The sequence below is a fragment of the Streptomyces sp. L-9-10 genome, from assembly GCF_004151105.1.
GTDB lineage: Bacteria > Actinomycetota > Actinomycetes > Streptomycetales > Streptomycetaceae > Streptomyces.
This window is the reverse complement of record NZ_PHRF01000061.1, coordinates 1-48,879: the sequence shown is the minus strand read 5'-3', so window position 1 is coordinate 48,879 and position 48,879 is coordinate 1. Positions and strand designations below refer to the sequence as shown.

General features: G+C 70.1%; 40 protein-coding genes, 3 pseudogenes and 1 riboswitch. Of the genes and pseudogenes, 29 read left to right on the top strand and 14 right to left on the bottom strand.

Going from position 1 to position 48,879, the window contains the following annotated elements; genetic code table 11:
- Positions 1 to 333: 333 nt before the first annotated feature.
- Positions 334 to 1,224, top strand: coding sequence for a cellulose-binding protein (locus CU044_RS16610; RefSeq protein ID WP_129769370.1), 891 nt, complete (start codon positions 334 to 336; stop codon positions 1,222 to 1,224).
- Positions 1,225 to 1,248: 24 nt separating this feature from the next.
- Here CU044_RS16610 and CU044_RS16605 read toward each other — a convergent pair whose 3' ends face one another.
- The gene (locus CU044_RS16605; protein WP_240045647.1) at positions 1,249 to 2,964 is read right to left on the bottom strand and encodes an MFS transporter; all 1,716 of its coding nucleotides are present in this window, start codon (positions 2,962 to 2,964) and stop codon (positions 1,249 to 1,251) included.
- A gap of 426 nt (positions 2,965 to 3,390) precedes the next feature.
- On the opposite strand from CU044_RS16605, the gene CU044_RS16600 reads away from it, so the two are divergent.
- The 3 genes from CU044_RS16600 (at position 3,391) to CU044_RS16590 (ending at position 7,332) form a co-directional block, all read left to right on the top strand.
- Positions 3,391 to 4,179, top strand: a complete 789-nt coding sequence (locus CU044_RS16600; protein ID WP_129769369.1) for an ABC transporter ATP-binding protein — start codon at positions 3,391 to 3,393, stop codon at positions 4,177 to 4,179.
- A complete protein-coding gene (locus tag CU044_RS16595) occupies positions 4,176 to 6,752 on the top strand; it encodes an ABC transporter permease (RefSeq protein ID WP_129769368.1) in 2,577 nt (858 codons plus the stop codon). The genes CU044_RS16600 and CU044_RS16595 overlap by 4 nt, the downstream gene beginning before the upstream one ends.
- Positions 6,753 to 6,990: 238 nt before the next feature.
- Positions 6,991 to 7,332 carry a hypothetical protein gene (locus CU044_RS16590; RefSeq protein ID WP_129769367.1) on the top strand — a complete coding sequence of 114 codons (342 nt, stop codon included), beginning with the start codon at positions 6,991 to 6,993 and terminating at the stop codon, positions 7,330 to 7,332.
- Positions 7,333 to 7,459: 127 nt separating this feature from the next.
- Here the strand turns inward: CU044_RS16590 and CU044_RS16585 are convergent, their stop codons facing one another.
- The 3 genes from CU044_RS16585 to CU044_RS16575 all read right to left on the bottom strand — a co-directional run bounded on the left by CU044_RS16585 (position 7,460) and on the right by CU044_RS16575 (position 8,997).
- Entirely contained in the window at positions 7,460 to 8,137 is a 678-nt protein-coding gene (locus CU044_RS16585; RefSeq protein WP_129769366.1) for a class I SAM-dependent methyltransferase, read from the bottom strand.
- Between the two features lie 69 nt (positions 8,138 to 8,206).
- Positions 8,207 to 8,428 (bottom strand): DUF397 domain-containing protein, encoded by a 222-nt coding sequence (locus CU044_RS16580; RefSeq protein WP_129769365.1) that lies wholly within the window; start codon positions 8,426 to 8,428, stop codon positions 8,207 to 8,209.
- A 14-nt stretch (positions 8,429 to 8,442) separates the two neighbouring features.
- The gene (locus tag CU044_RS16575; RefSeq protein WP_129769364.1) at positions 8,443 to 8,997 is read right to left on the bottom strand and encodes a helix-turn-helix transcriptional regulator; all 555 of its coding nucleotides are present in this window, start codon (positions 8,995 to 8,997) and stop codon (positions 8,443 to 8,445) included.
- Positions 8,998 to 9,141: 144 nt separating this feature from the next.
- Between CU044_RS16575 and CU044_RS16570 the strand changes: the two genes are divergently transcribed.
- A complete protein-coding gene (locus tag CU044_RS16570; RefSeq protein WP_129769363.1) occupies positions 9,142 to 9,477 on the top strand; it encodes a hypothetical protein in 336 nt (111 codons plus the stop codon).
- Positions 9,478 to 9,486: 9 nt separating this feature from the next.
- On the opposite strand, the gene CU044_RS16565 is transcribed toward CU044_RS16570, so the two are convergent.
- From CU044_RS16565 to CU044_RS16555, 3 genes are all read right to left on the bottom strand, one after another.
- Positions 9,487 to 9,903 carry a PIN domain nuclease gene (locus CU044_RS16565; protein WP_129769362.1) on the bottom strand — a complete coding sequence of 139 codons (417 nt, stop codon included), beginning with the start codon at positions 9,901 to 9,903 and terminating at the stop codon, positions 9,487 to 9,489.
- Complete coding sequence (locus CU044_RS16560; protein WP_129769361.1) at positions 9,900 to 10,133, bottom strand: type II toxin-antitoxin system VapB family antitoxin; 234 nt, start codon at positions 10,131 to 10,133, stop codon at positions 9,900 to 9,902. Before CU044_RS16560 ends, CU044_RS16565 begins: the two co-directional genes overlap by 4 nt.
- Positions 10,134 to 10,288: 155 nt before the next feature.
- Entirely contained in the window at positions 10,289 to 10,735 is a 447-nt protein-coding gene (locus tag CU044_RS16555) for a nitroreductase family deazaflavin-dependent oxidoreductase (protein ID WP_129769374.1), read from the bottom strand.
- Between the two features lie 313 nt (positions 10,736 to 11,048).
- Here CU044_RS16555 and mfd point away from each other — a divergent pair, with 313 nt between their 5' ends.
- Positions 11,049 to 14,609, top strand: coding sequence for a transcription-repair coupling factor (mfd, locus tag CU044_RS16550; protein WP_129769360.1), 3,561 nt, complete (start codon positions 11,049 to 11,051; stop codon positions 14,607 to 14,609).
- Positions 14,610 to 14,661: 52 nt separating this feature from the next.
- Here mfd and CU044_RS16545 read toward each other — a convergent pair whose 3' ends face one another.
- Positions 14,662 to 15,399 (bottom strand): type II CAAX endopeptidase family protein, encoded by a 738-nt coding sequence (locus tag CU044_RS16545; RefSeq protein WP_205124080.1) that lies wholly within the window; start codon positions 15,397 to 15,399, stop codon positions 14,662 to 14,664.
- A gap of 82 nt (positions 15,400 to 15,481) precedes the next feature.
- Between CU044_RS16545 and CU044_RS16540 the strand changes: the two genes are divergently transcribed.
- The 3 genes from CU044_RS16540 to CU044_RS16530 all read left to right on the top strand — a co-directional run bounded on the left by CU044_RS16540 (position 15,482) and on the right by CU044_RS16530 (position 18,085).
- The gene (locus tag CU044_RS16540; protein WP_165371915.1) at positions 15,482 to 16,057 is read left to right on the top strand and encodes a TetR/AcrR family transcriptional regulator; all 576 of its coding nucleotides are present in this window, start codon (positions 15,482 to 15,484) and stop codon (positions 16,055 to 16,057) included.
- Between the two features lie 95 nt (positions 16,058 to 16,152).
- Positions 16,153 to 16,893, top strand: a complete 741-nt coding sequence (locus CU044_RS16535; RefSeq protein WP_129769357.1) for an HNH endonuclease family protein — start codon at positions 16,153 to 16,155, stop codon at positions 16,891 to 16,893.
- A 301-nt stretch (positions 16,894 to 17,194) separates the two neighbouring features.
- On the top strand, positions 17,195 to 18,085 hold the full coding sequence (locus tag CU044_RS16530) for a serine hydrolase (RefSeq protein ID WP_129769373.1): 891 nt from the start codon (positions 17,195 to 17,197) through the stop codon (positions 18,083 to 18,085).
- Between the two features lie 65 nt (positions 18,086 to 18,150).
- On the opposite strand, the gene CU044_RS16525 is transcribed toward CU044_RS16530, so the two are convergent.
- Positions 18,151 to 19,065 carry a class I SAM-dependent methyltransferase gene (locus tag CU044_RS16525; protein ID WP_129769356.1) on the bottom strand — a complete coding sequence of 305 codons (915 nt, stop codon included), beginning with the start codon at positions 19,063 to 19,065 and terminating at the stop codon, positions 18,151 to 18,153.
- A gap of 373 nt (positions 19,066 to 19,438) precedes the next feature.
- Here CU044_RS16525 and CU044_RS16520 point away from each other — a divergent pair.
- Positions 19,439 to 19,810 (top strand): annotated as a pseudogene (locus CU044_RS16520) (GtrA family protein); the annotation flags it as partial.
- Between the two features lie 151 nt (positions 19,811 to 19,961).
- On the opposite strand, the gene CU044_RS16515 reads toward CU044_RS16520, so the two are convergent.
- Complete coding sequence (locus CU044_RS16515) at positions 19,962 to 21,956, bottom strand: tachylectin-related carbohydrate-binding protein (RefSeq protein WP_129769354.1); 1,995 nt, start codon at positions 21,954 to 21,956, stop codon at positions 19,962 to 19,964.
- Between the two features lie 202 nt (positions 21,957 to 22,158).
- On the opposite strand from CU044_RS16515, the gene CU044_RS16510 reads away from it, so the two are divergent.
- From CU044_RS16510 to CU044_RS16440, 16 genes and pseudogenes are all read left to right on the top strand, one after another.
- Positions 22,159 to 31,935: a LamG-like jellyroll fold domain-containing protein gene (locus CU044_RS16510; RefSeq protein WP_129769353.1), complete on the top strand. Its 9,777-nt coding sequence runs from the start codon at positions 22,159 to 22,161 to the stop codon at positions 31,933 to 31,935.
- Positions 31,932 to 32,438 carry a hypothetical protein gene (locus tag CU044_RS16505; RefSeq protein WP_129769352.1) on the top strand — a complete coding sequence of 169 codons (507 nt, stop codon included), beginning with the start codon at positions 31,932 to 31,934 and terminating at the stop codon, positions 32,436 to 32,438. The genes CU044_RS16510 and CU044_RS16505 overlap by 4 nt, the downstream gene beginning before the upstream one ends.
- 160 nt (positions 32,439 to 32,598) lie before the next feature.
- Complete coding sequence (locus CU044_RS16500; RefSeq protein ID WP_129769351.1) at positions 32,599 to 33,258, top strand: SurA N-terminal domain-containing protein; 660 nt, start codon at positions 32,599 to 32,601, stop codon at positions 33,256 to 33,258.
- Positions 33,259 to 33,306: 48 nt separating this feature from the next.
- The gene (locus CU044_RS16495; RefSeq protein ID WP_129769350.1) at positions 33,307 to 34,329 is read left to right on the top strand and encodes a nucleoside triphosphate pyrophosphohydrolase; all 1,023 of its coding nucleotides are present in this window, start codon (positions 33,307 to 33,309) and stop codon (positions 34,327 to 34,329) included.
- Positions 34,330 to 34,444: 115 nt separating this feature from the next.
- Positions 34,445 to 35,197: a DUF6879 family protein gene (locus CU044_RS16490; RefSeq protein ID WP_129769349.1), complete on the top strand. Its 753-nt coding sequence runs from the start codon at positions 34,445 to 34,447 to the stop codon at positions 35,195 to 35,197.
- Positions 35,198 to 35,218: 21 nt separating this feature from the next.
- Positions 35,219 to 35,584: pseudogene (locus CU044_RS16485) on the top strand (Scr1 family TA system antitoxin-like transcriptional regulator); the annotation flags it as partial.
- Positions 35,585 to 35,703: 119 nt separating this feature from the next.
- Positions 35,704 to 35,850, top strand: a complete 147-nt coding sequence (locus CU044_RS38605) for a hypothetical protein (RefSeq protein ID WP_165371914.1) — start codon at positions 35,704 to 35,706, stop codon at positions 35,848 to 35,850.
- Positions 35,847 to 37,022 carry a protein-L-isoaspartate(D-aspartate) O-methyltransferase gene (locus CU044_RS16480; RefSeq protein ID WP_240045646.1) on the top strand — a complete coding sequence of 392 codons (1,176 nt, stop codon included), beginning with the start codon at positions 35,847 to 35,849 and terminating at the stop codon, positions 37,020 to 37,022. The genes CU044_RS38605 and CU044_RS16480 overlap by 4 nt, the downstream gene beginning before the upstream one ends.
- Before the next feature lie 126 nt (positions 37,023 to 37,148).
- The gene (locus CU044_RS16475) at positions 37,149 to 38,414 is read left to right on the top strand and encodes a cytochrome P450 (protein ID WP_129769348.1); all 1,266 of its coding nucleotides are present in this window, start codon (positions 37,149 to 37,151) and stop codon (positions 38,412 to 38,414) included.
- 147 nt (positions 38,415 to 38,561) lie between these two features.
- A complete protein-coding gene (locus CU044_RS16470) occupies positions 38,562 to 39,566 on the top strand; it encodes a transglycosylase family protein (protein ID WP_129769347.1) in 1,005 nt (334 codons plus the stop codon).
- A 264-nt stretch (positions 39,567 to 39,830) separates the two neighbouring features.
- Positions 39,831 to 40,007, top strand: a riboswitch (cyclic di-AMP (ydaO/yuaA leader).
- Positions 40,008 to 40,010: 3 nt separating this feature from the next.
- Positions 40,011 to 40,724, top strand: coding sequence for a transglycosylase family protein (locus CU044_RS16465; protein ID WP_165371913.1), 714 nt, complete (start codon positions 40,011 to 40,013; stop codon positions 40,722 to 40,724).
- A 426-nt stretch (positions 40,725 to 41,150) separates the two neighbouring features.
- Entirely contained in the window at positions 41,151 to 42,440 is a 1,290-nt protein-coding gene (gene eno / locus CU044_RS16460) for a phosphopyruvate hydratase (protein ID WP_193563988.1), read from the top strand.
- Between the two features lie 124 nt (positions 42,441 to 42,564).
- Positions 42,565 to 43,038, top strand: coding sequence for a septum formation initiator family protein (locus CU044_RS16455; protein ID WP_129769345.1), 474 nt, complete (start codon positions 42,565 to 42,567; stop codon positions 43,036 to 43,038).
- 100 nt (positions 43,039 to 43,138) lie between these two features.
- Entirely contained in the window at positions 43,139 to 43,714 is a 576-nt protein-coding gene (locus tag CU044_RS16450) for a DUF501 domain-containing protein (RefSeq protein ID WP_129769344.1), read from the top strand.
- A complete protein-coding gene (locus CU044_RS16445) occupies positions 43,711 to 44,655 on the top strand; it encodes a Ppx/GppA phosphatase family protein (RefSeq protein ID WP_129769343.1) in 945 nt (314 codons plus the stop codon). Before CU044_RS16450 ends, CU044_RS16445 begins: the two co-directional genes overlap by 4 nt.
- Positions 44,652 to 45,002 carry a cupin domain-containing protein gene (locus CU044_RS16440; RefSeq protein ID WP_129769342.1) on the top strand — a complete coding sequence of 117 codons (351 nt, stop codon included), beginning with the start codon at positions 44,652 to 44,654 and terminating at the stop codon, positions 45,000 to 45,002. Before CU044_RS16445 ends, CU044_RS16440 begins: the two co-directional genes overlap by 4 nt.
- A 36-nt stretch (positions 45,003 to 45,038) precedes the next feature.
- On the opposite strand, the pseudogene CU044_RS39550 reads toward CU044_RS16440, so the two are convergent.
- The 4 genes and pseudogenes from CU044_RS39550 to CU044_RS16420 form a co-directional block, all read right to left on the bottom strand.
- Positions 45,039 to 45,200 (bottom strand): annotated as a pseudogene (locus tag CU044_RS39550) (prevent-host-death protein); the annotation flags it as partial.
- A 4-nt stretch (positions 45,201 to 45,204) separates the two neighbouring features.
- Positions 45,205 to 45,390 (bottom strand): DUF397 domain-containing protein, encoded by a 186-nt coding sequence (locus CU044_RS16430; RefSeq protein WP_240045644.1) that lies wholly within the window; start codon positions 45,388 to 45,390, stop codon positions 45,205 to 45,207.
- 152 nt (positions 45,391 to 45,542) lie between these two features.
- Positions 45,543 to 45,761, bottom strand: coding sequence for a DUF397 domain-containing protein (locus CU044_RS16425; RefSeq protein WP_129769340.1), 219 nt, complete (start codon positions 45,759 to 45,761; stop codon positions 45,543 to 45,545).
- Positions 45,758 to 46,591 carry a helix-turn-helix transcriptional regulator gene (locus CU044_RS16420; RefSeq protein ID WP_129769339.1) on the bottom strand — a complete coding sequence of 278 codons (834 nt, stop codon included), beginning with the start codon at positions 46,589 to 46,591 and terminating at the stop codon, positions 45,758 to 45,760. Before CU044_RS16420 ends, CU044_RS16425 begins: the two co-directional genes overlap by 4 nt.
- A gap of 184 nt (positions 46,592 to 46,775) precedes the next feature.
- Here CU044_RS16420 and CU044_RS38600 point away from each other — a divergent pair, with 184 nt between their 5' ends.
- From CU044_RS38600 to CU044_RS16410, 3 genes are read left to right on the top strand one after another with little or no spacing between them, the layout of a single operon-like run.
- A complete protein-coding gene (locus tag CU044_RS38600; RefSeq protein WP_165371912.1) occupies positions 46,776 to 46,919 on the top strand; it encodes a hypothetical protein in 144 nt (47 codons plus the stop codon).
- Positions 46,909 to 47,115: a hypothetical protein gene (locus CU044_RS16415; protein ID WP_129769338.1), complete on the top strand. Its 207-nt coding sequence runs from the start codon at positions 46,909 to 46,911 to the stop codon at positions 47,113 to 47,115. Before CU044_RS38600 ends, CU044_RS16415 begins: the two co-directional genes overlap by 11 nt.
- On the top strand, positions 47,112 to 47,303 hold the full coding sequence (locus CU044_RS16410) for a hypothetical protein (protein ID WP_129769337.1): 192 nt from the start codon (positions 47,112 to 47,114) through the stop codon (positions 47,301 to 47,303). Before CU044_RS16415 ends, CU044_RS16410 begins: the two co-directional genes overlap by 4 nt.
- The last annotated feature ends 1,576 nt before the right edge of the window (positions 47,304 to 48,879 follow it).

Sequence of the window (48,879 nt, the reverse complement as noted above, 5' to 3'; positions counted from 1 at the left end):
CGAGCAGACGTCCTCTTCGCCATGCTCCGAGACGGCACCTTCTACGAACCCCAACCCGCCCCCACGGGTTGACGAAACCCATAGGGGCACCCCCCCGCGACACGCGGGGGGCGCCCCGGCCGTTCCGCGTCTCCGCCTCTCCCGCCCGTCCGGGTCTACACGCCTCGACGTCCGTACGTTTCCGGTTTTCCGCCTTTCCACCTTTTCGGGGTCGATGCCGCATCCTTGACCGGGGTGGTTGGGCGGAGTGTCGTGGTATGGGCACTTCGGCTCGCTCCAGCAGGATTGTGCCGGATGGCGTTCTGTGTCGTGTGTCGGAGAGGGGCTTCAAGGATGGTTGCCGCACCGTTGTCGGCTCATGGCTTCGTGCCCGTACGTGGCCGTGGCTACCGCCCCGAGCAGGTCGAGCGGGAGGTCACGGCGCTGTTCCGGGACCGTGACGACGCCTGGGAACGCGTGGCGCGGCTCACCGTCCTCGCCAAGGAGATGGAGGCCGAGGCGGAGCTGCTCCGCGAGCAGGTGGCGGCGCTGCCGCCGCAGACGTACGAGAAGCTCGGCCGGCGCGCCCAGCAGATCCTGGCCCTGGCGCGGCAGGAGGACGAGACGGTACGGACCGAGGTGCGCGAGGAGTCCCAGGCGGTCCTCGACTCGGCGCGTGCGGAGGCCGAGCGGGTGCGCGAGGCGGCGCGTCAACGGGCCGACGCCGTGCGGGCGGAGGCGGACGCGTACGCCGAACAGGTCCTGCGCGCCGCCACGGGCGCGGCCGAGGCGGCGCGGGCCGAGGCGCGGCGCGAGGTCACGGCGCAGCGTGCGGAATCGCTCGCCGCCCTCAAGGAGGTGCGCCGGCGCACTCAGCGGGTGATCGATGAGCAGGAGCAGAAGCAGGGCGAAGAACTGGCGGCGACGGAACGGGAGTTCGCCGACCGCGACGCCGCGTCGCGGGTCGAGCACGACGAACTCGCCGCGTACGCCCAGCTCCAGCTGGTGGCGGCGCAGCGGGCCTTCTCCGAGGCGGGCGAACAGGCCCGGCACGGCCAGGAGGACGCGGCGGCGCGCGCCGGGGAACTGCTCGCGCGGGCGCACGCGGACGCGGACGGCGTGGGGCGCGAGACCGAGCGGCTGCTGCGGGAACACGAGGAGACGCGCGAGGAGATGCAGGCGCACATGGCGCACGTACGGAACACGCTGGCGGCGCTCACGGGGCGCGCACCTGCGGAGGGGTGACGGGGGTGGCCCCGGAATCCGGGGCTATTCCGGATCCTTGAGTACGGGGAACCGCCGGGGGGCCACGAAGATGAGCACCAGCAGGGAGATGGCGGCGGCGCCCGCCGCGCCCAGGTAGACGTAGTCCACGGCGGAGTCCATCGCCCGGCGCAGATAGTCCGCCGCCTCGGCGGTGAGTGTGGCCGGGTTCTCCAGGGCCTTGGAGACGGAGTCGAGGTCCCCGGGGAGTCCGGGCATGGGGGCGTCGGCGAGGCGGGCGGCCATGACGCCGTTGGCCACCGCCCCGAACAGGGCGGCGCCCACGCTCTGGCCGACCTGGCGGTAGAACAGTATGGACGCGGTGGCCGTACCGCGTTCCGACCAGCCCACGGTCGACTGGACCCCGATGATCAGGGGCAGTTGGAACATCCCGAGCGCGGCGCCGAGCAGCAGCATGATCAGTGCAGGCTGCCAGGGCCGGCCGGGATAGGGGAGGAGCGGGAAGGCGAGCAGGACCAGCAGGGCGAGGGAGATCCCGGTGATGGCGGTGAGCCGGAAGCCGATGCGGTTGTAGAGGCGGCTGGAGAACGCCGCGCTGATGGGCCAGCTCAGCGTCATGGCGGAGAGGACGAAGCCGGCGGCTATCGGGCCGAGTCCGAGTACGGACTGCGCGTACGTGGGGAGGAAGACCGTCGGCGCGACCATCAGCAGGCCGAGGGCGCCGAGGGCGAGGTTGACGGCCGCGATGGTACGGCGGCGCCAGACCCAGCCCGGGATGATCGGGTCCGAGGCGCGGCGTTCGATGACGACGGTGACGGCGGCGAGGACCGCGCTGCCGCCGAGGAAGGCGAACGACGGCGCGGAGACCCAGGGCCAGGCGACGCCGCCCTGGACGAGGGCGGTGAGCAGCAGGGCTCCGGTGGCGAAGACGGCGAGCGCGCCCGCCCAGTCGACGCGGCGGCGCGGTGCCCGGTCGACGTGGCGGCGCGGTGCCCGGTCCGGGACCGCCGCCCGGGTGGAGGCGGCGCGGTCCGGTTCCCGCAGGTAGGTGATGACGAGCCAGAGCGCGACCGCGCCCACCGGCAGATTGATCAGGAAGATCCAGCGCCAGTCCGCGTATCCGGCGAGCAGCCCGCCGAGGGCGGGACCGGCGATGGACGAGGTGGCCCAGACCGTGGACAGTCTGGCCTGGATCTTGGGGCGTTCCTTGAGGGGGTAGAGGTCGGCGGCGATGACCTGGACCGTGCCCTGGAGCGCGCCGCCGCCGAGCCCCTGGACGACGCGGAAGGCGATCAGGGAGGCCATGTTCCAGGCGGTGGCGCAGAGCAGTGAGCCGATGAGGAAGAGGATGATGCCCGCGATCAGGACGGGCTTGCGGCCGAAAGTGTCGGAGAGCTTCCCGTACACGGGCAGGGTGACCGTCACGGCGAGCAGATAGCCGGAGAACAGCCAGGAGAAGACGGCGAATCCGCCGAGGTCGCCGACGATCTGCGGGACGGCCGTGGAGACGATGGTGCCGTCGAGCGCGGCGAGCGCCATGCCGAGCATCAGGGCGGCGACGACGGGGCCGCGACCGCGCGCCCGGCCGTCCTTGCCGGGCGGTGCGGCTGTGGGCGCGGCGGCTGCGGGCGGTGCGGGCGTCTGCGGTGGGGCGGTCGGGGGTGACGGCGTGGGTGCGGCCGGCGGTGCGGCCGACGAGGCCGCCTCGGGTATCGCTTCGGTACGTCCGGAGTCCTCGGTACTTCCGCCGGCGCCGCTCACGGGATCCCTTCCCTATGCCTTCCCTATGCATGTATCTCCAGGGGAACAGCCTCTCACCCGGGCCTCTCCCGGGGGAGGCCCGGGGCGGGCCCGGGTGAGGACCCGCACTCCACCCACCCACCCACCCATCCACCCATCCATCCCTCCACCCTCCGTTCAACCTGGAGGAGGAGTCCCCTAGGGGCTCCTCCCTACTTCCGCCCAGGGGCCGTTCGTCCCGCCGGACGACGAGGAAACGGTGGCTGGTTCTTTACGTTGGTCCTACCGCCGCGAGGGCCCGTGAAGGGGGCCGGCCGCAGCAGGAGGGTGGGGAAAACCCCAGGTGAAGACTGCGCTGTACCCCAGCGCGCCGGGGCCCCGCAGGCAAGCAGACTCGGACCGCACCCGACGAACACTCGGCGCATTCACCGATATAGGAGACGTACCGTGACAACGGCTGTGACCATTCCCAGGCACGGGGGTACTGGAGGGCGTACGGCCGTCGCGGCGCGAGCGCGGCAGGTCGTCAAGGCGTACGGCGCGGGGGAGACCCGGGTCGTGGCGCTCGATCATGTCGATGTGGACATCGACCGGGGGCAGTTCACCGCGATCATGGGCCCGTCCGGCTCCGGCAAGTCGACACTGATGCACTGCCTCGCGGGGCTGGACACGGTGACCTCGGGTGAGATCCATCTGGACGAGACCGAGATCACGAAGCTGAAGGACAAGCGGCTCACCCAGCTGCGCCGGGACCGGATCGGCTTCATCTTCCAGGCGTTCAACCTGCTGCCGACGCTCGACGCGCTGGAGAACATCACGCTGCCCATGGACATCGCCGGCCGTAAGCCGGACGGCCCGTGGCTCCGCCGGGTCGTGGAGACGGTGGGTCTCGCCGACAGGCTCTCGCACCGGCCGACCCAGCTGTCGGGCGGTCAGCAGCAGCGGGTCGCGGTGGCCAGGGCGCTCGCCGCCCGGCCCGAGATCATCTTCGGCGACGAGCCGACCGGGAACCTGGACTCGCGCGCGGGCGCCGAGGTGCTGGGCTTCCTGCGCCGGTCGGTCGACGAACTGGGCCAGACGATCGTGATGGTGACGCACGACCCGGTCGCCGCCTCGTACGCGGACCGGGTGCTGTATCTCGCGGACGGCCGGATCGTGGACGAGATGTTCCGTCCGACGGCCGACGCCGTGCTCGACCGCATGAAGGACTTCGACGCCCGGGGACGTACGTCATGACCGTCCTCAGAACCTCCCTGCGCAACTTCTTCGCGCACAAGGGGCGGATGGCGCTCTCCGCCGTCGCCGTCCTGCTGTCGGTGGCGTTCGTCAGCGGCACCCTGGTGTTCACGGACACGATGAACACGACGTTCGACAAGCTCTTCGCCGCGACGTCCGCGGATGTCACGGTCAGCCCCAAGGCCGCCAAGGGCGTGGACGAGACGTCCCAGACCGGCAAGCCCGAATCGCTGCCCGCCTCGGTCATCGAGACGGTGAGGGCGGCGGACGGGGTGAAGTCCGCCGAGGGCGCGGTCAGCAGCACGAGCGTGACCGTCGTGGACGCGGGCGACAAGAACGTGGGCGCGAGCAGCGGCGCGCCGACGATCGCAGGCAACTGGACGCGCAATGACCTCCGTTCGATGGAGATCACCTCGGGCCACGCGCCGCGCGGGCCCACCGAAGTGATGGTCGACGCCGACACCGCCGAGAAGCACCATCTCGCGCTGGGCGACGAACTGCGCACCATCGCGGTCACGGGTGACTTCCGCGCGAAGATCTCCGGTATCGCCGCCTTCACCGTCACCAACCCCGGTGCGGCGGTCATCTTCTTCGACACGGCGACCTCCCAGCGTCAACTGCTCGGGGACACCGGCCGGTTCACCCATGTCAATGTCACCGCGGCCGAGGGTGTCGGGGACAGCCGGCTGAAGCGGGACGTGGCGGGCGCCCTCGGCGGCGGCGCGTACAAGCTGCAGACGCAGAAGGAGGCCGCGGACGCGAACCGCGCGGATGTCGGCTCCTTCCTCGATGTGCTGAAGTACGCGATGCTCGGCTTCGCCGGGATCGCCTTCCTCGTCGGCGTCTTCCTGATCGTCAACACGTTCTCGATGCTGGTCGCGCAGCGGACCCGTGAGATCGGTCTGATGCGGGCCCTCGGCTCCAGCCGTCGGCAGGTCAACCGCTCGGTGCTGCTGGAGGCCGTGCTGCTCGGGGTCTTCGGCTCGGTCGCCGGGGTCGGTGCCGGGGTGGGGCTCGCCGTCGGACTGATGAAGCTCATGTCGTCCATGGGCATGGATCTGTCCACCGGGGATCTGACGGTGAAGTGGACGACGCCGGCGATCGGGCTGGTGCTCGGTGTCGTCGTCACCGTCGTCTCGGCGTACGTTCCGGCCCGTCGGGCCGGGAAGATCTCCCCGATGGCGGCCCTGCGCGACGCGGGCACACCCGCCGACGGCCGGGCCGGATGGATCAGGGCGGCGATCGGTCTGGTGCTCACCGGGGCCGGCGGCGCCGCGCTCCTCATCTCGGCGCGGGCCGACGAGGCCGCTGAGGGGTCGGTCTTCCTCGGGGCGGGCGTGGTCTGCACGCTGATCGGCTTCGTCGTGATCGGTCCGCTGCTCGCGGGCGGTCTGGTCCGGGCGCTCAGCGCGGTGGTGCTGCGGATGTTCGGACCGGTCGGCCGGATGGCCGAGCGCAACGCGCTGCGCAACCCGCGGCGTACGGGAGCGACGGGCGCCGCGCTGATGATCGGGCTCGCGCTGGTGGCCTGTCTGTCGGTGGTCGGGTCCTCGATGGTCGCCTCCGCGACCGACGAGCTGGACAAGTCGGTCGGCGCGGACTTCATCGTCCAGTCCGACAACGGCCAGCCGATCATGCCGCAGGCCCAGGCGGCGCTGGAGAAGGCGCCGGACATCGCGCATGTCACCGAGTACAAGTGGGTCGACGTCAAGGTGACGGCCCCGGACGGGACGACGGAGTCCGACGGCATCGTCGCCGCCGACCCGACCTACGCCGAGGACCTGCGCCGCGAGACCGTCGCGGGTGAGCTGTCCGCCGCGTACGGCGAGGACGCGATGTCGGTGGGGGACGCCTACGCCACGAAGCACGGCATCGGACTCGGTGACCGGATGTCGGTCGTCTTCCCGGGCGGGAAGAGCGCCGAGCTGACGGTCGCGGCGATCACCTCGGACGACACGAATGTCGACAAGGGCGCGATGTACACCAACATCACCACCGCCCAGCGGTATGTGCCGGCCGACAAGATGCCCAAGAACCTGATCATGTTCGCGGCGGCCGAGGAGGGCAAGGAGAAGGAGGCGTACTCCGCCCTCAAGGACTCGCTCGCGGCCTACCCGCAGTACACGGTGCAGAACCAGACCGACTTCAAGCAGGACTTGAAGGACCAGATAGGCCAACTGCTCAATATCGTCTACGGTCTGCTGGCGCTCGCGATCATCGTCGCGGTGCTGGGGGTGGTGAACACCCTGGCGCTGTCGGTGGTGGAGCGGACCCGTGAGATCGGTCTGCTGCGGGCGATCGGGCTCTCCCGTCGCCAACTGCGCCGCATGATCCGGCTGGAGTCGGTGGTCATCGCCCTCTTCGGCGCCCTGCTCGGACTCGGGCTCGGCATGGGCTGGGGCACGTCGGCCCAGAAGCTGCTGGCCCTGGAGGGGCTCGGCGTCCTGGAGATACCGTGGCCGACGATCCTGACGGTCTTCGTGGCCTCGGCCTTCGTCGGACTCTTCGCCGCGCTGGTCCCGGCCTTCCGGGCCGGTCGGATGAACGTACTGAACGCGATCGCCACCGAGTAGAACGGTACGGTGGAGGCTCCGGCCTCGGTGGGCGTTCCTCCAACGTCCACCGGGGCCGGAGGGCATTATCACCGCGTCACGGTGTTGTCCGTCAGAACGTGCGCGGGCGGGGCGAGTTCACCCTTACGAGGGGTTGTAGCGTCATGTAACCGACCGGACACTGAGAGCGACGGACTCTCTCGGTCGGACGGATCCGACCGACATCCCGGGCCCGCTCAGAATGAGAGAGGGGACCGCTGTGTCCACAACCAACGCACCGGAAACCAACGCAGAGGTGGCGGCCAGGACGGACGGGCTCGCGGTGGCCGGCGGCAATGTCGCCGACCTGTGGCGAGGCTGGGTCGTCTGGGGCGCGTACAGGGGCTGGGTCAACTTCCCCGTCACCTGGAACGTCATCAACCCGAACTCGACGGTCATCGTCACCGCCTCCGAGGTCGACGCCAACGGCGTCCGCTTCATCGGAGCCGCCCCCATCACGGTGACGGGGATCGCCCCCGGCTCCGGAATCGTGACGGCCAAGATCAACATCGCCTGGGACACCCCGCTCCGTATCCGCACGGACGTGACCGTCCTCAACTGAACCGGCCCCTGAGGCGGAGGGTTTGACGCCGTCCGGTATCTCTCCGCAAGCGGCCCCGCACCGGCCGGAGCGCCCAGCTCCGGCCGGTTTGCGCGTTCCCCGCGAGTTCTGGACGTTTGCTCTCCGCTTACGGGAGCCGAGCGACGGCGGCACGGACGATCAGGGTCCCGATGTGGCCGGGAGCCGGCGCGTCGAGTACCTGTGCGTCCACTTCGGCGAACCCGGCAGTGAGCAAGAGCGCTTTCCACGCGGCGGGCGTGTAGCTGTAGCGGTAGGTGTACATCGCCTTGCCCGCGAAGCCCCCCTTGTACATGCCCTGCGCGCCGGACGTGCCGGGGATGGCCGGAGGGTGGGAGAAGACCAGGACCCCACCGGGGTTGAGCCGACGGGCGATCAGCGGAAGCAATTCCTCCGGGTCCGTGAACCAGGCGGCGCCGAAGATGGAATAGACGGCGTCGTACGTCTCCGTATCGTTTCGCAGGTGTTCCGTCACCTCAGCACAGACGAACCGGGAACCTCCCGGACCCCAGCGCTCGGTGATCCGCTCGACCATGACCGGGGAGAGGTCGACGCCAGTCGTCTTGACGCCTCGCTGAGCGAGATGGGCCAGGGCCCTCCCCGCCCCGCACCCGATCTCCAGAGCTGTCCCGGGGGAGCCCAGCAGTTCGGGCCCCGGCCCGTGACCGGCGTACTGTGTCCAGCCGAAGACGGGCTCGGAGTCGAGTACTTTCTCCGTGACGCTCCGGGACTGGGCGTACGTGTCCCAGAGTTCACGTTCGTGGTCGATGTTGTGGTGTGCGGGCAACGCGCTTCCTTTGTTCCTCGTCGACCTCGAACCCGCCCTTGCGTAACTCTTCGGCGGTCCGCATCACGTTCAGGCGTCGATGCCGGGGCCGGGGTCGGCGGCGAAGTGGTCGAACTCGCCTGCTTTGACGCCGAGTATGAAGGCGCGGAGCTTTTCGGGGGTGGTGGTGACGATGACGTCGGGCTCGTCGCTCTCCTGGATCTTGATGGAGCCGTCGTCGGCTGCGGCGAGGTAGACACACCCGTTCGCCTCGCCGCTGAACGTTGACTTCTGCCAGTGGAGGGCAGACATGCGCGTTCCTCTTCTCACAACTCTGCCGCGACCCGGTGAATCAGATCTCGGGACTTCGATGGTTCGAGGCTACAACTCTCCATACGGTCCAGAACCGTCCGGTACTTCGCCAGATGCGGTTGGGTATCGAGGAACGCGGCCCCATGATCGGTGTCGAGTTGGACCGTGTCCAAGGAGGGCACCACGTCGCGAATGACCGCGTGGGCATGTGCTCTGGTCTGGAGCAGCCCCGGCAGATGGACCACCGACGAGGCGTACATCGACGTCGCGTGGTGCTCCAGCTCCGCTAGGTCGATTGTGTCCGGCGGCAGCATGTCGCGGTACTCGTCCCACCAGCCGCGCGTCCGTCCCCCGGTCATCTCCGTCAGCGCGTTGATGTACGCCTCATCCGTACAGCTGTAGCCCCGCGCCAGGGCCCGGACTCGGTCCGCGCCCACTGCGTAGCGTCCCGACTCGATGCTGCTGATGCGTGGTTGGGAGGAGCCGTCGAGAACACCTGCCTGCGCCGTGCTCAGGTCCGCCTGCTGGCGGAGCCTGCGCAGCTCGGCGCCGAGGCGCCGCTGCCGCACCGTGGCCGGAGGATTGAATCATAGCGTCGTGGTTGGGGTGTGAAGCACGCCACTTCAACTGGCCGCGCCTCACGGCGCCTTACTCGCCATGCCCAACGGCATCAGCCGGGCTGGCGTCACCCCCCCTACAGACAGGGGAAAACCATGATGCCCGTATCGCCGCAGAGCCCTGCCCCGGAGCCGCTCGACTTCGCCCGGGAGGTCTACGAACTCGTACGTGACACGGCGCCACGCCTCTTCGCGGTCGTGGTGGAGTTCCGTCCAGGCGCGGAGGAAGCCGATGCCTTCGTCGTCGCCTGGGGCCTCGCGTACGCGGACGGCGCCGCCGAAGCCGTCGCGGTGGAGGGGCGCCGGCGGTGGAGCCTCGCCGCCGCCGAAAACGTCTTGCGGTACTTCGGCCGGGCGAAGGACTGTTCGCCTCGCCTGGTGTGGCTCACGCCGTCGGGCGTTGACGGGGACGTCCGTGACCGGGCCGCTTGACAGGGGCGCCTACCGGTCCGCCGTCCCGGGATCCACCACCCAGCGCATGGTCTGCCCGGTGATCTCACGGATCATGTCGAAGTCGCCGTCATAGTGCAGCACTGTCAGGCCGCGCCGTTCCGCCACAGCGGCGATCAGCACGTCGGAGAGCGAGAGCGCCCGATGGAAGCCCCGGCGCAGGGCCTCGCGCTGGAGCCACAGGGCACGCTCGTGCTCCTCGTCGTTGCAGGGCGAGTAGTCGAATCCGCGGAGGCTGAGGCGGATGCGGGACGCGTCCTGTTTGGTGCGCGCGCTGTAGACCATCTCGTACTCGACGACCGCGCAGGTCGTCAGGAGGCCGCGGTCGTTCAGGTCGTCCAGCACCTCACTCACCGCGGGCTGTCCCCATCGGGCCAGGGCCGACTTGTCCGCGAGGAAGACGCTCACGCAGCGGTCTTCCGGTCCCGGGGGCGAGAGCCGGCCGGGCCGGTGTTCTCGATGATCTCGCTGAAGTCGAGTTCCCCGGACTTCACGGCATCGGCGAACTCCTGACGCAGACGCCGTTTCACGGCATCCTCCATGGCGGCGCGTACGGCTGCCGCTTTGGTCTTGGTGTCGTACAGCCGCATGGCTTCCTCGACGATCTCGTCGTCGAGATCGATAACGGTGCGAGACATGGCCTCTCCTTCTTCCCTCCACGCATGAGACTGAAATGATATCGCCGACGCGCGTGCGACAGTATCGTTTCCTCTCGGATCGCTCATTCGTGGGGGCCGGGACACCCCGGTGCCCCGGGGCGGTAGGCGTCCCGGGGCACAGGCGGGGCAGCTCGTCAGTGGGGGGTCGGGGAGGGCTCCAGGATGAAGACGGGGATCTCGCGGTCCGTCTTCGTCTGGTACTCGGCGTACGGCGGGAACGCCTCGACCGCGCGGTTCCACCACGCGGTCTTCTCCTCGCCGGTGACCTCGCGGGCGATCATGTCCTGACGCTCGGGGCCGTCCTGGAGCTCCACCCGGGGGTCGGCCGTGATGTTGTGGTACCAGACCGGGTGCTTGGGGGCGCCGCCCATGGAGGCGACCGCCGAGTAGACGCCCTCGTGCTCCACCCGCATCAGCGGGCTCTTGCGGATCTTGCCGCTCTTCGAGCCCCGGGTGGTGAGGACGATGACGGGCAGGCCGTTCAGCGTCGTCCCCTCCGTACCGCCCGAGCTCTCGTACACCTCGACCTGCTCGCGTGCCATCTGCATCGAGCTGGGCTCGTACTCACCCTCAAGAGGCATGCTCATCCATCCCATCATCGGAATCCGGCATCGGACGTCGCGCCGGTCGCGGCCCGCGTCCCGTGCTTCCTTCAATGACCGATCGGGTTGGATCATTCCGGGTTGCCATCACTTCCTGTCACTTCCCGTCACCGGCCCCCGCTCCGGTCGGCTTCCGGTCCCGGGTGTCACACCGGCGTCGTACGCTGGAGAACCCCCGGCCCGTGAGACGTGTCGGGTCACTTGCGTTGCCCGCACTGTCAGCCCCGCTCGATCAGCCCCACTCGATCTGTCAGCCCCCGCTCGATCTCGGACCTGGATGGAACCCCCCTTCATGAGCCTGCACGGTCTGCTGGACGCCGTCGTACGTGACCCGGCGCTCGCCGAAGCGGTGAAGGCCGCCACCGATGGTCACCGCCCGTACCTCGACCTCGTCGGACCGGCCGCGGCGCGGCCCTTCGCGGTGGCCGCGCTGGCGCGTGAGGCCGGGCGGCCGGTGCTGGCCGTGACCGCGACGGGGCGGGAGGCCGAGGATCTGGCGGCGGCCCTGCGCTCGCTGCTGGACCCGGACACCGTCGTCGAGTACCCGTCGTGGGAGACCCTGCCGCACGAGCGGCTCTCGCCGCGTTCCGACACCGTGGGCCGCAGGCTCGCCGTACTGCGCCGGCTCGCGCACCCGGCGAAGGACGACCCCACGGCCGGCCCGGTCAGTGTGGTGGTCTCGCCCGTACGCTCCGTGCTCCAGCCGCAGGTCAAGGGGCTCGGCGAGCTGGAGCCGGTGGCGCTGCGCAGCGGCCAGAGCGCCGATCTGAACGCGATCACGGAGGCGCTGGCCGCCGCCGCGTACGCGCGGGTCGAGCTGGTCGAGAAGCGCGGCGAGTTCGCCGTGCGCGGCGGCATCCTGGACGTCTTCCCGCCCACCGAGGAGCACCCCCTGCGGGTGGAGTTCTGGGGGGACGACGTCGAGGAGATCCGTTACTTCAAGGTGGCCGACCAGCGCTCCCTGGAGGTGGCCGAACACGGACTGTGGGCGCCGCCCTGCCGGGAGCTGCTGCTCACCCCGCAGGTGCGGGAGCGGGCCGCCGCGCTCGCCGAGCTCCACCCGGAGCTGGGCGAGCTGCTCGGCAAGATCGCGGAGGGGATCGCGGTCGAGGGCATGGAGTCCCTGGCCCCGGTCCTCGTCGATGACATGGAACTGCTGCTGGACGTCCTGCCGGCCGGTTCGATGGCGCTGGTCTGCGACCCGGAGCGGGTACGGACCCGGGCCGCGGACCTGGTGGCGACGAGCCAGGAGTTCCTCCAGGCCTCGTGGGCGGCGAGCGCCGACGGCGGCGAGGCCCCGATCGATGTCGGCGCGGCCTCGCTGTGGGGCATCGCGGACATCCGGGAGCACGCCCGTGAGCTGGGCATGATGTGGTGGTCGGTCTCCCCGTTCGCCGTGGACGAGGAGCTGGAGGACGCGTCGGGCGAGGCCATCACGCTGGGGATGCGCGCCCCGGAGACGTACCGCGGCGACACCGCACGCGCGCTCGCCGACACCAAGGGCTGGCTGGCGGACGGCTGGCGCACGGTCTTCGTCACGGAGGGGCACGGCACGGCGGCCCGTACGGTCGAGGTCCTCGGCGGCGAGGGCATCCCGGCCCGGCTCGACACCCCCGGCGCCCGCACCGCCCGCGGTCTTGAGGAGATCACCCCGTCCGTCGTCCATGTCGCCTGCGGCTCGATCGACTACGGCTTCATCGACCCGGACCTCAAGCTCGCCGTGCTCACCGAGACCGACCTCTCCGGCCAGAAGGCGGCGGGCAAGGACGGCGCGCGGATGCCGGCCAAGCGCCGCAAGACCATCGATCCGCTCACGCTGGAGACGGGCGACTACATCGTCCACGAACAGCACGGCGTCGGCCGGTACGTCGAGATGGTGCAGCGCACGGTGCAGGGCGCGACCCGGGAGTATCTGCTCGTCGAGTACGCCCCGGCCAAGCGCGGCCAGCCCGGCGACCGCCTCTACATCCCCACCGACCAGCTGGAGCAGGTCACCAAATACGTCGGCGGCGAGGCCCCGACGCTGCACCGCCTCGGCGGCGCGGACTGGACGAAGACCAAGGCGCGCGCCAAGAAGGCGGTCAAGGAGATCGCCGCCGACCTGATCAAGCTCTACTCGGCGCGGATGGCGGCCCCCGGCCATGCCTTCGGACCCGACACCCCCTGGCAGCGGGAGCTTGAGGACGCCTTCCCGTACGTGGAGACGCCCGACCAGCTCTCCACCATCGCCGAGGTCAAGGAGGACATGGAGAAGACGGTCCCGATGGACCGGCTGATCTGCGGCGACGTCGGCTACGGCAAGACGGAGATCGCCGTACGGGCGGCCTTCAAGGCGGTCCAGGACGGCAAGCAGGTCGCGGTCCTCGTCCCGACGACGCTGCTGGTGCAGCAGCACTTCGGCACGTTCTCGGAGCGGTACGCGCAGTTCCCGGTCGCCGTGAAGGCCCTCTCCCGCTTCCAGTCGGACGCGGAGGCGAAGGCGACGCTCCAGGGCCTCAAGGAGGGCGCGGTCGACATCGTCATCGGCACGCACCGGCTCTTCTCGTCCGAGACCAGGTTCAAGGACCTGGGGCTGGTCATCGTGGACGAGGAGCAGCGGTTCGGTGTGGAGCACAAGGAGCAGCTGAAGAAGCTGCGCGCCAACGTCGACGTCCTCACCATGTCCGCGACGCCCATCCCCCGTACGCTCGAAATGGCCGTCACCGGCATCCGCGAGATGTCGACGATCACCACACCGCCGGAGGAGCGCCATCCGGTGCTGACCTTCGTCGGCCCGTACGAGCAGAAGCAGATCGGCGCGGCCGTCCGGCGTGAACTGCTGCGCGAGGGCCAGGTCTTCTACATCCACAACCGCGTGGAGTCGATCGACCGGGCGGCGGCGCGGCTGCGCGAGATCGTCCCCGAGGCGCGGATTGCGACGGCGCACGGCCAGATGGGCGAGAGCGCGCTGGAGCAGGTCGTGGTCGACTTCTGGGAGAAGCGATTCGATGTGCTGGTCTCCACGACGATCGTCGAGTCCGGGATCGACATCTCCAACGCCAACACCCTGATCGTGGAGCGCGGCGACAACTTCGGCCTCTCGCAGCTGCACCAGCTGCGGGGCCGGGTGGGGCGCGGCCGGGACCGCGGCTACGCGTACTTCCTGTACCCGCCGGAGAAGCCGCTGACCGAGACCGCCCACGAGCGCCTCGCGACGATCGCCCAGCACACGGAGATGGGCGCGGGCATGTATGTGGCGATGAAGGACCTGGAGATCCGCGGCGCGGGCAATCTGCTCGGCGGCGAGCAGTCCGGGCATATCGCGGGCGTCGGCTTCGATCTGTACGTACGGATGGTGGGCGAGGCGGTCGCCGACTACCGCGCGTCCATCGAGGGCGGGGTGGAGGAGGCGCCGCCGCTGGAGGTCAAGATCGAGCTGCCGGTCGACGCGCATGTCCCGCACGAGTACGCGCCGGGAGAGCGGCTGCGGCTGCAGGCGTACCGGTCGATCGCCTCCGCCAATACGGAGGAGGACATCGCGGCGGTCCGCGAGGAGCTCACCGACCGCTACGGCAAGCTCCCCGAGCCGGTGGAGAACCTGCTGCTGGTGGCGGGGCTGCGGATGCTGGCGCGGGCGTGCGGGGTCGGCGAGATCGTGCTCCAGGGCGCGAACATCCGCTTCGCGCCAGTGGAGTTGCGGGAGTCGCAGGAGCTGCGCCTGAAGCGGCTCTATCCCCGTACGGTCATCAAGGCGCCGGCGCACCAGATCCTGGTACCGCGCCCGACGAGCGGGAAGATCGGCGGCAAGCCGGTCGTGGGCCGCGAACTGCTGGCGTGGACAGGCGAGTTCCTGACGACGATCCTGGGCTCTTAGGCCTGCCGGGGCGGCGGGGCCGGGACACCCCAAGGCCACCGACTGAGCGGCTTCAGGTGACGGAGAGTGCCAGGAGCGCGGGCGCGAGCACGCTCATTCCGTTGTTGACGGCGTGGACGCAGACGCCCGGCCATACCGATCCGGTCCTGCGGAGCAGGAGCGCGGAGGTGGCACCGACCACGAAGGCGATGGGCAGGATGATGTTCACGCCGTGCGCGAGGGCGAAGATCGCGGAGCTGCCGATGACGCCGGCCCAGGGGCCGTAGCGCCCGAGAGCGTTGGCCAGTACTCCGCGGAAGGCGAGCTCTTCCCCGATCGGGGTGGCGATCGCGCCGAAGAGGATCGTGAGGACGAACGAGAGCGCTCCTCCGCTCGCGGCGGCACGGTAATCACCCTGCGGGTTGCTGGTGTCGCCGGAGATCTGGACGTAGGCGATCGCCACCACGAGGTTCAGAAGGAATGCGCCGGCCCCGAGTCCGGCGCCGAGCAGGAGCCACTTCCCGGCCACTCGTCGCAGTCCGAACGCCGCCAGGTCCCGGACGCGGAGGAGGAAGGCGATCCCGAACGCGCCGAGGCCGGCCAGCGCGGACACCGCGTAGCTCACGATCCCGCGCGCGACGGCGTGCTCGTCGGATATGGAGACGATCACGGCGATACCCGCGGCGACGAGCGCGGCGTACGTCACCGCCGCGACGGCGATCTCGGGCCATCCGGGCCGCTTCTCGGCGTGCGCCGGTGGTGCGTCGGGGAGTGCGGCTGCGGGGGCGGTGCTCAGGCGATTCTCGGGCACGATGTCTCTCCACTCGTTAGTACGCTGTACCAGCATACTGTACCGGTACAGCGTACCTGGTACGGTGTACTACCATGCGCGTATGTCCAGACGGGAAGAGATCATCGAAGCGGCCGTGCACCTGGCGAGGGCCGAGGGCATCGGCGCCCTGAGCGTGCGGGCCGTCGCGAACGCGGCGGGCATCGGGCCGACGACGTTGCGCCACTACTTCCCGACCCAGGCCGAGCTGCACCAGGCCGTCGCGGGCGCGGTCGTCGGCGGGTCTCTCGACGACCTGGCCATCGCGGACGACACGCGCGAGCCGGTCCAGCGGCTGTACGAATGCCTCCTGCAGTTCCTTCCTCCGCCGGAGCATCGGGAGGCTGTACTGGGCGGCTGGTTCGAGCTGTACCGGCTCGCCCTGGGCCCGGAGCCCCTCCCAGCGGTACGCGACCTGCTGGAGAGCGGGCACCACTCGTCCGCGCAGGTGCTCCAGCGGTGGCTCGGAACGCTCGCCGGCCAGGGACACGTGGTGCCCGACGAGGTCGGCACGCACGCCGCCCGCGCTCTCGCGCTGATCGACGGGCTCCATCTGAACCTCCTGCTCGGCACCGAGCGCCTCGACATCGAGGCGGCGAGGGACACCCTGCGGTGGTTCGCCGAACGTGTGATCGCCTAGCTCCAGGGGCCGAGTACTAGAGTTCGGCGGTGAGCAGTCTTGGGGAACACATAGCGCGAACGTGTCGTAGGGGAAGGGCTCTTGTCCTCCCCGTCGTGTCCGTGGTGGTACTGACGGGGTGTTCGGGGGAGCTGGGCGCGGATCCCGACGCGTCGGCATCGGCATCGGCGTCGAGCGGGGGCGGCGGCAGCGGTGGTGGCGGATACGGCGCCGGGCCGCTCGGGAATCCCGACGGGACGAAGCCGGGGCTCGCGGCGATCGGTTCCGAGGCCGACCGGAAGACCGCGCGCCGGCTGATCGAGCAGGTGCGCACCGCCGGGCGGGGGCCCAGGACCGGTTATGACCGGGACGAGTTCGGCTACGCCTGGATGGACACGGCGGACGGGGTGCCGCTGGCGCGCAACGGCTGCGACACCCGGAACGACCTCCTCCAGCGCGACGGCCGGGAGCTGCGCTTCCGTGCGGGTTCCGACTGCGTGGTCGCGTCCATGACGCTGCACGACCCCTACACCGGCAAGACCGTCGAGTGGCGCAAGGAGCGGGCGAGCGAGGTGCAGATAGACCATGTGGTCCCGCTGTCCTACAGCTGGCAGCTCGGTGCCTCCCGCTGGTCCGAGAAGAAGCGCAGGCAGCTGGCGAACGACGTGCTGAATCTGCTGCCGGTGGAGGGCCGCGCCAACTCGGCCAAGCGTGACTCCGGTCCGGCGTCCTGGCTTCCGCCGGACAAGGCGGTGCGGTGCGCGTACGCGGTCCGGTTCGGTCAGGTCGCGCTCAAGTACGAGATGCCGGTGACCACGGCGGACAAGCGGGCGATGCTCCAGCAGTGCGGCGGCTGACCCTGCCGCTGACCCCTGCCGCCGACTCCTGCCGCTGACGGACGGAACAGGACCGTTCGGCCCGAGCGGGGAACCACCCGGCCGCGTCGATCATCAGTTCTTGTGACACGAGAAACAGGAAGAAACATCTTCCGGAGGCGGGGAGTTGACGAGCCGCACGAGGACACGTCGGCGCTGCCGGCCCGGCTCCCCTCCGCACACCCCGTAAGGAACACGCTTGTCTTCCCACATATCGATCCTCCCCCGTCGCCTGCGGCGCACCGCGACAGTGTCCGTCCTCGCCGGTACCGTCGCCGCGATCATGGCCACGGCCTTCCCGGCGAGCGCGACACCCGCCACCGGTGCGGAGGAGCCCCGGTCCGAGGTCTCCTGCACGTCCGACAAGGCCGGCCTCGCGAGCCGGCTCAGCGAGGACATCCAGGCCGTGGTGGACGACGCCACCCTCAAGGGACGGGTCTCCGTCGCTCTGTACGACCGCACCACGGGCACCACGTGCGCGTTCAACGCGGACCAGCGGTACGACTCGGCGAGCGTCGTCAAGGTCATCGTTCTGGGCGCGCTCCTGCGCCAGGCCCAGGACGAGAACCGGGACCTGACCTCGGACGAGCGCACGCTCACCACCAAAATGATCACGGCGTCCGACAACGACGCGACGACCACGCTGTGGAAGCAGCTCGGTCTCGCCCGTATCTCGGACTTCCTGCGCCTCGCGGGCATGGAGCGGACGACTCCCGATCCGGACGGCTTCTGGGGGCTGACGCAGATCAACGCCGCCGACCAGCTCAGGCTGATGGAGCTGCTCACCTCGGCGAACCCCGTGCTCGACGACGACCGCCGTGCCTACGCGCTGGACCTCATGAACCAGGTGATCCCCTCTCAGCGCTGGGGCGTCCCCACGGGCGCGCCGAGCGAGGCGACGGTACACGTCAAGAACGGCTGGCTTCAGCGCAGCAGCGGCGGCTGGCGTGTGCACAGCGTCGGCGCGTTCACCGGGCAGGGGCATGACTACGGTCTCGCCGTCCTGACCGCCGACAACACGGACATGCCCGCCAGCGTCGCGGTGATCGAGAACATCGCCGGGAAGGTCCACGCGGACCTCAACGGGACCACGTTCTCCACATTCCAGGAGCAGCGCCGCCAGGCCCTGCCCACCACCTCCGACGGTTCGCTGGTGCCCGACGGCAACCGGTGACCCACCCCGCCGCCCGGCTTCGGCCGGGCTGCGGAACCGGGTGAGCGCAATCCGAACGAGAGCCCCTAGGCCGGTCGCGCCCGCAGGAACGCCGACGTCGAGACGCGGCCCAGCATCTCCAGCCGCGACGAGCCGCTCGCCAGGTGCTTGTCCGTGGCCTCCTGGACGCCCGGCCAGTGGCCGTCGCCGTAGTCGTCGAGAACGACGATCCCGCCGGGTGCCACGATCTCCTCGACCCACTCCAGGTCGGCCCGCACGCCTTCCGCGGAGTGGTCGCCGTCCACCACGATCACGCCGTACTCACGGTCGGAGACCGCGGCCCGCACCTCGGGGTCCCCGGAGAAGCCCTGCTGTATGCGGGCCTCCTCGCCGGCCCTGCCGCCCAGCGCGAGGTTGGCGCGTACGACGTCCAGCCGCACCGGCGTACCCGTCGGCTCGGCGGACTGCTTCGCGCCGGGCTGGAGCTGGCTGCCCACCAGCGGGTCGACGATCGTCAGCCGCGCCTCCGTACCGGCACGGTGCAGCATGCGCGTCATCGTGGCCGAGAACAGGCCGTACAGCGTGCCGATCTCCAGGACGTCGCCGTTCGGCGGGGCGAGCAGCGGGACGGTGGCGAGCTTGCCGCACACGTTGGAGGTGGAGCCGGCCAGCCGGCCCACGGCCAGCGCCTCCAGCGCGATCACATTGCGGTACGCGACGGTCACGTTGCGCCGGGCGTAGCCGCCGTCCTCTCCCGTCACCTCGGCTATCTGCCGTACGAGGGTGTCGATCTGGGCGGGCGTGGGCACGCGGTGGCCGCTGCGCCCCGTCCGGTCGAACAGCAGGCCGAACGCGTACTGCTGAGCCCGCAGGTCCGCGACCTCGCTCTTGAGGGCGTCAAGATCCTTGCGCAGGGGCGAGTGCTTGATGCGCCGGTCGACCATGCCGGCGGCCGGCCGCAGGATTCGCTTCGCCAGCTTGTTGCTCAAAAGAGAAGACATGCGCGGAAACTACGCTCCGGCAAGGGCATGGCGGGCCACGCCTCAGTGCTCAGTCAATGAAGTGTTGGTGTCGCGGGAGCGACGCGCGCATGGCGCGATGGCGCGCGGCGGCGACGAAAGCGACGGTGACCAGCACGGTCGTGGCGGCCCCGGTGCCGGACGCCGTGGTCCCGTCGCGACGGGGTTTCGGCGACGCGATAAAGATCGGATATGCCGGTACGAAACGGTAAATCAGCCATCAATTCCCCCCGTTCACCGAACGGTTGCCCGCAGGTCGTACGGGATGTCCTTCCGCGACATTCCCGCCGGATTCTGTTCTCCTGGAGTGGAGCGGCCTCCGCCGGAGCCGTAACCAGGGGGAGCGCGCACGCACATGACGGTCCGGATCCAGATGGTCAGATTCGCGCTGGTGGGAGCCGCGAACACGGGGACGTACTACGCCTTCTACCTGCTGTTGCTGACCCGGCTGCCGTATGTCGCCGCACATGTCGTCGCGTCCGTGCTGAGCATGATCGGCTCGTTCTTCCTGAACAGCTGGTTCACCTACCGGACCCGTCCCACCTGGCGGAAGTTCCTGCTCTTCCCGCTCACCAACGCGGCGAACTTCGTGATCACCACCGTCGGGGTCTATGTGCTGGTGGACGTCCTGCACTTCGGCAGCCGGTACGCGCCGCTGATCGCGGCGGCCGGGGCCATCCCGATCACGTTCGTGGTCTCCCGCGCGATCATGCTCCGCCCTGACCCCGTCAAGGGCGGCGATCCCGTGAAGGGCAGCGACCCCGTCAAGGGCGGCGATCCCGTGAAGGGCGGCGATCCCGTCCAGGCAAGCGACTCCGTCCAGGGCACCGACCCCGCGGGGGGCGCCGGCCACGTGACCGCGGCCGACGCCCCCGCCGTCACTTCGCCGGTGGCGGGGCCGGCAGGCTCAGGCCGGTGAAGACCGGCGCGGCGGCCGGGGAGCCGGCCGCGTCCGGAGCGGCACTCCGCGCCATCCGCGCGAAGCCCGGGTTCAGCTGGTACAGCCGGGTCTGGTGGGTCGCCGTACGGAACATGTAGGCCCAGGTCGGACCCGACGCGTCGGTGTACTCGAACGCGGTCGGCTCGGTGGCCGCCTGCTCGTCGCTCGGCTGCTGCCAGGGCCGCCAGACCCCTGTGCCCTGGAGCGTCTCGCCGGTGTTGTGGATCGTGCCGTCCGTGCCGAGCACCAGCACCTCGGTGATCCCGTTGACCGGGCTGATCACGGCGCTGGGCGAGCCCTTCGCGGTGACCCCGTCGATCGTGGACCACGCGCCGTAGGCGCCGCCCTCGGCGGACTGGCTGGTCGTGACGACCGTACCGTTGCCGTCCGTGGCGAAGACCCGCAGGCGGTAGCCCGGGTAGACGACGACCGCCGGGGTGCCGGTCACGCCCTGCGCGCCGAGCGCGGTCCACGCGGACAGCGTGCCGGCCTCCTTGAACAGCGCCGTGCTCAGCACGCCGGAGGTGTTGCGCCCGAAGAGCTGGATCCCGTCGCGGACGGTGACCGCGGTGAAGGGCCCCTCGAAGCCGCTGCCCCCGAGCGGCATCCAGCCCATGAAGTCCACGTCGGCGCGCTGCTGGATGCGGTACCAGGGCTTGCCGTCGGCGTCCGAGGCGAACTGGACCAGCAGCCCGGTCGGGGTCTTTCCGGTGACGACGTGCTGCGCCATCGCCCCGCCGAGGTTGATCCAGTTGCCCCAGTCCTCGGACGAGACGGCGGTCTGGTTGCGCTGCCAGACGCTGCCCGAGGTGTTGTGCGCGCTCACCACGACGCGACCGTCGGCATGCGAGGCGAGGGACGGCTGCCCGGTGAAGGCCTCGTTGCCCGAGATCGTCGTCCACTTGACGCCGTTGAAGTCCGACGGGTCGGACTGCCTGCCGTACACCAGCCGGCCGATGCTGTCCGTGTACGCGTACTCCAGCGCGCCCGACGGCGAGCGCATCGCGGAGCCGCGGCTGTACGGCTCCTGCGCCACGACCGGTGCCGGCGGCGTGTGGTTGGAGTCGAGGCGGCAGGAGTCCGGGGTCGTGGACACCGAGGTGTACGCCGCCCAGCCGCTGCTCTCCACCAGCTTGTTGTAGACGGGGAAGTTGCCCAGCGTCTCGTCGTAGCGGTAGTAGCGGACCTCGCCGTTGCCCTTGACCCGGAGCAGCGTGTCCCCGCCGTACGAGCTCATGAACTTGGTGTCGCTCCAGTCCGCGGCGGACACCAGGACATGGCGCTCCAGCCAGCGCTGGCTGGTGTAGTCGTAACGCGACCGGTAGAGCTTGCCGTCGGAGGCGGCGCGGCCGAACAGCACGCCCCTGTCACCGGCGTAGATCGCGTCGTAGCGGTCCCAGCCCATGTCGACGATCTTGCCGCCGTCGTCCACGAAGTCGTCGGCCGCCGCGTCGTAGCGCCACCAGCGCAGCCCGCCGCTGGAGGGCTGGAACGTCCAGAGGTTGCCGCCCCGGTCCATGGTGATGTCGTCGGTCCTGGTGCCCGTGCGGAACTCGGCGAAGCCGGTGCTGATCTTCTTGTGGTGCACGTCCCAGGTGGCCGTCGTGCTGATGCGGTGGCTGTAGTACAGCCCGTCCGCCTTGATCCCGTAGAACGCGCCGGCGGGCCCGGCCAGCATCCTGCCGTAGCCGGACCATCCCGTGTCGATGGTGGTGGCGGCGGGCAGGGCGTTGCCGACGCCCGGCCCCGGCATGTCCTGGCGCAGCAGCTTGCCGGCCGTGTCGATCGCGTACGTCGGTCCACTGGTGTTGCAGGTGAGCGGCACGGCCGCGTGCGCGGTGCCGGGAAGGGCCCCCAGCAGGGGCAGTGCGGCCACCGCGGCCGTGGCGAGTGCCGTCCAACGCCCGGTTCTTCGGGGCGAATTGAGAGTCATGCGCTGGACGCTAAGCGTCTCTGGGTGAACGGTGCGGTAGCGGTTGGGTGAACAACGTGTCGGCGAAAGCGGCCAACAGGTGAACCCTGCGTGCGGGTCTCGACATGTCCATCACATCCTCCTCATGATCTGGTTGATCGTTTCGTTTCGGATCGGTGGGGGGACCGTGCCGGCATACCGAAGGCATGTACGGACATTTCTGATGGCCCGTCTGTGCCGCACTGGATGGGTCAAGTTGATCGCGCTCGCCGCGATCGGCTTCGTCGCCGTCGGCACCCTGGCGGTGGCCGGTGTGGGGTTCCCGCTGTTCCCCGAGCCGCTGCCCGGCGCGAAGGGCCCGGGACAGCGCTGGGGCAGCGCCGAGGGCCGGGACCATCTGGCCGTCGACGGGACCAACCGCACCACCGGGCAGTCGCTGCGCGCCAAGTACCCGCTGCGCGCGCCGTCGTCGGCGAAGCCGGCCGAGGGGCGCAACACCGCTTCCGTCGCCACGCCGCCCTCGCCCGCCGCCGTCACCGGCTTCGACCGCGCGACCAGCGAGGAGATCGTCTCCGAGCGCGACGCGCACAGCCGTACGTACGCGAACGCCGACGGCACCGAGACCACCGAACTCTCCACCACCCCCATGCACTTCCGCGACAGCGCGGGCGCCTGGCAGCCGGTCGATCCCGCGCTGGTCGCGTCGGACGGCGGCTGGAGGGGCGCGGCGGGCTCCGTGGGCGTACGGCTCGCCGGCCGGGCGGACGCGGCGCGGCTCGCGGCCGTGACCTTCCCCTCCGGTGAGTCCTTCGCGTACGGGCTGGACGGTGCGGCCGGCGCGAAGGGCAGCGCGGGGGAGACCGCGGAAGGCGGCGCGGCGGACAGCCGCGTCAGCTACCGCGAGGTCCTGCCCGAGACCGATCTGTGGCTGGACTCGCGGGCGGGCGGCGTCAAGGAGACGCTCGTCCTGCGCTCCACCGACGCCCCCACCAGCTTCGACTTCCCGCTCACGCTCACCGGCCTCACCGCGAAGCCCGGCACCGCGCGGCTCGGCGGCGAGGGCTCCGTCGTCCTCGTCGACGACCGGGGGCGTACGAAAGCCGTCATCCCGGCCGGCTTCATGGAGGACGCCGACGGCGCCGTCTCCCACGCCGTCCGCTACGAACTGATCGCGCGGGACGGCGGCCAGGCCCTCCGGATCAGCGCCGACCGCGACTGGCTCGCCGATCCGGCCCGCGCCTTCCCCGTCCGGCTCGACCCGTCCGTCGACACCACCACCGCCTCCCGCTCCATGTACGTCACGGAGAACGGACCGGTCGCGGGGTCGAACGAACTGCACGTCGGCAAGGGCACGGCCGGCTCCACCGCCTCCTACCTCGGCTTCCCCGGCCTCGACACGGAGCTGAGGAACCACAAGATCTTCGGCGCGCAGCTCCAGGTCGTGAACTACGACGCGCCCTCCTGCAAGCCCCGTTCCGTCTCCGTCCATCCGGTGACCCAGTCCTGGACGACCGCGACCGGCGGCTCGTACCCCGGTCCCTCGGTCGGCGGCTCGCTGGCGTCCAAGTCCTTCGCGTACGGGTATATCGCCGTCGGCTCGTCGAAGTCCGGCTGCCCCACCGCCGGTGAGCTGTTCGACCTCGGCAAGGGCGGCCGTGATCTGGTGCAGCGCTGGGTGGACGGCAGCCAGCCCAACTACGGGCTCTCGCTGCGCGCTTCGGCGTCCGACCCGCTCGGGTTCAAGAAGTTCACCGGCGACACCACGGACAACCCGCCGAAGCTGTTCGTCACGCACTCCCCGTACAACGCGTCCTACTCCTTCCCCAAGCCGGTGCCCGACCCGCCGGTCCTCCAGAACCAGGCGGGCAAGGTCAAGGTCACCGTCACCAACAAGGGCGCGGAGACCTGGACCACGGGCGGCTACTACCTCGCCTACCGGGCGTACGACTCCAAGGGCAAGCTCGTCACCCAGCAGCGCGCGGCCGATGTCGCGGGGTCGGTGGCGCACGGCGGGCGCATCACCTTCGACGCGACCATCAAGGCGCTGCCGCCGGGCACCTACATGCTCGACTTCACGATGGTCCGCACGGGCGGCAAGGTCTTCACCGACGAGCAGGTGCCGCCGGGCCGGCTCGTCCTCCAGGTCTTCGACATCGCGCCGGTGGTCAAGGAGCAGTTCCCGCCCAACGGCTACCAGGCGCAGACCCTCACCCCGCAGCTGTGGGCGGCAGGCGTCGACATCGACGCGCCGCCCGGCCTGGCGCTCCAGTACAAGTTCGAGATCTGTGAGGCGGACAAGGAGGGCAAGCCGACCGCCTGCACCACCTCCGCGTACCAGCCGGGCTCCGCCTATCCGGTGCCCGCCGGGCGGCTGAAGTGGGGCACGACGTATCTGTGGCGCGGCTTCGTCAAGGACGCGTCGAACGAGGTGCCGACCACGCAGGTCGCGCTGGTCGCGGCCGTCCCGCAGCCCGAGATCACCTCGCGTCTCGCCGAGGCCCAGGGCAAGGAGTTCGACCCGAACGTCGGCAACTTCACCACGGCCGCCATCGACGCGTCCGTGGCCGGGGTGGGCCCTGACCTGACGCTCGTACGGACGTACAACAGCCTGGACCCGCGGCGTGACGCCGCCTTCGGCGCGGGCTGGTCGACGCGGTACGACATGCGGCTGACCCCCGACGACGACGGCACGGGCAATGTGGTCATCCGCTACCCGGACGGCCAGGACGTCCGCTTCGGGAAGAACGCGGACGGTACGTTCGCCCCGCCGCCCGGCCGGTTCGCCAAGCTGACGGCGGACGCCGCGACCAGTACGTACCGGCTCCAGGACAAGTCGGGCACGGTCTACGACTTCAGCTCCTCCGGCCTGCTGGTGAAGGTCACCGACCCGTTCTCCACGGCCGTCACCTACACCTACTCCGGCGGGAAGCTCTCGACGGCGGTCAACGCCCGTACCGGCCGCTCCCTCACCTTCACCTGGACCGGCGCGCATGTCACCAAGGTGGCCACCAACGCCGTCGACGGCGCCGCGCTGAGCTGGAGTTACACCTACACCGGCGACCGGCTGGACTCGGTGTGCGACCCGGCGGCCGGCTGTACCCGGTACGGCTACGGCGCGGGCAGCCACTACCGCACCAGCGTCCTCGACTCCCGCCCCGAGTCCTACTGGCGGCTCGGCGAGGCGGAGGGCGCCGCCGCGAACAGCGCCGTCGAGGTCAACCTCGGCAAGGACCGCGGCACCTACACCGATGTGGCGCTCGGCGCGGCCGGCGGGATCACCGGCGACCCCGGCACCGCCGCCACCTTCAACGGCACCACCTCCCGGGTCGACCTGCCCTCCGGCACGCTCAAGAAGAGCCGTGACGCGGCGGTCGAGGTCTGGTTCAAGACCATCGCGTCGGGGCTCGGCGGTCCGCTCGTCGGCTACCAGAACAAGGCCTGGGGCACGGCCCCGACCACCGGAGCGCCGCTGCTCTACGTCGGTACGGACGGCAAACTGCGCGGCCAGTTCTGGACCGGCACCGCCGCGCCCATCACCGACATCACCAAGAACGTCAACGACGGCAAGTGGCACCACGCGGTGCTCTCCGTCTCCGGCTCCACCCAGAACCTGTACCTGGACGGCAAGCTCTCCGGCACCCTCACCGGCGCCCAGCTCAGCCAGAACGACCTGACGTACAACCAGATCGGCGCCGCCCGTACGGTCACCCCGGCGTCCTGGCCCAGCTGGGGCCCCGCCGCCGCCAAGTCCTTCGCGGGCACCATCGACGATGTCGCGGTCTACCACCGTCCGCTGGGCGCCGCGGCCGTCGCGAGCCACTACCGCGAGGGCGGCCGGGCCGCCGATCTGCTCACGTCCACGACACTGCCGTCGGGCCGCACCGCCACCGAGGTGCAGTACGACACCTCCCGCGACCGGGTCGAGGAGTACACCGACCGCAACGGCGGTACGTGGAAGATCGGCGCGCCCGCGGTCTTCGGCAACGACAAGGACCTGCGGCGCACCGTCGAGGTCCATGACCCCATGGACGCCCCCTACTTCTACGAGTACGACGGTCTGACCTCGCGGATGCTGCGCTACGGCGAGCCGATGGCGCTCGGCGCCCGCGAACCCGCCACGCCCTCGTCCTCGCAGCCGCCGGAGCCGCCGGCCGAGATCTGCACCAAGCCCGACCCGGGCGACCCGGCCTTCTGCACCAATCCGCCGGGGGACGGCGGCAGCGAGCCCGACTTCATCCGGCACCCCGTGGACGGCGTGGCCATCCGCACGTTCGGCTATGACGACAAGGGCTTCCAGACCGCGATCACCAGCGAGAACGGTGACACCGTCGCGCTGGGCTACGACGACCGCGGCAATGTGGTCCGCCGTACGACCTGCCGGGCCAAGGACGACTGCCAGACCGCGTACACCACCTATCCGGTGCCGACCGGCGACTTCGACCTGCGGGCGGACCAGCCCTCCGAGACCCGTGACGGCCGCTCCACCAGCGCCACCGACAACCGCTTCCGCACGCAGTACCAGTACAACGACAAGGGGGCGCTGCTCCTCCAGACGGCGCCCGACGGCGGGGTCGTGCGCCATGCGTACACCACCGGCGCGGAACCGGCGGTCGACGGCGGCAACACGCCCACCGGACTCCCGCTGACCACCACCGACCCGCTCGGCAAGCTCACCCGCTACCGGTACTTCAAGAGCGGTGACCTGGCCCAGCTGACCGAACCGTCCGGCCAGATCACCAAGTACACCTATGACGCGCTGGGCCGCAAGCGCACCGAGACGACCGTCTCGGACGCCCAGCCGGCCGGGGTCACCACGACCTTCACCTACGACAAGCTCTCCCGGGTCGCCACCGTCACCGACCCGGCCGCGACCAACGCCGTCACCCTCGGCAAGCACCAGCAGAAGACGGCGACCAGCTATGACGCCGACGGCAATGTGGTGCGCACCGAGGTCAGCGACCTGCTCGGCGGCGACGCGACACGCGTGATGACCTTCGCCCTCGACGACCGGGGCCGCCCCGAGACGGTCACCGACGCCGAGGGCAGCGAGACCTCGTACACCTACGACGTCTTCGGCAACAAGACCTCGATGGTGGACGCCAACGGCAACCACTTCGACTACCTCTACACCGCGCGCAACATGATGGCCGAGACGCGGCTGCGCGACTGGGAGGACGACGGCGGGGACGACGACTACACCGTCCTGGAGTCGTTCGCGTACGACATGGGCGGCCGGGTCGCCAGGAACACCGACTCGATGGGGCGCACCGTCGTCTACGAGTACTTCGGCGACGACCTGGTCAAGTCCGTCACGCTCAAGGACTTCCACAACCCCGACGGCACCAAGCGCGACCTCGTCATCGAGGCCAACACCTACGACGGCGCGGGCAATGTGCTCACCGAGACGGCGGGCAACGGCAAGCTCGTCACGCAGTACACCTATGACGCGGTGGGCCGTACGAAGTCGACGGTCACCGACCCGAGCGGGGTGGCCCGCCGCACCACACTGACCTACGACCTCGCGGGCAATGTGAAGACCTCCGCCTCCGGGGGGCTCGCGTCCAATGTGCCGTGGCCGGTGAGCGTCAACCCCGAGACCGTCAGCTACCAGTACGACGACGCGGGCAACGCGATCGAGGAGACCGTCGAGAACGGCACCCAGTCGCGCACCACGAAGTACGGCTACGACCAGCGCGGACTGACCATCTCCCGGACCGACCCGGGCGGCCGTACCACCGAGTTCACCTACGACGAGCTGGGCCGGCCGCTGTCCTCGAAGGCACCGGAGGTGCGGACGGAGTCCGGCGGCGGCGCGCCCGTCGCCACCCGCCCCATCACCTACACCGGCTACGACACATTCGGCGCGGCGACCGAGTCGGTGGACGCGCTCGGCCGGATCAACCGCTCCACCTACGACCGGCTCGGCCGGCTCGTCACCACCACCGCGCCCGGCTACACGGCGCCCGGCTCCACCACCCCCGTCACCCCGGCCGTCACCAACTCCTATGACGCGCTGGGCAATGTGACCGCGTCGACCGACCCGCTGGGGCGGGTGACGCGCTACGAGTACGACCGGCAGAACCGGCTGACGGTCAGGGACGAGCCGACCGGTTCGGGCTCCGGCGACGACCGCGCCCGCTGGTCGTACACGTACACCCGCACCGGCGAGGTGCTCTCGGTCACCGACCCGAACGGGGCGCGCGCCGAGACGACGTACGACGACATGGACCGGCCGGTCACCTCCACCCAGATCGAACGCGCCCCGCAGCCGGGCTCCTTCACCACCCGCAACGAGTACGACGACGCGGGCAATGTGGTGCGGCAGACCGCGCCGAGCGGCGCCGGCACGCAGTTCGTCTACGACGCGGTCGGCCAGCTGACCCGGATGACGGACGCGGCGGGCGTGGCCACCCAGTTCGGGTACGACATCGCCGGGCGCGAGGTGCGCCGCACGGACGGCAAGGGACGGACCTCGTCGAAGCTGTACGACGGGCTCGGCCAGCTGGTCAGCGACGCCGACCTGGACGCCACCAACAGCGAGCTGCGCAAGGTCGGTTACGGCTACGACCTGGCGGGCAACCTCACCAGCGCGACCGACGCGCGGGGCCGCAGCACGATCTACACCTATGACGCGCTGGACCGGCTGACCAGCCAGAAGGAACCGGTCTCGGACACCACGTCGATCACCACGTCCTTCGGCTACGACGCGCTCGGCAACCGCACCCGCTACACCGACGGACGCGGCAACAGCACCGTCTACACCGTCAACACGCTCGGGCTGCCCGAGTCCGTCATCGAGCCGTCGACCGCGCGCGACCCGTCGCCCGCCGACCGCACCTGGACGACGGCGTACGACGCGACCGGCCAGGCGGTGAAGGTGACCGCGCCGGGCGGGGTCTCGCGCGAGCGGGAGTACGACAAGGCCGGAAACCTGATCCGGGAGAGCGGCGCGGGCGCCGAGGCCGCCACGGCGGAGAAGCGCTACGGCTACGACGCGGCCGGCCGGCTCACCACGGCGTCGTCCCCCAAGGGCGACAACGGATACGAGTACAACGACCGGGGTCTGCTCCTGAAGGCCGAGGGCCCCTCGGGCGACGCCTCGTACACGTACAACGGCGACGGCCTGCTGACCGCCCGCACCGACGCGGCCGGAACGGCGTCCTTCACCTACGCGCGCCAGCAACTGGCATCCGCCGAGGACCCGCTGACGGGTGTGCGGCAGAGCTACGACTACGACGGCGCGGGCGCGATCGAACGGGTCGACTACGGCGCCGGACAGTCGCGCGCGTACACCTACGACAACCTGGGCCGGCTCGACACCGACACGGTCAAGAGCAGCGGCGGCGGGGCCATCGCGTCCACGGACTACGACTACGACTCCAACGACCAGCTGACCGGCAAGACGACCACCGGCACCGCCAAGGCCGGGAAGAACACCTACGGCTACGACCAGGCGGGCCGGCTCACGTCCTGGACGGCGGACGGCGCGACCACCGAGTACGGCTGGGACGACAGCGGCAACCGCGTCAAGAACGGTGCCAAGAGCGCCACGTTCGACGAACGCAACCGGCTGCTGACCGACGGGGACTACACGTACGACTACACCGCGCGCGGCACCCTCGCCTCCCGTACCAGCTCGGGGCTGACGGAGGAGTTCGCCTTCGACGCCTTCGACCGGATGACGAAGGCGGGCGAGTCCGGGACGGCGTACACGTACGACGCGCTGAACCGCGTGGCCGACCGCAACGGCGTGGACTTCACCTACGCCGGATTCGCCCCCGACCCGGTCAAGGACAACTCGGCGACCTACGGGCGCGGGGCCGCGGACGAACTGCTCTCGGTCGCCGAGGGCGGCCAGGCGCAGCTGTCCGTCAGCGACAAGCACGGCGACGTGGTCGGCGGTATGTCGGCGACGGACGGCGCGTCGACGTCCCTGGCGTCCTCGACGGCGTACGACCCCTTCGGCACGACGATCGGCACCGCCGGCGCGTCCGAGGAGGCGGGCGCCGCGGGCTTCCAGGGCGACTGGACCGACCCGGAGACCGACCAGGTCAACATGGGCGCGCGCTGGTACGACCCGGGCACCGGCACCTTCGACTCGCGCGACGCGTACACCTACGCGTCGGGCGCCTCGATCCTCGCCAACCGCTATACGTACGGCGCCGGTTCGCCGATGGACTTCACGGACCCGGACGGCAACTGGCCAAGCTGCGGCTGGTGCAAGAAGACCTGGAACAAGGTCAAGAACAGCAAGGCGGGCAAGTTCGTCGCCAAGACCGCGAAGACGGTGTGGAGCGGGGTGGTCTACACCGTGCGCCATCCGCTCTCCGCGCTGAGGATCGCCACGAAGGCCCTGGGCCGCGCCGCGAGCTGGGTGTACGAGAAGTCGGGCCTGAAGACGGTCGTCAACGCCGTCGTCAGTGTGTCGAGATGGGTCGGCAGCAAGATCAGCGCGGCGGCCTCCTCGACGGCCGACTGGGCCAGACAGAAAGCGGCGGAGGCCCAACGCCAGTACCGCGCGGCCCGGGAGGCCGTCACCCGCAAGGCCAAGTCGGTCGCCGCGTACGTGGCCAAGCACAATCCGATCCCGGACATCGTCGCCGCGGCGAAACCCCTGATGGCGGTGGCCACCGCGATCGTCACGGCCAACCCCAACCTCCCGGCGATCATCGTCTCGGCCACCCGCGATGTCATCGCGGACGTCGCCAAGGTCACGAACGCCATCCGCGACGCGGCGGTGGAGCAGATCGGCATCGTGGTCGAGTCCGTCTCGACGGCGATCGACTACGCGATCGACATCGCCCCGGCGGTCTGGGAGGGCGTGAAGACGGTCGGCAATGTCGTCGGAGAGGTCACCGGCTTCAACGACATCAAGAACTGCGTCACCAAGGGCGACATGGAGGCCTGCGCCTGGGCCGTCGCCACGGTGGGCGGCCTGGCCCTGGGAGGAGTGGGCGCGGGCGCGGTCCGGGCGGCGAAGGCCGGCCGGATGGGCATGAAGGCCGTGAAGTACGCGGACGACATCGCGAAGGCGGCCGACAAGATCGGTGACGTGGCCGAGCGGGTCGATTCGGCCGTGTCGTGTCTGCAACTCGCCGCCGACCTGACCGGGAACAGCTTCCTGCCCGGCACGGACGTGGTGATGGCCGACGGCACCAGAAAACCGATCGAGGACGTGGAGGCCGGCGACAAGGTCACGGCGACGGACCCGACGACCGGGAAGACCTCCGCGCGGGAGGTCACCGAGACGATCGAGGGCAAGGGCCTGAAGAACCTGGTCAAGCTCACGGTCGACACGGACGGCGCCAAGGGCGACGCCACCGACACGATCACGGCCACGGAGGGCCATTCCTTCTGGATCCCGGACCTCAAGAAGTGGCAGAAGGCCGGCGAACTGAAGCCGGGCCAGTGGCTCAGGACGGGCAACGGCAGCTGGGTCCAGGTCGAGACGGTCCAGGCGTGGACGCAGCAGGCGACGGTCCACAACCTGAGCGTCGACAGGGCGCACACCTTCTATGTGGCGGCGGGCCCCTCGACAGCCCTGGTCCACAACTGCGCGGCCGGTAAGGGCACCAGAGGCCTCAAGGGCAAGTTCCAGCCCACGGTGAGCGTCCACCGGGCCCAGGGCAACTGGGACATGGACGAGCGGATCTCCGACGCGACGGCACTGCGGGACGAGGCCGCGCGCGGCGCCACGGGCAAGGCGAAGTCACGGACGTACACAGCCGCCGTGCACCGGCAGACGGGCGACATCGCAGTAGGCTGCTCGGGGAACGGAAGCTGTGCGGAACCCAACATTCTCGACGCGACCGGCTGGGGGGCCGACGACGTGATCTTCACCCGGGCGGTCCGGCGCGAGGACATCGACGACGGACTGGGCAAGGTGCTCCAGGAGAAGGAGATCTGTGTCGTCTGCCAGGGGAACTACCCGCCCGACAACTTCGTCCCCGGGGTGCTCTACGACCCCAAGGGACCCTGGATGATCGGCGGGGCGGGATGAGGGCGTCGCTGATCGAGCTGGCCCGCCACGACTGGGCCGGCCTGCGCTGCGGATGCCGGGAGTCGGGAGCGCATCTCCCGGAGACCTTCACCCGGCTCCTTGAGGCCCGCAGCGTCGAGGAGACGGTCGGCCACGGTCTCGCGGGACACCTGGAGGAGCAGTCGATGCTGTTCCAGGTGGCCCCGCACGCCGTGCCCGTGATCCTGGCGGCGCTCACCGAGGACCTGCCGTCCTTCGTCAGGGGCCACCTCCTGACCACGCTCTGGCGGCTCGTGACCGGTGAGTCGCATCGCAGCGAGAGCGAGGCCGGCGAGCCGGAGCTGGAGGAGGAGTGCTGCGAGGCGGCGCGCGAGGGTATCTGGCTTCTCTACCGCGAGGCCGTCTCGGGTGACACGGAGACCGCGCTGGACATTCTGGAGTTCGTGGACCCCGATACGGACCGGTTCGAGGCGTTCCGGTCGGCGGTGGCCGCGAGGGCGGGAAAGCGTCAGGCACGGGACTGAGCCGGGTGCCGGGACCCGGGCCACCCGCTCGCCCGGCACACGTGCCCCGATCCGCCCGCGAATCGTTGGTCGAACCAGTGGCCCAGACCACGTCCACTGCCTACCATCGATCACTGCAAGGCCTTGTGCATCGCCGCACAATCACGCCGGGAGGCCCCCTTTGCACCGCCGTCGTCGCACCGCGCTCTCCGTCTCCGTCGCGCTCCTCGCCGCGGCCCCACTCCTCACCGCCTGCGGCAACGAAGCCCACCCCGGAGCGGCGGCCGTCGTCGGCGGGCAGCGGATCGAGGTGTCCGCGCTCCAGGCCCAGGTACAGGACGTACGGGACGCGCAGCGCGGCGTGCCGGAGTCCGAGGAGCTGATCAAGAACACCGGGCAGCTCAGCCAGGCCAAGCTGAACAGCATGATCTTCGACCGGGTGCTGGAGAAGGCCGCCGACAACACCGGGGTCACGGTCAGCCGCAAGGAGATCCAGACCACCCGGCAGCAGGCAGCCGCCCAGTCCGGGGGTGAGGAGCAGTTCGCCGCGATGCTGCTCCAGCAGGGCGCGCTCTCCGCCGGCCAGATCGAGTCGGCGATCCGCCGCGAGGTGCTGCTGACCAAGCTGGCCGTGGCGCTCGGCGCGAACACCACGACGCCGCAGGGTCAGCAGGCGGTCCTCACCGAGCTGACGAAGACGTCGGAGCAGCTCGGTATCGATGTCAATCCGCGGTACGGCAGCTGGGACAACAAGCAGGTCAGGCTGGGCGAGGCCAAGACGCCGTGGATCACGCAGCTCACCAGCGAGGCCCCCGAGCAGCAGCCGCCGGCGGGCACCTGATCCGACGGCGGGGAAGGGCGGCCGGACGGCCGGAGGTAGGTTCGAGAGGTGACAGACGAAGCTCCCGCCGCCCCCGGCCGTATCGTCCTGCTGACCGCCAGCCACCGGGTCGCCCCCGGCCTGCTGTCCTGGCCCGCCTGGCAGCTGCTGCACGCCGCCGACGCGGTGCTGTGCGCCGACACCGGCCATCCGCAGCTGCCCTACCTGCGCGAGGCGGGCGTCACCGTCGAGCACGCCGCGCCCACCGCGCGGGAGCTGGTCGACGCGTGCGCGGGCGGCCGTACGGTCGTGGTCGTCCCCTCCAGCGAGGGCGACGGGACCGACGCCCGGCTGACCGACGGCCTGGCCCGGCTGGCCGGCTCCGGCCGGGTCGCGATGCCGGACCTGGAACTGCTCCCCGGCTCGTACGACCTGCCGGGCGCCCGGCTGCTCGATCTCGTCCAGGTCATGGACCGGATCCGCGTCGAATGCCCATGGTCGTCGACCCGGACGCACGAGGGCCTCGCCAAGTACGCCATCGAGGAGGCGTACGAACTGGTCGAGGCGATCGAGGACGGCGACGCCGACGAGCTGCGCGAGGAGCTGGGGGACGTCCTGCTCCAGGTCGTCTTCCACGCCCGTATCGCGGAGGAGCGCTCCGCGGAGGAGGGTGAGGACGGCGAGGGGCCGTTCTCCATCGACGACGTCGCCGGCACGATCGTGGACAAGCTCATCCACCGCCACCCCCATGTCTTCGGCGACGAGACCGCCGAGACCCCCGAGGACGTCAAGACCCACTGGCTCCGGATGAAAGCGGTCGAGAAGCAACGCGACTCGGTCACCGACGGCGTCCCCCTGGGCCAGCCCGGCCTCGCCCTCGCCGCGAAACTGGCGGGCCGCACCCGCACGGCAGGCCTCGACGTCCCGCTCCCGAAGGGCGAGGGCATCGGCTACGAACTGCTGGCCCTCGCGGTACGGGCGGAAGAGGCCGGCGCCGACCCGGAGGCGGCCCTGCGCGCGGCGGCCCGCGTATACAGGGACGCGATCCGCACGGCCGAGGGCCACGCCGTGGAGCCGAGGGCCACTCCGTAGGGGGAGGGAACCTCTTGCGCGTGATCACGCGAATCATCGCGAATCAAGCAGGACGGCGCGGCCATGCCCGTCTCATCCTGGTCGGGACTCGTCCGGTGGTGAGAGGGGAACGGAAATGGCACGACGGCTCCGGTGCATCGGTACCAACTCCGGCAACAGCGGGTGCCCGACCCTGTACGAGGACCTGGACAGCGGGGAGGTCCTCGTCCAGGGCGACGCGGTGACCGATCCCGACGACGTCGCCCAGCTTCGGAACGTCACGGCCGGGGAAAGCTTCGTGATTGTTCCGCGCGTGCTGTTGGCGGACTTCGCGCCGAAGGAGGCCGAGAGGGTTCCCGTGATGATCAGCTTCGAAGATTTCGAGTCCATGTTCGAGACGTGCGAGCACAGCGCGTGGCGGCTGGAGTCCCGCAGCCGCTACGCCTCCGACGAGGAGACCGAGACATACCGGCGCTTCGTGCGCGGGGAGGACTCCGGCTGGGACCTGGACGACCCCTGGTGCGTGGTGCGCCGCGAACAGACGGTGCTGGGCAAGCGGTTCGAGCGCGTACGCGTCGTGGACAGCCCCCCGACGGCCGGACAGCGCTACCTGCTCGACAACGCGCGCCGGAACACCGCGGTGGGAGAGGACATCCGCAACCTGTGGCGCGCCGACGCGGCGCGTCTCCAACTGCCGGAGGACGACTTCTGGCTGTTCGACTCCCGAGTCATCGCCCGCCTGCACTTCGATGACGAGGATCAGCTCACCGGAGTCGAGCTGATCACCGATCCCGTGGAGATCTCACGTGCCTGCCAGGTACGGGACGCCGCCTGGCACCACGCCGTCCCCCACGAGCGGTTCGCGGAACAGATGCCGTCCGGCGAGTGATTTCCGACTTCCAGCAAGCGCGTGTACGAGCCGGGCAGGACGTTCCACATCGTGATGTGGGAGGCAGCGCTCCGGGCTCTGGTGTGCCCACCCGCGGTGCTCGCCGCGCAACTCGACCGCCTGGCGGGTGTACTGGGGCTGGACACCGTCTCCCTGGGCATCGTCCCGTTCGGTGCCCCGCTCGGCATTCCACCGGCCAACGGGTTCTGGCTGTACGACGATCGATTGGTGATCGCGGAGGACTGGCACGCCGAACTCTGGCTGGACGACGCGGACAGCGTCGGCGTCTACCGGAAGGTGTGGCAGACGCTCTCCGACTCCGCCGTCTACGGTGCCGATGCCCACCGCGTGATCGCTCGTGCCAGGCGGGCGCTCGACACCGTCTGAGAATCCCTCGGAAGATCACCGGCAGGCCCGCGAAATCCGGCGAATCAGCCCCGACACGGCCGGACAACCGGCCCTAGCGTCTCCTCATGGACAGTTCGCACCAACTGAGGAGAGCGTTCATGGGTGATCCCAAGCACGGCGGCGGGACCGGATCGGGTCAGGGCGGAAGTCAGCAGGACGACAGCAACTCCGGCGCCAAGCATGGAGGCGGCGGCTCCGGTGACGGCGATGTGAACCGCGACGACAGCCGGCCCACCGGGCGGTGAGCGAGCGACGCGTGACGGAGGCCGGCCCGGAGGGGCTGGCCTCCCTGCTCATGGACATGAAGGTTCTTGCGTCCGACTGGCTCCCGGCCTACCGGGCCGTGCCCAGGGAAGCGTTCGTTCCTGACCTGATCTGGCCGGGCGTGACCGACGGCACCGGAGGCGCGGAGGCCATTGACCGCCGTACGGACCCCGCTGCCTGGTTCCGGGCGGTGTACTCGGATGTATCCCTCACCACCCAGTGGGACGACGGGGCGCACACCGGGAGCCGCCGGGGAAGGAACCCGAGCTGTTCCAACTCCCAGCCCTCCATGGTGTTCTCCATGCTGGGGGCGCTGGAAGTGCGGCCGGAGTCCGCCGTCCTGGAGGTGGGAACCGGTACAGGCTGGAACGCGGGTCTGCTGTCCGAGCGGGTCGGTTCCCACAACGTGGTGACGGTGGAGTGCGACCCGCGAAGCGCGCTCACCGCGCACGCTCGGCTGCATGCCGCCGGGTACAGCCCGGTGGCCATCGTCGGGGACGGCTCCCTGGGCTGGCCGGCACGTGCTCCGTATGACGGGGTGCTCATCACGGCCTCACTCCGGGAGATCCCGGCGGAGATCATCGGACAGACCGAGCCCGGCGGGCTCATCGTTTCCCCGTACGCCACGGAGTACGGAGGGGAGGCCGTCGTCCGGCTCACCGTCCAGGAGGACGGCAGCGCCGGCGGTCCGTTCATCGGGCCGTCCGCGTTCATGCGCCTCCGTCGGCAACGTACGTTCCGGACCGACACGCGGGAGTACCTGCGCGGCCCCTGGCCGGCCGGCGGACGCCGTACGGAGACGGTGCTCTCCCCGGAGGCCGTGGGCGACTGGCTCCCGATGTTCGCGATCGGACTCCAGACGCGAGGGATGTTTCCCTGGGCTCAGCACTACGCGGACGGCTCCTACACCCTGTGGCTCCGGGACACGGCCGTGACGTCGTGGGCCACAGCCGACTATGAACCGGGCAAGGACGTATTCGAGGTCTACCAGGGCGGACCGCGTGATCTGTGGAGTGAGCTCACCGCCGCGTACGTCTGGTGGGACGACCAGGGGCGCCCCGGGTTCGAGCGCTTCGGACTGACTCTGGGACCGGACGGCACGCCGTGGGCGTGGCTCGACTCCCCGGATCATCCGGTTCGCGCCGTCGGATAGCACAGGCGCCCGGCCCCGACCGGCCCCGCCGACCTTGCACCCCACCGCGGAAGGCGGGCCGGTCCTCCGAGCGGCCGGGGAACTGGACGGCGCGGGCCGGGACAGAGGGACGGTTACTGTCGGGGGATGCCGCACCAGTCCGCCTCCGTACCCCCGGCCCCGCCCGCTCCCGAGCTGTTCACCTGGGAGTTCGCCACCGATCCGTACCCCGCCTACGCCTGGCTGCGCGCGCACTCGCCCGTGCGCAGGACCACGCTGCCCAGTGGGGTCGAGGCATGGCTCGTGACGCGGTACGTGGATGCCCGGCAGGCCCTCGCCGACGCGCGGCTCTCCAAGAACCCCACGCATCACGCCGAGCCGGCGCACGCCAAGGGGAAGACGGGCATTCCCGGCGAGCGCAAGGCGGAGCTGATGACACATCTGCTCAATATCGATCCGCCCGATCACACCCGGCTGCGACGGCTCGTGTCCAAGGCGTTCACGCCCCGCCGCGTGGCCGAATTCGCACCGCGCGTGCAGGAGTTGACCGACCGGCTCATCGACGGCTTCGCCGCGAAGGGCGAGGCGGACCTGATCCACGACTTCGCGTTCCCGCTCCCCATCTACGCGATCTGCGATCTGCTCGGGGTGCCGCGCGAGGACCAGGACGACTTCCGCGACTGGGCGGGCATGATGATCCGGCACGCGGGCGGGCCGCGGGGCGGAGTCGGGCGCTCCGTCAAGAAGATGCGGGGCTATCTCGCCGACCTCATCCACCGCAAGAGGGCGGACCCCGGCGACGATCTGATCTCCGGCCTCATCCGGGCCGGCGACCACGGGGAACATCTCACCGAGAACGAGGCCGCGGCGATGGCCTTCATCATCCTCTTCGCCGGTTTCGAGACGACCGTGAACCTCATCGGCAACGGCATGTTCGCGCTGCTGCGCCATCCCGAGCAGCGCGCGCTGCTCCAGCGCTCGCTCGGAGCGGGGGAGACCGGCCTGCTCGCGACGGGGGTCGAGGAGCTGCTCCGGTACGACGGTCCCGTGGAGCTGGCGACCTGGCGCTTCGCGACCGAGCCGCTGACGCTCGGCGGACAGCGGATCGCGACGGGCGATCCGGTGCTCGTCGTCCTGGCCGCCGCCGACCGTGACCCCGAGCGCTTCACGGACCCGGACACGCTCGACCTCTCCCGGCGTGACAATCAGCACCTGGGCTACGGACACGGCATCCACTACTGCCTCGGCGCGCCGCTCGCCAGGGTGGAGGGGCAGACGGCGCTCGCCACCCTGCTGACCCGGCTGCCCGATGTGCGGCTTGCGGGAGATCCTGCCGATTTGCGATGGCGTGGAGGGCTCATCATGCGTGGATTGCGCACGCTTCCGGTGCAGTTCACGCCATTGTCCGACTGAAGGTTTACTGACGACCCGTCAAGACTGTGACTTTCACGTGATCTCCGCTGCATCGACTTGTGACAGCAGTTCGAGTACCGCTACGTTCTCGAAAACTCAGCCGCCACACGCAGTAGTCGAAACATCAGTCACACGGAAGGCAATCGCATGCGCTCCGGGAACGGCCGACACCGTCGACCTCGCCAGGCCCCCGCTCTGATCGTCGCGGCAGGAGTGACCGGCTCCGCGATCGCCATTCCGCTGCTCGGCGCCACGGGTGCCAGCGCGGCGGACGCCTCCACCTGGGACCGCGTCGCCGAATGCGAGAGCGGCGGCATGTGGAGCGCCGACCTCAAGAACGGCTACTACGGCGGACTCCAGATCTCCCAGGAGACCTGGGACGACTTCGGCGGCGCGGAGTACGCGGCCAGCGCCGACCTCGCCAGCAGATCGCAGCAGATCGCGATAGCCGAGAAGATCCTCGACGCACAGGGGCCGAAGGCGTGGGCCAGCTGCGCCGCGATCTCGGGGCTGACGGCGGGCAGCGCCGCGCCGGGCGTGGACCCCGGTACGACGCCCGAGGCGGAACAGGGGACGACACCCGACTCGTCCGGGACCCCCAAGCCCTCCGAGACGTCCGGGAAGACCGGGACGTCCAAGCCGTCCAAGCCTTCCGAGCCCTCCGACGCGTCCGGGACGTCCGAGGCGTCGGGGAAGACCGGGGGCGCCGACGCACCCTCGGACACCTCCTCGTCCACGCCGGACGCGACCGCGCCCGACGACACGACGCCCGCCCCCTCCGGCGCCTCCGGCGCCTCCGGCGCCTCCGATGACGCGGAGGCCGACGACGCCGCCAAGGGCAAGCACCGTGGCGACGCCGCCCCGGAGGATTCCGTACCGGGCAATTCGGGTGAAGAGCGTGAATCCGGCCGACATGCCTCGCGAGGTGACGGATCGGCACGTCACGCGGGCGGTGCGACGGACGGAACGGAAGGCGCGGACGCGGCGGAGGGCGAGTACACCGTCCGCGTGGGCGACTGCCTTTGGCTCATCGCCGACGAGCGCGAGGTGCCCGGCGGGTGGTCCGCGCTCTACGAGGCGAACAAGGACACCGTCGGCGCCGACCCCGACCTGATCCTTCCTGGCCAGACCCTTGATCTGGGCGTGAAGTAGAGGCAGTTAGAGACCCTATGTCCACTTCTGTGAAAGTGAGACAAGGGTCTCTTTGCCGCAACTGGGGTCTTTTGGCCCGCCGGTTGGGCCGCTTCCTCTCCCACCTGCGTAAACGGGATCGCTCCAGGGGGAGGTAAGGGCGATTTTTCCTTGATGTGCATCTTTGAACAACGGGCGGACCTGTGATTACGGTCTGAACCGCTCGCACCGCGGGCCCCGTCGACCGTCACGCCGAATCCTGCCGTCGGTCGGGGGGAGTAACCGACGCGTCAAGCGCCGTAGGCAGGAGCGGGGGACCCAAAGGTTCGCGCCGGGCTCCGGCCGTCGAGAGACGACCGGGGACCGGCTTGGGGTGAAGCCTTGTGCGCCAGAGCACAAGGCCGGGCAACTCACTTGGCCCGAACCCGACAGCTGACCTCGTAGGCGTCGGTGAGGAGATGTTCCATGCTGCTGCGTTCCAGCAAGGCCAAGCACCGCCGCCCGTCGAAGGCCGTCCGCTACGCCACGCTCGCCGGCGTCACCGGTGCCGCCGTCGCCGCCCCGCTGATCGGTGCGACCTCGGCCACCGCCGCGACCGCCTCCGAGTGGGACAAGGTCGCGCAGTGCGAGTCCGGGGGCAACTGGTCCATCAACACCCAGAACGGCTTCTACGGCGGCCTCCAGTTCACGCCGTCCACCTGGGCCGCCTACGGCGGTACCGCGTACGCCCCCCGCGCCGACCAGGCCAGCAAGTCCCAGCAGATAGCCGTCGCCGAGAAGGTCCTCGCGGGCCAGGGCAAGGGCGCGTGGCCGAACTGCGGCGTGGGCCTGTCCAACGCCGCGTACGACGGCGGCTCCGCCACCGGGAACACCCAGCAGCAGTCGCAGCCGAAGCGGCAGAGCCAGCCGAGCCAGCCGAAGCAGCAGAGCCAGCCCAAGCAGCGGGAGACCACGGAGAGCACGCGCGACGCGGCCCAGCCGGCCTCGCGCGGCGAGAGCCGTCCCACCACGATCAAGAAGGGTGACGGCGAGTACAAGGTCGCGTCCGGCGACACCCTCTCCAAGATCGCCAAGGCTGAGGACGTCAAGGGTGGCTGGAAGAAGCTGTTCGACCTGAACAAGGACATCGTCAGCGACGCCGACGTGATCTACCCGGGCCAGCAGCTCCACCTGAGCTGACCCACCAGGGGTTCCTCCAGGGGTTCCACCGGGGACCCATCAGGGGGATCCGCCCAGGGGCCCACGCGGGGACCCATCAGGGGATCCGCCTCCCCTCGGAGCCCCCGGGCTCCTGCCCTCTCGGAGCCCCCGGGCCCCGGCCCCCCTCGGAGCCCCCGGGCCCCGGCTCCACCCGAGACCACCCCGGCCAGGCGCGTAATCCCCCGTACGCGCCGGGCCGGGGTTTCCCGCTGAGGCCCGCCCACAGGCGGCCCACAGCGGACGTGGCTCCCGCGCGGTGGCGGCCTGCGATGCCCCCGGTGCGGGATTCGGGCCTCATTTCGTCTTAGGTGGCGGGCACCGGCCGACCGATGACCCCGCGCCGGATAGTCTCGTGTCGCAAGGCCAATGAGACCCTGCACTCCAAGCGTCACATCCCAGAAGGAGATGCTCGTGCCGTCCATCGACGTCGTCGTAGCCCGGGAAATCCTCGACTCCCGAGGCAACCCCACGGTCGAGGTCGAGGTCGGCCTCGACGACGGCAGCACGGGTCGTGCTGCTGTCCCCTCCGGTGCCTCCACCGGTGCGTTCGAGGCCCTTGAGCTCCGCGACGGTGACCAGAACCGCTACCAGGGCAAGGGTGTCGAGAAGGCCGTCCTCGCCGTCATCGAGCAGATCGGCCCGGAGCTGGTCGGGTACGACGCCACCGAGCAGCGCCTGATCGACCAGGCCATGTTCGACCTGGACGCCACCCCGGACAAGTCGTCGCTCGGCGCCAACGCCATCCTCGGCGTCTCCCTCGCCGTCGCGCACGCCGCCTCCGAGGCCTCGGACCTCCCGCTCTTCCGCTACCTCGGCGGCCCGAACGCGCACCTGCTGCCCGTTCCGATGATGAACATCCTGAACGGCGGCTCGCACGCCGACTCCAATGTCGACATCCAGGAATTCATGATCGCCCCGATCGGCGCGGAGTCCTTCTCCGAGGCCCTTCGCTGGGGCGCCGAGGTCTACCACACGCTCAAGAAGGTCCTGAAGCAGAAGGGCCTCTCCACCGGCCTCGGCGACGAGGGCGGCTTCGCCCCGAACCTGGAGTCCAACCGCGCCGCGCTCGACCTCATCCTCGAAGCGATCAAGGAGGCCGGTTACGTCCCCGGCCGCGACATCGCGCTCGCGCTCGACGTCGCCGCGTCCGAGTTCTACAAGGACGGCTCGTACGAGTTCGAGGGCAAGTCCCGCTCGGCCGCCGAGATGACCGAGTACTACGAGGAGCTGGTCGCCGCGTACCCGCTCGTCTCCATCGAGGACCCGCTCTTCGAGGACGACTGGGCCGGCTGGAAGGTCCTCACGGACAAGCTCGGCTCCAAGGTCCAGATCGTCGGCGACGACCTGTTCGTCACCAACCCGGAGCGCCTCGCCCGCGGTATCGAGGAGGGCTCGGCCAACGCCCTGCTCGTCAAGGTCAACCAGATCGGTTCGCTGACCGAGACCCTGGACGCCGTCGAGCTGGCCCAGCGCAACGGCTTCAAGTGCATGATGTCCCACCGCTCCGGTGAGACCGAGGACGTCACCATCGCCGACCTCGCCGTCGCCACCAACTGCGGCCAGATCAAGACCGGCGCCCCGGCCCGCTCCGAGCGCGTCGCCAAGTACAACCAGCTGCTGCGCATCGAGGAGATCCTCGACGACGCTGCGGTGTACGCGGGCCGCAGCGCGTTCCCGCGGTTCCGTTCCGCCTGATCCTGATCCTGTGGATATGAGGGCGAGGGGCGGCTCCGCCCGTCGTCCGTACGTCCCCGGTCGCGGTCCCGTACCGTGTCCGGGGACGTACGTACAACAGGGGACGTAACAGGGGAGGCGAGCCATGGCCGGGAACCGGGACCGGTTCTCCACCGCGACCAGGCTGCGACTGCTCGGCGAGCAGACGGCCGCCCGGGTCTACCGCTCGCAGAACCGCAGGCAGGACCGCCGCTCCCGGCTCACCGGCCGGGCCGCCTTCCTCGCCCTGGTCGTGTGCACACTGGTGGTGGCGCTCGCGTATCCGATGCGGCAGTACGTGTCGCAACGGAACGAGATCGCCGACCAGGAGCGGCTGGCCCGCGAGGCGAAGCAGCGGGTCGAGGAGCTGCGCGACGAGAAGGCGCGGCTCCAGGACGACGCGTATATCCAGCGGCTGGCCCGGCAGCATCTGCATTACGTGATGCCGGGGGAGACCGGCTACACCGTGATCGACCCGGACGTTCGCGAGCAGCGCCGCGAGGAGCGGGGGGCGACGGACCGCCCCTGGTACTCGAACGTGCTGGACGGCGTGGACAACGCGGACCGCCAGGACAGATAGTCCGGACAATGCAGATGGTCCGGACCCATACGGCCGGACACAAGAGACTCAGCCCAGAACCGCGGAACACCCGAGAACCGCAGAACATACCTAGGCAGGCATGGACACGCCCCCTCCGCAGACCGAACGCACGGAACCCACCGACGCGGACGTCGCGGCATTCAAAGAACAGCTCGGCCGCCCGCCGCGCGGCCTGCGCGCCATCGCGCACCGCTGCCCCTGCGGTCAGCCGGACGTGGTCGAGACCGCCCCGCGGCTCCCCGACGGCACGCCCTTCCCGACGACGTACTACCTGACCTGCCCGCGCGCGGCCTCGGCCATCGGCACGCTGGAGGCGAACGGCGTCATGAAGGAGATGACCGAGCGCCTCGCGACCGACCCCGAGCTGGCCGCCGCGTACCGCGCGGCCCACGAGGACTACCTCGCGCGCCGCGACGCCATCGAGGTCCTGGAGGGCTTCCCGAGCGCCGGCGGCATGCCGGACCGGGTGAAGTGCCTGCACGTCCTGGTCGGCCACTCACTGGCGGCCGGACCCGGGGTGAACCCGCTGGGCGACGAGGCGATCGCGATGCTGCCGGAGTGGTGGGCGAAGGGCCCATGCGTGACGCCGTGCGGGTCCGGTCCGTCCGGCGGTCCGTCTGGCGGTCCGTCCGACGACGAGGGGGATACGGAATGACCAGGGTCGCCGCCATCGACTGCGGTACGAACTCGATCCGCCTGCTCGTCGCCGACGCACACCCCGAGACGGGTGAACTGGTCGACCTCGACCGCCGGATGAAGATCGTCCGCCTCGGCCAGGGCGTGGACAGGACGGGCCGGCTCGCCCCCGAGGCGCTGGAACGTACCTTCGCCGCCTGCCGCGAGTACGCCGCCGTCATCAAGGAACACGGCGCCGAGCGCGTCCGCTTCGTCGCCACCTCCGCCTCGCGCGACGCGGAGAACCGCGACGAGTTCGTCGGCGGCGTCCTGGACATCCTGGGCGTGGAGCCCGAGGTGATCACCGGCGACCAGGAGGCGGCCTTCTCCTTCACCGGCGCGACGAAGGAACTGGGCCCGTCCGACGGGGACAGCTACCTGGTCGTGGACATCGGCGGGGGTTCCACCGAGTTCGTCGTCGGCGACGACCAGGTGCGCGCCGCACGCTCCGTGGACATCGGCTGCGTACGGCTGACCGAACGCCACCTCGTACGGGACGGCGTCGTCAGCGACCCGCCCACGGAGCCGCAGATCACCGCGATCCGCGCCGACATCGAGGCGGCCCTCGACCTGGCCGAACAGACGGTTCCGCTGCGCGAGGCCCGCACTCTGGTCGGACTGGCCGGCTCCGTGACCACGGTCGCCGCGATCGCGCTCGGCCTGACCGAGTACGACTCCGCCGCGATCCACCACTCCGTGATCCGGTACGACCAGGTCCAGGAGATCACCACCCGCCTGCTCCACGCCACGCACGCGCAGCGCGCCGCGATCCCCGTCATGCACCCGGGCCGGGTGGACGTCATCGGCGCGGGCGCCCTCGTACTCCTCGCGATCATGGAACGGACCGGGGCCCAGGAGGTCGTGGTCAGCGAACACGACATCCTGGACGGGATCGCCTGGGCGGCGGCGACCGCCGGATGAAGGCGATGCACGAGTTCCTCGACACAACGGACCTGCCGTGGCGGGCCGTTGACGGCCACCCGGGCGTGACGGAACGGGTGCTCAGCGCGGCGCCGGGCGACGAGGGAGAGCTGACGCGTCTCGCGCGCTGGGCACCGGGGCTGGACACCTCCGAGGCGGGGGTCATCCGGCACGAGTACTACGAAGAGGTCTACCTCCTCGAAGGCGAACTGCACGACCTGACGCTGGGCGCGACGTTCGGGGCGGGTTATTACGCGTCGCGACCGCCGGGGATGCCGCACGGCCCGTACCGGACGGAGACGGGCTGCACGATGCTGGAGATCCGCTACTGGCCGGCATCGGCATAGGAGATCTCGTACGACCACGGCGTGGAGATCAGCAGTTCACGCCGCGCCCTCGGGGTGCTCACCGCGGTCGGTGAAAAGGTCCGTAAGCAACTCGGCCATCGTTACGGTCGGACTGCCACCGGCCAGGACTGCCTCGGCCTCACGTGCGAGCAGCTCATCGGCCGTCGCTTCCAACGCCTCGAAGTCCGCGAGCGGTACGGGGTCAGCTTTTGGCGGCGTGGGTGGTGGCGAAGGCCACGAAGCTGGTCCAGGCGTGGGGGGTGACGGTGAGGTGGGGGAGGTGGGGGGCTTTGCTGTCGCGGATGGGGACGAGGTTGTGGGCGTGGGCGTAGGAGGGGGACCACTCAACGCAGTTGCCGCCTTCGTATGTGCTGTAGCTCGACTTCACCCATGCGCTTGGAGCGGGGTTGGGGTTCACAGTCTCTCCATCTGCTTTCTGATGAACGCAGCGCTCTCCCGTGATGAAAGCGCCTAGCTGGTCAAGTCATCGTAGGCCGCGCATTCCTGTCCGAACAGGTGAAATCCGCGAGCGGTACGGGGTCAGCTTTTGGCGGCGTGGGTGGTGGCGAAGGCCACGAAGTCGGTCCAGGCGTGGGGGGTGACGGTGAGGTGGGGGAGGTGGGGGGCTTTGCTGTCGCGGATGGGGACGAGGTTGTGGGTGCGAGCGTACAAAGGCGACCACTCCAGGCAGTTGCTGCCGTCAGCAGGACCGCTATAGGTGGACTTGACCCACGTGGTGGGGACGGGATTGGGGCTCACAGTGTCTCCATCTGCTCTCTAACGAGGGCAGCGCTGTCCCGGGCCGAAAGCGCCTCACTCGTCAAACCATCGTAGGCACGCACCGCTGTTCGAACGTGTTCGGACTCTTCGATGATGCCCGTCGTACGGTAGGTCTCAACGCACACCACCGTCATATGGTTTGACGTCGTGAGGAACGTGACCGGCCATTCCATGAGGGAATGCGGTTCCGCATCGAGCGGCAGTACCTGTAGGCGTGTGGTGGGTCGTTCGGCGAGACCCAGCAGCACGGCAAGTTGCTCGCGCATCACATCGCGGCTTGCGAAGCGGCGCCGGATCACGGATTCGCACAGCACAACGCGGACGTTCGGGGGAGCATCACCCCGGAGTAGTTCCTGCCGAGCGAGTCGCGCCCGCACTGACGCGGAGATCTCATCGTCAGATGCCCGCGGATTGTCGGCCCGGAAAAGCGTACGAGCGTACTCGGCAGTCTGAAAGAGACCAGGAATGACGGCGGGAGCCCACTCCCAAATCGCGATGGCCTCCCGCTCCAGGCTCATGCGCCGCCGGTACAGGGCTGGGAAGGATCGCGAGACCACCTCCTCGTAGAGCCGCTTGAACTGCCCGTCGGTCTCAAAGATCTGATCGAACACGGCGGGCAAGTTGCTGGCGATCGGCGGGACTCCGCGCTCGATGCGGCTGATGGTGGACTTCGACGTACGCGCCTTCTTCGCCAGGGCCGACTGCGACAGCCTGCCGGCCGCCCGCAGTTCGCGGGCGTTGCGCAACGCCTCGCCGAATGCCTCCCGGGGACTCCTCACCGGTTCGTCAACATCGCGTCGCTCCGTCATGCGAAACCTCCTTGACCACTGACCTGAGACTCGACGTCACTCGTCGTATCCGTGCAGGTCAGGCGTGTGGAGGCGCGCCAGTGAGACCAATGCGCAGGTCGGACGGTGAACCGCTTCCCAACGTAGCGCGGCACATCGCACTCTGAACACGGTTCGTAACTAATCGTAAGAAGGGTGAGGTCTGGTGGATCCGACCGAAGACGCGACCGAGGACTTCTGGCGGCTCGTGCCGGAGTGGGTACCGCGCGACGGATACGCGACAGCAACCCCCGCGCTGATGCGCGAAGTTGAGGCCGGACTGATGCGGCGGTTGTCCGATGGCGACTAGCGAGGCACGACGGCTGCTGTCCCTGCTGATCGCCACGTTCGGCGCGGACGGCGCGCTCCTTGTGTGGAAGGACCCGGCTGGCGGGGAAGGTACGGGCGAGACGCCGCCCGGCGACGGGCCTCCCGGTGGGTCGCCGGAAGAACTCAGGGCGCGGGTGGCGGAACGCAACAAGTGGAGCAGCAGGGGTGGAGTGTGAAGCGCGTGTGGCGCTGGTTCACGTGCGCGCTCTCCGTCCCCGTACGGCTCGTGAGCCCACGCCGACGGCGTGCCCACCGGGAGTACAAGCGCTGGGAAGCGCTGTTCGCCTACCGGGAGCCGGACGAAGCGGCTCTGTACGAGCGGATCTTCGGCTATCCGCCGCCGGGGGCGAGGAGGCGCGAATGACGCGCGTCGCCGCCATCGTGGTCACGATCGGCACGAGCCTCTGGGTGATTGCGGTGGCGGCCATGCTGGGTCGGCTGTGAGCGAGGCAGTTGGGGCGGCCAGGGGAAGGGGGCCCAGGGAAGCTCCCTTGTTCCGGGGCTAGATGTCCGGCTCACCGGTGGGTGGGTGGGGCGCGGGGGTGGAGTGGGGCGGCCCGGCACCGGCTCGGCGGGCTGGTGTGGGTGGGTGGTTGGGATTCATGCCCCGCTGGTGGGGGAGGGTTCTTCGGCGACCGGTGAGGACCAAGAGGTAACCGGGGTGACCCGGGGGGTGGGGTGTCGGGTGGGGGCCGCCCCTCAGGCTTCAGTTTCGCGGCTCCGGGTCGGGCGTCAAGGGCGCTCCTCCGTCGCGTCGGCTGCGCCGATTACGCTGCGCTCCACCCTTGACTCCCGTCCCTCCACCGCAAGTGCTGCTTTGAGGGGGGCGGCCCGGGGGGAGGGGTCCCCGGGGAAGCTCCCTTGTTCCCGGGGACCGATCCCGGCTCACCGGCCGGTGGGCCCTGCGGGGCTGCGCGGCAGTGGTGTGGGGTGGCCCGGCCCCGGCTCAGCGGGCTGGTGTGGGTGGGTAGTTGGGGTGCATGCCCCGCTGGTGGCGGTCCGTTGTCGGCTGCTTCTGTAGCCCGAGGTGGATGAGCCCCCCCAGCTTGACCCTTATGCCCCAGTTTGGCGGGCCTCTTGGGGAGTCCCGCAGGTGGTCATGCGTCCTGCTGTCAGCTAACCGGGCCCCTGGCGTTCCACGGCTCTCTGACCGGCGCACTGCCGTCTGCCGAAGCGCGGGGTGGAGTGGGGCGGCCCGGCACCGGCTCAGCGAGCAGGTGTGGGTGGGTAGTTGGGCTTCATGCCCCGCTGGTGTGGGTCCGTTGCCGGGTGCTTCTGTGGATCGAGGCGGATGAGAGGGCCACTCGCCCCCTATGTCCCAGTTTGGCGAGCCTTTCGGAGGGTCCTCGGACCGGTGATGTGTCCTGCGGCCAGTTAACCGGGCTCCACGACGCATCACGGTCTCTGAGGGGCCCAGTGGCCGCCTCTCCCGTCACACCCGCCCCACCACCCACACACCGTCATCAGCGGGGCATGAATCCCGGCCCTCCACGGGGGTCAGTCGCCGAGCCGGGGCCCGGCCGCCCCACACCACTGCCGCGCAGACCACCCACCGTGCGGCACTCGGCAACCGGCCCCCGCAACAGAGGTGCTTCCCCGGGGACCCCTCCCCCCGGGGCCGGCCCCCCTCGAAGCTGCACTTGCGGTGGAGGGGTGGGTGTCCAGGGTGGAGCGCAGCGGAATCGGCGTAGCCGACGCGACGGAGGAGCGCCCTTGACGCCCGGCCCGTAACCGCGAAACTCAAAGATCAGGGGCGGCCCCCACCCGCCATCGAGCGCACCGGGCCACCCCGGCTACCCCTCGGTCGTGACCCGCAGTCGAAAAGCTTTCCTCACCAGCGGGGGGATCAGAGACGGTCCGGCCCCGGGAGTCCCGCTGAGCAGGAAGACACATCGGGAGAAGCGGACGGCCTGCCCCGGCACCGGGATGTCGCGTCTTCC

What these genes read in the sequence shown, in the direction of transcription:
- CU044_RS16610 (WP_129769370.1), top strand. Translation starts at nt 334, where the DNA reads ATGGTTGCCGCACCGTTGTCGGCTCATGGCTTCGTGCCCGTACGTGGC.
- CU044_RS16595 (WP_129769368.1), top strand. Translation starts at nt 4,176, where the DNA reads ATGACCGTCCTCAGAACCTCCCTGCGCAACTTCTTCGCGCACAAGGGG.
- CU044_RS16580 (WP_129769365.1), bottom strand. Translation starts at nt 8,428, where the DNA reads ATGTCTGCCCTCCACTGGCAGAAGTCAACGTTCAGCGGCGAGGCGAAC.
- CU044_RS16570 (WP_129769363.1), top strand. Translation starts at nt 9,142, where the DNA reads ATGATGCCCGTATCGCCGCAGAGCCCTGCCCCGGAGCCGCTCGACTTC.
- CU044_RS16560 (WP_129769361.1), bottom strand. Translation starts at nt 10,133, where the DNA reads ATGTCTCGCACCGTTATCGATCTCGACGACGAGATCGTCGAGGAAGCC.
- CU044_RS16555 (WP_129769374.1), bottom strand. Translation starts at nt 10,735, where the DNA reads ATGCCTCTTGAGGGTGAGTACGAGCCCAGCTCGATGCAGATGGCACGC.
- mfd (WP_129769360.1), top strand. Translation starts at nt 11,049, where the DNA reads ATGAGCCTGCACGGTCTGCTGGACGCCGTCGTACGTGACCCGGCGCTC.
- CU044_RS16540 (WP_165371915.1), top strand. Translation starts at nt 15,482, where the DNA reads ATGTCCAGACGGGAAGAGATCATCGAAGCGGCCGTGCACCTGGCGAGG.
- CU044_RS16530 (WP_129769373.1), top strand. Translation starts at nt 17,195, where the DNA reads ATGGCCACGGCCTTCCCGGCGAGCGCGACACCCGCCACCGGTGCGGAG.
- CU044_RS16525 (WP_129769356.1), bottom strand. Translation starts at nt 19,065, where the DNA reads ATGTCTTCTCTTTTGAGCAACAAGCTGGCGAAGCGAATCCTGCGGCCG.
- CU044_RS16515 (WP_129769354.1), bottom strand. Translation starts at nt 21,956, where the DNA reads ATGACTCTCAATTCGCCCCGAAGAACCGGGCGTTGGACGGCACTCGCC.
- CU044_RS16510 (WP_129769353.1), top strand. Translation starts at nt 22,159, where the DNA reads ATGGCCCGTCTGTGCCGCACTGGATGGGTCAAGTTGATCGCGCTCGCC.
- CU044_RS16505 (WP_129769352.1), top strand. Translation starts at nt 31,932, where the DNA reads ATGAGGGCGTCGCTGATCGAGCTGGCCCGCCACGACTGGGCCGGCCTG.
- CU044_RS16490 (WP_129769349.1), top strand. Translation starts at nt 34,445, where the DNA reads ATGGCACGACGGCTCCGGTGCATCGGTACCAACTCCGGCAACAGCGGG.
- CU044_RS38605 (WP_165371914.1), top strand. Translation starts at nt 35,704, where the DNA reads ATGGGTGATCCCAAGCACGGCGGCGGGACCGGATCGGGTCAGGGCGGA.
- CU044_RS16475 (WP_129769348.1), top strand. Translation starts at nt 37,149, where the DNA reads ATGCCGCACCAGTCCGCCTCCGTACCCCCGGCCCCGCCCGCTCCCGAG.
- CU044_RS16470 (WP_129769347.1), top strand. Translation starts at nt 38,562, where the DNA reads ATGCGCTCCGGGAACGGCCGACACCGTCGACCTCGCCAGGCCCCCGCT.
- CU044_RS16465 (WP_165371913.1), top strand. Translation starts at nt 40,011, where the DNA reads ATGCTGCTGCGTTCCAGCAAGGCCAAGCACCGCCGCCCGTCGAAGGCC.
- eno (WP_193563988.1), top strand. Translation starts at nt 41,151, where the DNA reads ATGCTCGTGCCGTCCATCGACGTCGTCGTAGCCCGGGAAATCCTCGAC.
- CU044_RS16455 (WP_129769345.1), top strand. Translation starts at nt 42,565, where the DNA reads ATGGCCGGGAACCGGGACCGGTTCTCCACCGCGACCAGGCTGCGACTG.
- CU044_RS16450 (WP_129769344.1), top strand. Translation starts at nt 43,139, where the DNA reads ATGGACACGCCCCCTCCGCAGACCGAACGCACGGAACCCACCGACGCG.
- CU044_RS16445 (WP_129769343.1), top strand. Translation starts at nt 43,711, where the DNA reads ATGACCAGGGTCGCCGCCATCGACTGCGGTACGAACTCGATCCGCCTG.
- CU044_RS16440 (WP_129769342.1), top strand. Translation starts at nt 44,652, where the DNA reads ATGAAGGCGATGCACGAGTTCCTCGACACAACGGACCTGCCGTGGCGG.
- CU044_RS16420 (WP_129769339.1), bottom strand. Translation starts at nt 46,591, where the DNA reads ATGACGGAGCGACGCGATGTTGACGAACCGGTGAGGAGTCCCCGGGAG.
- CU044_RS16415 (WP_129769338.1), top strand. Translation starts at nt 46,909, where the DNA reads ATGGCGACTAGCGAGGCACGACGGCTGCTGTCCCTGCTGATCGCCACG.